Below are 57,671 nucleotides of genomic sequence, written 5' to 3' on the forward strand. Positions count from 1 at the left end.
CCTAATTTTGATATTATCTCGTCTTTATCCATATTTCAAATTTTATTGCTAATTTATTTATAACCGCACCTTATGGTGTCGTTCCTACACTTCTATAACTGCACCTCACGAATTATCCAGTGTATCAAGAGGATTAGGGATTTTTGCTTTATGGGCACTTGACACATGAAGATAAATGGTTGTGGTCTTGATGTCGTTGTGTCCCAGCAATTCCTGTATCGTGTGCAGGTCTGTTCCCTGTTCCAGCAAGTGTGTGGCAAAGGAGTGGCGCAGCATGTGTACGTGTACACGGTGTTTGATGCCTGCACGATGTGCGGCTTCTTTCAGCACTTTCACCAATGCACTTGCCGAATATTGCTCTCCGGGTGTTTCGCCCTCAAACAACCATTTTTGTGGGCGATATTCCCGGAAGTAGTGCCGTAGTTCTTCCAGCAACTTGGGTGAAAGGAGCGAATAACGGCATTTCTTCCCCTTGCCCATAATGCGAACCGACATTGTTTCACTGTTGATGTCCTGCGGGGTCAGGTTAAGCAATTCGCTTCTTCTAAGTCCGGCAGAGTAAACCAACGAAATCATGCAGTGATGCTTGATGTTGGAAATTTGTGCAAGGATGCGCTTAATTTCATTCTTGCTCAACACTTCGGGCAGGCTCTTGTACTCTTTGGCACGGGTGATACCGCCGTAGTATTGCCGTTTGCCGCCTTTCACCTGTTCGTAATAGAACTTGATAGCATTGATGCGCATATTCTGTTGCGACACCGAGATTTTCTTCTCGTTCACAAGATAGAGTATGTACTTGTTGATGTCCGGCACTTTCAGGCGGTCGATGTTCCGTCCCTTGTGATATTCCATGAAGTCGCTGAAATAGGCACGGTATGTTTTGACGGTCGAGGGGCTGTAACGCTTCTGTTCCAGCAGTTCGAGGTAGCCTTTCGGCAGTGTGTATTCCCTTTTAGGTTTGGGATGCCGCACGTAAACCCGGCTGTAATCAATATAGGCGTGGGGCGAATAGCGGTCGTAGAAATCCGGCAGGCTGAAAGCGGCTGATGCCATGTATGCAGAGCCGTTGCCAGCCATTTCCATACCCGTGTCTTGGGCGAGCAGTTGGGTTACAGCCTGACTGTTCGCATATTCTATCCGTATGTAGTCTGCACCGTCCCTTGTTTCTTTGTGTAGCACGATGCTTCCTCTTTGTTTCTGAACCTTATCCATGTCGCTGAATTTTGCTTCATGCTCCAAAGATAAAACAAAAACGCCACATTTTGAACATACGTTCAAAAATAATAGAAGTTAAAAAAACAAAACTGTATCAGGCTTTAAGCAGCGAATAGATATAGCGAAAGTTTTCTGCCAGTTCGTCCACGTTTAGACCGTTCAGAAATGCTTGTTCGTATGACAGTCCTAAAAACATTTGCCGGAACATGGTAGCCGTTTTCTTCACGTCCGTGTCGTTTCTGATTTCCCCGCTATTTTTTGCTTTTTGTATGACTTTCTCCCATAGGTCATAGTCTTGTCGGTAGATTTTCTCAATTTTCTGCCTGATGCCCGGATAGTACATACGCACTTGTGACAGGAAATGAAAGTAGTAGAAGTTAGGGCTACAATCATGCGGGCTGCTATTATCGTCAATCAGTTCAACAATCCTTTTCATGGAAGCGGCTACCCCCGCCACGTATTGCCCGATGAACTTCTCCAACGTATCGGCAGGAGCGGCAAACTTGTTTCCCGGTTCGTGCATTTTTAGCACGTATTTGTCTGCCACAGCCATGAATAAATCCAGCTTGTGCGGAAAATAATAAACGATGCCCGTTTTTGTCACTCCGCAGGCTTTGGCAAGCGTGATGATGCTTGCTTTCTCGTAGTTCATCCTGACAAATACTCCGAACGCTTTATCTATTACTTCTTCACGGTTAGTTATTATCATACACGTTTGTTTTTAATCGGTTACGAAGATACGGATTTTGTTTTAACCATTTGTACCCCAGTGCTTTTTTTTAGTGCAAGGTGCAAGTATATATTTATATATATAGCTTGCACCTTGCACTAACCCAAAAATATTTATTATCAGATATTTGCGAGTTTCAAAAGAATGCCGTATCTTTGAACCCGAAAGTTAGGCAGACAAACAGCGGTCAAAGTTGGACAGGCTTAACGGTTGAAAATCGTTACTGTTTCGTTACCTATTTGAAATTTTGAAAGCAAAGTAGCTGAAATATAAGCGGTTAGAGTTATAGGTTCAAAACCCTGTCTTTCCGCTTGATAACTATAACTTATTCACGCAGAATACTAAATGAAGCATATCGATATTGCGATAATGTTTTATGAAATTTGCGATTTCCCTCATATCGTTTCTTAGTGCTACTTTTTGAGAGGGGATATTTGTGTCCCGTATGATGGAGTATACTTTGTCGAAGTTAAGGATATTGAAGGCGTATTCCTTACAAGCTATGGCGGCTTCGGTAGCATAACCTTTATGCCAGTATTCCGCCCTAAGCAAATAACCGATCTCCGGAACCTGTTGACCATTGAATTCTTGATAGGTGAGACCACATTGACCGATAAGCTCTCCGCTGTCTTTCTCTATCATCCCCCATAAACCAAAACCATCGTTTTGATACCTCCTTAATTGCTTATCAAGCCATTCTTGTACCTCTTTTTTACTGAACGCTCCCTCGTAAGCGTACATTACAATCGGATCTTGTAAAAGCTTACAGATATTATTAAAATCATCTTGTTTTAATTCCCTTAATAGGAGTCGCTTTGTCTCTAATATCATCTCTTTCATACGATATTTCTTTTTGTCTTCTCAAATTGTTGGATGACTAGTTAGAATATATCGCTCAAGGAATACCGGAGTTGATCCATCATCAACGGCACTTCCGCCTCCTCGATTCCCGCTACAAGAAGATCGGGAATATCTTGATTGAACTGCTCTTGGAACTTCGAGAAATCACCGGACTCTTTCTCCACGGCTTTTTTATAAAAAGCAAGCGCTCCCTTGATATTCTGTAATGCCCATTCCGTATGTCCCGCATTCAAGAAATCTTGGGTGTTGGGTTGATTATCCATGATCTTTTTGTAATAATTACGGGCCTGATCGTATTTACCGGTCAAGAAAGAACACCAAGCGATCGGACGCCAAGCCTTCGTACTTTTATTGTCCAGATAATCTACCTTGAAATAATATTTCAGCGCCTCATTATAATTCTTGAGTTCAAGATGGCAGTGGCCGATACATATTTGGATCGATAAATCATCCGGATTGAAAGCCTCGTAACGATGATAGTATTTCAACGCTTCTTCCGGTTGCTTTAAGGTACGGTAACAACCGGCGATCCGGCGAATAACCCATTTACTGTCCGGATTGATAAGATCCGCATGTAAATAAGCCTCCAAGGCGCCTTGTATATCGCCATTCATTTGTTTGCAGTAACCGATTTTCTGGAATAAGATATCACTTTCTTGATTTGCATCGGATAAGCGATTGTAGATCGTGAGCGCGTCGAGGAAGTAATTCTTCCGGAGATAATACTCCGCTATAGTTGTCAAACTTTCCTCATCACTGACGTAAGGCTGCAAAATTGGCAGGTTATGAAAGTCTAACGCAGATGTAAATATGTCATCAAAATCCAGATGTCCCGGATAAAGTTTGAAGAAACGATACAAGTCCTGTATGTACTGTCCGGATATGATTTCCAGTTTTCCCCGTTTACTGATCAATTCCTCCTTCGTTTGCTGAATCATCTCGGAGGCTTGACTACCAAACTGTCCCATCATCATTTGACGGGCTTGATCCGGCAATTGCATCATACTGAAATATAAGGAATATTTATCGGAATTACACATGAATGCCGCAAGAGTCATGGAATCTAGCATATCCTTTTCCGTTTGATTCTTGCTCAACTGATTGCCAAAAGCGGAATGCTCGGTCGTGAATGGTATGAACCAGTTACCCAATTCCCGGAAAAAGGGGAAATGCTTTAGGTGCACGAAAGTAGAGTGCATTACGTCCGCACCTTCTTGTTGCAGCTCGCTGAACTCCTCCATTTTCTTCCCTAAGGAGCTGTTCGATAACATATTCTGCCACTCCGGATTCATCTCGTTTCCGAGAAGTTCCGGATTGATATCCTTTAAGTTTATCTTTTGACTGATTTTAGGGCCTAGCTTGATCATCTCCGGAATGATCTCGTCTTGTAGCTTACGGGTGATCTTCTCTGTCTCACGAGCTAGGATAAAACGAAGGGTAATCGTTCGGATCGCTTTCGTGAAATTAGGAAATCCCTCGGATAAAGCCGCTAGTCGATCCGCTATCTGCGGATATAGCACCGTACGTTTCCTATAGGTATAGAGCGTCAAGAGAATCCCGATCAACGCGCGGTAACGAATCTCATCTTCTTGGAGATTGGCCGCATCGAATAATAATAGCAGTTTCTCCTTATCGAAAGCGGCTTGCAATCCCAACATTAATGCCGATACGATTTGGCTACCGATGATAAAAGGCAACTCTTGGTCATTCAATAGGTTCCTGATGGAGGCTATTTCTTCCTTATTGAGAGGATTCGAGGTCCAGATCTTATTGAACAATAGGATCGTGGCGGATTCGATTTGCTGCTGCTCCGTAATGGTTCCGGTCGGAGTCTCTATCTTCACCAAAGAGGCGTTTCTCAAGACCTTGTGGAGCTGGTCATAGTTGGTAAGCTCCTTTTGCATCATTCGCCTACGCCTATAATAGGAGAGAGGCGAATCTACCGATAAGGCCTTGTGCTTCACTATATCCGCGAACTCATAGCTGGATGCGATCAAGTTGTTGTATATCTGGTCTTGCATCGGATCTTTAGCCCCCTCGATCCGGTATCGCAACATATATTTATAAGTATCTTGTAGCTCGTTCAACCTGTCTTGGAATGAGTACTCACGTATTCCCGCTATTAAACCTTGGAGAAAATCGAACGCGTTCTTTAGCTCCTTTTCGTCTAATGAACCGATAATTCGGTTGTATGCTTTATTTATTTCTTGTATTGTCATATACTATTAACAACAAATGGTATGCCAAAAGTATAGTATTTAGGCTAAATTTCCTATCTTCGCGTACCTAAAAATAAATTTAGCAGATGAAGAATATCCGCAATTTCTGTATTATTGCTCATATTGACCATGGGAAAAGTACCTTGGCAGACCGTTTGCTTGAGTATACCAAGACAGTAGAAGGTAAAGACATGCAAGCTCAAGTCCTTGACGACATGGATTTAGAGCGTGAGCGTGGTATTACGATCAAGAGCCATGCGATCCAGATGAAGTATAATTATAAGGGTGAAGAATATATACTGAACCTGATCGATACTCCGGGACACGTGGACTTCTCGTATGAGGTTTCCCGTTCTATCGCCGCCTGCGAGGGTGCGTTGCTGATCGTGGACGCGGCCCAAGGTATTCAGGCGCAAACCATCTCTAACCTATATATGGCGATAGAGAATGACTTAGAGATTATTCCGGTGATGAACAAGATCGACCTGCCTAGCGCCATGCCGGAGGAGGTAGAGGACCAGATCGTGGAACTGTTGGGCTGCCCTCGTGAGGATATCTTACGGGCGAGCGGAAAGACAGGCGAGGGAGTGACTGAGATCTTGAATACGATCGTGGAGAAGGTCCCGGCCCCGAAAGGTGATCCGGAGGCCCCGTTGCAGTGTTTGATTTTTGACTCCGTCTTTAATCCGTTCCGTGGTATTATCGCTTACTTCAAGGTGGTAAACGGCGTGATCCGTAAAGGTGACCATGTGAAGTTTATCGCTACAGGAAAAGAGTATGACGCTGATGAGGTAGGTATATTGAAATTAGATATGTGCCCCCGTGAGGAGATCCGGACGGGAGACGTAGGATATATCATTTCCGGTATCAAGACGTCCCGGGAGGTGCGTGTCGGTGATACGATCACTCATGTGTCTCGCCCGGCTAAAGACGCGATCGCAGGCTTTGAGGAGGTGAAGCCGATGGTCTTCGCTGGCGTCTATCCGATCGATAGCGAGGATTTCGAGAACCTTCGCGCTTCATTGGAGAAATTGCAGTTGAACGACGCTTCCTTGACTTTCCAGCCGGAGAGTTCCGCCGCGTTGGGTTTTGGGTTCCGTTGCGGTTTCTTGGGCTTGTTGCATATGGAGATTGTTCAGGAGCGTTTGGATCGTGAGTTCAATATGGATGTGATAACTACTGTACCGAACGTTTCTTATATCGTGCATACAAAGAAAGGGGAGGAGATCGAGGTACATAATCCGGGAGGCTTGCCGGACCCGACTTTGATTGATCATATCGACGAGCCGTTTATCCGTGCTTCCGTGATCACGAACACTACCTATATCGGCCCGATCATGACACTCTGTCTGGGTAAACGTGGCATCCTGCTTAAGCAAGAATATATTTCAGGTGATCGTGTCGAGATTCATTATGACTTGCCGTTGGGCGAGATCGTAATCGACTTTTATGATAAGTTGAAGAGTATTTCAAAAGGGTACGCTTCTTTCGATTACCATTTACATGATTTCCGTCCCAGTAAGTTGGCTAAATTAGATATCCTGTTGAACGGTGAGCCGGTAGACGCTTTGTCTACATTGACGCACGTGGATAATAGCGTTACTTTCGGACGTCGTATGTGCGAGAAACTGAAAGAGTTGATCCCCCGCCAGCAATTCGATATCGCTATCCAAGCGGCGATAGGCGCTAAGATTATCGCTCGTGAGACAATTAAGGCTGTCCGTAAAGACGTGACGGCGAAATGTTATGGAGGCGATATCTCCCGTAAGCGTAAATTGCTGGAAAAACAGAAAGAGGGAAAGAAACGAATGAAGCAGATCGGTACGGTAGAAGTTCCGCAAAAAGCGTTCTTGGCCGTATTGAAGCTGGATTAGAAAGTCAATGGAATCCGTTCGCTAACTCAATGGATTTATAAAGAAAAGTCAATGGATTCTGTAACGGATTCCATTGACTTTTTTATATAAATGGGTCACTTCTCGTTCACGAGCCGTATCCCGCCATCTTCCAGCGTGATAAGATGTTGCTTATAGAGTGCCCCGATCGCTTGTTTGAAAGCTTTCTTGCTACAGCGGAATAAGGAATAGATCACGTCCGGATCGCTCTTGTCGTGTACCGGGATGTATCCCCCTTGTGTTTTCATCGCTTCCAGAATGACGCCGGCGATCCCCTCTACCTTTTGGTAGCCTTGCGGTGTTAGGCTTACGTCTATCTTATCATCCTCACGTACCTCTTTTATATAGCCTTTCAGATGCTCACCTTTCTCAAGACGCTGGAATACCTCATTATAATAGATCAATCCCCAATGCTGGTTATTGATGATCACCTTATAGCCAAGATCCGTCTCATCGGCTACCAATAACTGAACCTCTTGATTCTGCTCGTAATCGATAGGGGTATTGTTCAAGAACTTCTCGATACGTGCGGATGCCATGATACGTCCTGTCACATGATCCAACCGGACGTAGACTAAGTACCATTTTCCCTCTCTCATCGGCATTTTCTGCTCCTTGAAAGGAACGAGCAAATCTTTCATGATACCCCATTCCAGAAATGCGCCGGCATTATTCACGTCTTTTACCTCCATGAACTGGAACTCCCCGACTGTTGCCAGAGGACGTGCGGTAGTAGCGATCAACCTCCCTTCATTATCATGATAAATAAACACCTCGACCTCATCCCCGGGTTTCACGTTTTTAGGTACGTAACGAGTCGGCAACAAGATCTCCACCCCGTTACCTCCATCCAGATAAACCCCGAAGTCAAGGTCTTTCACTATTTTCAGCGTGTTGTATTTTCCTATCTCAACCATATGTTTTTGTTTTGTCACAAACTTACGCAATAATCATGAAAAAGCGGTAAAAACAACTATAATTTTGATTTAGCATGCAGCAATATCTAGACAATTGCATCGTTATAGAAGTATCTTTGGACTTACGGGTGCTTTATGCCTTTGAGTTCAACTAAAAATTGTATATTTGCATCTTATTTGAAGAAAACAAAGATTATGAGAATTAAATTAATATCAGTAGTGATATTGTTTGTCTTGTTGCTAGGGGCTTGTTCCGCACCTAAAGACGTAGTGTATTTGCAAGGAGTAGATACTTTGACTCCAGAACAGATTAGTCAAATGAATCAAACTTATACGTCTCGTATCAGTAAAGATGATTTACTGGCGATATCTGTTACAGCTCCGGATCCGTCCGTGACGACGCCATTTAATCCCCCTGTTTTCGCGTATGCGCAGCAAGGTGACCAACCTATCGCTGCCTCTCAATCAATGTATACTTATCTTGTTGATTCGGATGGTAACATAAATTTCCCAGTATTAGGGAAGATTCATGTCGCAGGTTTATCAAAACAAGAACTGTGTGATGAGCTACAAAGTAAATTGTCAAAATACATAGAAAACCCATTGGTTAACGTGCAGATTACAAATTATAGAATTACGGTAATGGGAGAGGTAAATCGTCCCGGTACTTTTACTATAAAGAATGATCGAATCTCTATTTTAGATGCGTTTGGGTATGTTGGAGATTTGGCGATTACAGCCAATAGGAAGAATATTTTGCTGATAAGAGATAATGATGGGCAAAAAGAATTTGTTCGTATGGATATAACTGATCCTTCGCTATTTACATCTCCCTATTTTTATTTAAGGCAAAATGACGTTATTTATGTTGAGCCCAATTTGGCAAAGCAGCGTAATTCTCGATTTAGTCAAAGCAAACAGTATAATATAACTGTGTTCTCCTCGATAATTAGTGCGATTTCTGTTATTTCTTCGATGGTGATCACGATTATTAATATTAAGAAGTAATTGTTTAGCTATGGATTCAACAAATATAGGAAATGAGACTATAAGTTTAAAGTCTATTCTAATAGGGTATCTGAGGCACTGGAGATTATTTCTAGGCACTTTTGTTATATCTCTAATACCAGCTGTATTATATTTGATTTATTATCCGACAACTTACGAAGTAATGGCTCGTTTTAAAGTTCAAGATGATACTTCCATGTCCTCAGGAAATATGTCTTTGGGAGATGCGGCAGGTTTGATGAAATCTTTTGGTTTGAATGGAGGAGGTAGTGCGGGTATTGTTATTGATGATGAATTAGCGGTGTTAAAATCTCATACTTTATGGTATGAGGTTGTTTCAAAATTAGGCTTAAATGCAGAGTATGTTGAACCGTTAACTTGGAAATATAAACAGTATGTAAATACCCCTTTTCTGATGGTTGCAGATTCTAGTACATTGAAATCTCAAGAGGAAACAATAGAGTTTTATGTCCGGGAAGATCGTGAGGGAAAAATAAAGATCGAAGGGAAGACAAAAAGTCAGAAGCGGTCTTATGAGTTTTCTTCATTACCTGCGATCGTTGAATTCGGTGATAATCGGTTTGTCCTAAGTTATGGAACTAACCATAAATTGGGAGAAAGCATGAAACTTTATATAACCATGAGGCCGGCTGGTTTTGTTGGAGATGATTTTGCGCAGGATATAGAAATTGAGACTTACTCAGATAATTCAAATGTTATAGAATGTACTTTGAGGGAATATGAGAAAAAACGAGGCATTGACGTTTTAAACGCATTAATGTTTGAATATAATAATCGTGCCGATTCAATAAATAATAAAGAAGCTCGTGCTACAATACAGTTTTTGGATGAGCGAATCAATAAGGTAATATCGGATTTAGCTAATGCTGAACGATCTATAGAGATCTATAAGAAAAATAACCAAATGACTGACTTGACAGCCGATGTGCAATTTTATGTGGATCAAATGAAAGAGATCCAAACGAAAATTGTTGAGATGGAGGCTCAAGGGCATGCTATTAGATTTATGGAAGACTTCGTGCAAAATCCTGCTAATAAGTATAATTTGGTACCCGTATTGATGAATGTCCAAGAAGGAGAGAAAGGCGGTTCCATAACTACTTATAATGAGTTGTTGGTAAATCGTCAGCGAATGTTGCAAAACTCGAAAGAGGACAACCCTTTATTTACTGTGATGGATAAGCAATTAGATCAAATGCGTAAGAGTGTTGCCCTTACGATCAAGAATGCGCAAGAAAGCCTGAATTTGACATTGAAAGATCTCAAGTCTAAGGAGAAGGCTATTTTGGATAAAATGGGTAACGTTCCAACTCAAGAACGAGAATTCATGAATTATAAGCGTGATCAAGAGATTGCTCAAGGTGTTTATTTGATATTATTACAAAAACGAGAAGAGGCATTATTGAAATTAAATAAAAGTATGAATAGGGCATTGATTGTTGATGAGGCATTTGTGAAGAGTACACCCGTGGCCCCTCGTAAACTATATGCTGCTCTCGCCGTGTTTTTATTGACAATTGTGGTTCCTGTCGTATATTTATTCTGTAAAGAGCAACTTATAGAACTAAAAAGAGAATACGATAAAATAAGGAAACAAGCTGGCGTGATATAATGGATACTGATATATATATATGTTCTAAGCCATTGCAATATTTTAATGTAAGAAATATTGGATATGGAAATGCATCTTCAAAAAAGGTTCTAATTATTTTAGGACATTTTAGGGATGCGGAATTGTTCTTTCATCAAGTTAAGACATTTGATGATACATGGAATGATATATTATATTTCAAAGATTTGTTTCATTTGGATTTATATTTGTTTTTTCACCCAGTAAATACGTTGTTCGTAGAGGTAGATGCTTCTTTTGTTTATGGAATATTTTTTAAGCTATCCCGATTTAAACGAATGTATATGTTTGAAGAAGGATTCGGAAGCTACAGAAGAGATCGTTTTGATAATTCAAAAGGCTTGAAGAATATAATAAATAAGCTTACGGGTGTTGGTGACCATATTGGTTTTTCAAAGTTTCTTACGGGGCAGTTTCTTTATTTGCCGGATTTGTATAGGTCTCAGTTCCCAGGATATTCAAAATCTTTGAAATCATTCCAGAAGCCCTTTGTTAAGAGGTTAAGGGAAGAATTACCATTGTTTTTGAATTTTTCTACGGGATATGAAGAATTTTTATCTGTGAAAAATAAATCGGTTGGAATTTATTTAACTAATCATCAAATTAATGTAAACATATTGAAAGCTCTGGATAAAGAGAAAAATGATTTTGATTATGTTTATGTGAAATTGCATCCTCATATAAAAAAAACAGAGGATTTGTATCAATATGGATTAAAAATAGTACAATCAAACATAATGGTTGAGTTTTTAATTCTAATCTTGTTGGATAATGGAAATAAACTTTCTGTTTTTCATGAAAATAGTACATCAGTGATTTGGTTTCAGGATCGTATTATTAATAAAAATATGGGACAACCATTTGAAGAGTATGATATTGTAGCTTCTTATATACAATCGAAGGAGTTATAGAATAGATATAAATAGAAGTAATATGTTAAATGAAAAGTCTGTTTTAATTACTGGAGGAACAGGTTCTTTTGGTAAAAAATTCGTGGAGACAATCCTTCGTGATTATCCTCAAGTGAAAAGAATTGTTATTTATTCACGTGACGAGTTGAAACAGTTTGAGCTGAAGCAAAAATACCCTGCGTCAAAGTATCCTCAATTACGTTTCTTTATTGGAGACGTCCGGGATGGAGAACGTTTGGAACGTGCTTGCGAAGGCATAGATGTAATTATTCATGCTGCGGCTATTAAGCAAGTGGATACGGCCGAATATAATCCGGATGAATGCATAAAGACAAATGTACATGGAGCTCAAAATGTGATTAATGCAGCCTTGCGTACAAAAGTAAAGCATGTTGTGGCTTTATCTACGGATAAGGCTTGTGCTCCGATTAATTTATATGGGGCTACAAAGCTGACTTCTGATAAGTTGTTTGTTGCCGCAAATAATATTAGTGGTCCGCGGGATATCAAGTTTTCAGTGGTCCGTTATGGCAATGTTATGGGATCAAGGGGCTCTGTTATTCCTTTTTTCATTAACAAGAGAGATTCAGGTGCGGTAGAGTTACCTATTACGAATATGAAGATGACTCGTTTCAATATTTCGTTAGAAGCGGGAGTTGCTTTGGTCATGTTCGCTATCGGTCATCATTTAGGAGGTGAGATTTTTATTCCTAAGATTCCATCTTATCGAATAGTGGATGTTGCGAAGGCTATTGCGCCTAACCTTCCATTGGTGGAGGTCGGTATACGCCCCGGGGAAAAATTGCATGAGGAAATGATTACGGTCACGGATGCCATGAATACTATAGATCTAGGTCCTTATTATGCGATCTTGCCCTCTGTTGCGTTTAATCATAAATATGAAGACTATGTAAATCATCATAATGCGGTTAAGGTTCCAGAGGGATTCCATTATAGTTCTGATACGAATACGGAATGGGAGACTGTAGAGTCTATGCGGGAAAAAATAAAGAAATATGTAGATCCTAATTTTGAGATAAAATGATTACTAAACCTATTCCTTATGGACGTCAGCATATTACGGATGAGGATATTCAATGTGTAATAGATGCCTTAAAGTCGGATTATTTAACTCAAGGGCCAAAAATAAAAGAATTTGAGGAGGCTTTTGCCTCTTATGTCGGCTGTAAATATGCTATAGCAGTTAATAATGCTACGGCGGGTCTTCATTTAGCGGCTACGGCACTTGATGTGAATCTGGGTGATAAAGTGATTGTGACTCCTTTGACTTTTGCGGCTAGTGCTAATTGTATTCGCTATCGGGGAGGCGAGGTTGTCTTCTGTGATGTAGAAGAAGATACCTATTTGATGGATATAAAGAAATTAAGCCGTTTATTGTCGCAATCTCCTAAAGGCACTTATAAAGGAATTGTTTTGGTAGATTTTGCGGGTTATCCAGCCAATTTGGAGGCCTTTCGTCAATTGGCGGATGAGTACGGCTTATGGATTATAGAAGATGCTTGTCATGCGCCAGGTGGATATTTTATTGATAGTAAAGGTGAGAAGCAGCTATGTGGCAATGGGAACTTTGCGGATGTTAGTGTTTTTTCGTTTCATCCGGTAAAACATATTGCGACTGGCGAGGGGGGGATGGCTACGACAAATTGTAAGGAATTATATGAAAAACTTTGTCTATACCGTACACACGGCATTACCAAGAACCCGGCACTTTTACACGAGAACCATGGTGGCTGGTATTATGAGATGCAGGAGCTTGGATATAATTATCGAATTACTGATTTTCAGGCAGCTTTAGGGATATCTCAATTGAAAAGAGCCGATATGGGATTAGCACGGCGGCAAGAGATTGCCCGGCGATATAGGGAAGGTCTTTCCGATCTGAAGGGGGTTAAGCTTCCTTTTGTATCGGATCAGGTCTTTCATGCCTATCATTTATTTATAATCCAAGTGGAGGACAGATTAGGATTATATGATTATTTGCATAAAAGTAATATTTATGCGCAAGTTCATTATGTTCCTTTGCATCTGACCCCTTATTATAAGCAATTAGGAAATAAAGAAGGCGATCAACCTGTAATGGAGGAATACTATAAGCATTGTTTGAGTCTGCCGATGTATCCGACATTGACGGATGAAGAACAGGAATATGTAATTGTGAAGATCAAAGAATTCCTTTCTTAAAAAGAAATTGTAAGATGAACCAAAAAAATCCTGCGGTAAGTATTGTTATCCCAGTATTTAACGTGGAAAAATACATTGGGAAATGTTTGGATTCATTGATATCCCAAACATTGCATAACATTGAGATTATCTGTGTGAATGATTGTTCTACTGATAAATCATTAGATATACTTCGGGATTATGAGGCAAAGGATAATCGTATTGTTGTTATTGATTTACCTCGGAATATAAAACAAGGGGGAGCCCGTAATGCCGGGATAAAAAAAGCGAGGGCTCCTTTCCTTGGTTTTGTTGATAGTGACGATTGGGTTTCTCTTGATATGTATGAAAATCTCTATACATTAGCGGTTACGCATGATGCGGAAATGGTTTGTGGTGACTATTTTCAGTATTATAGTGAACAAGATATTCGTTTACGGATTAACTGTAAGCCTGAATGGTTTTCATTGCCTGAACATGAGAGAAATAAGCGTTTTATTGAAGGTGAATGTCGGATTTGGACTAATATAATCAAAAAAGAAGTCTTTATCAGAAATAAAATAGAATTTCCTGAGGAGTTATTCTATGAAGATAATGCGATTGTAACTGCTCTATATTTGAGCGCGAGAAAGATCGTGAAGGATACCCATCCTTATTATTATTATCGTTGTAATAATATTTCTACGACTCGGAGTATTAATAACTATCGCTTTTTTGACCGTTTGAAGACTTCTAAAATGTTTTTGGATAATATGCGTAGATTAGGTATCTATGAGATATATCCGGAAGAAGTAGAGTTTCGATTTACTGAGCTTTTTTATGTAAACTCAATTCTAGGTGCCATATCACAGTTTGATCCTCCTGAGAAAAAGTATGTGAATCAAATCAAGCGGGAGATGGAAGAGATATTTCCTTGTTTCATGAAGAATAGTTATTACAAGACAAAAGTTCCATTGAAACTTCGTATATTGCTTCGTGCTATTTATTTTCAGACTGATTTGGGCATAAGCTTGTATCAGATTTTGGTTAAATTAAGATCATAAAAATAACGAAAAAATGAAATGTTTGGCAATAATACCAGCACGAGGAGGTAGTAAACGGATTCCTCATAAAAATATAAAACCTTTTTTGGGCAGACCGATAATAGCATATTCAATAGAGGCCGCTCTTGGTACCGGACTGTTTGAGGAGGTGATGGTTTCGACGGATGATGTGGAAATCGCCGAGATAGCCCGTCAAGAAGGGGCTTCTGTCCCTTTTCTGCGTTCTACGGAAAATGCTAATGACTATGCTACATTGGCGGATGTATTGGTCGAGGTTGTCAATGCCTATAAAGGGAGAGGGTATGAGTTTGACTTGATCTGTTGTTTGCTTCCAACAGCCCCATTGATTTCTTCCGAGGATGTTCGTTCTGCTTATGATCAGTTAGTTATGTCTACCTTTGATTCTATCTGTCCGGTGGTCGCTTTCTCATATCCGATACTGCGTTCTTTATCGATAGATGAAAAAGGAAATTTAAACATGAATTGGCCAGAGTATAGATTTAGCCGGAGTCAAGATTTGCGCCCCGCCTATCATGATAGTGGTACGTTTTATTGGATAAAGACCTCTTCTCTATTAAAAGATAAAAAATTGCTAAGTGAGAATGGCACGGCGATTGTTCTGGATGAGTTTCGTGTACAAGATATTGATACGGATACAGATTGGGCTTTAGCGGAGATGAAATATAAACTACTTCATATGAGTTGATATGAGAGTTCTGATTTTAACTGAGGGATATTCGCACACAGGCTATGGGCATATTTCCCGTTGTACGGCTATTGCCCAAGTATTTCGGGAGAGAAACGCAAATGTAACCTTTATTGTGAATGGGGATGAGAGTGTAAAAAATTTAGTACAATCTTATCCTCTGTTTGTCTTTAATTGGTTGGAGAACACGGAACGTTTGCTTGAGTATCTATCTCAAGATGACATAATAGTTATTGATTCCTATTTGGCAGGAAAAGGACTTTATACCGAAATAAGACAGCGGGTAAAGGTTGCTGCTTATTTAGATGATTTTAATCGTTTGGAATATCCGGAGGGAATCATCATAAATGGGACAGTCGGTGCGGAATTGATTCCCTATAAACGGAATCTTGGACAACGTTATTTGTTAGGAAAGGATTATGTGATTTTACGTGAGGTATTTAAAAACTTATGTGGTCATAGAGAAATCCGGGAGAAAATAAAGACTGTCCTAATTACTTTCGGAGGTAGTGATCCTTTAAATCTAACGCCAAAAATTTTGGAGAAGTTGACGAATTGCTATGCTAATTTGAGGAAAATCGTTATCTTAGGGCCAGTATTTTCTCATAAGGCAGAAATAGAGAGGATGGCGGATGATAATACGGTTATATACCGTAATGTAGAGGCTGAAGTGATGAGAGATTTGATGTTAGCTGCGGATCTTGCGATCTCTGCGGCTGGACAGACGATAAACGAATTGGCGATAACAGGTCTGCCATCCGTTATCTTTAAGGTGGCTGAAAACCAAGGTAACAATATTGCGGGGTGGAAGAATATTGGCTTTGTCGATGAATTTATTGATGCCACAAAAGATTGGCATATAGATGATCTGGATAAGATTATATTAAAATTTGAGAACTCCGAATATCGGCGGGAGATTTTTTGTCGGGGGATAAGTCAAATCGATGGAAAAGGGGCTCATCGGATTATGAAAGCTGTAACCCGGATGTTTTATGAGATGAATATGGATATGAGATTGGCTAAAGAAGAAGACTTACTACCTCTGTTCGAGCTTACGAATGATCGGATGGTACGGCAAAATTCTTTTTCGACCCATGCTATATCATTGGATGAACATAGAAATTGGTTTTATGCGACCTTAAAGAATAGAGCGAGAAGACTATTTGTCTTTTACGAGAAAGAGAAATTAATTGGACAAGTCCGTTTCGATATTGAGGAAAATAACAGTGCGGTGATTAGTATAAGTATTGGAGCTAACTACAGAGGATTTGGACTTGCTCCTTGCTTATTGGAAAAGGCTTTGAGACATTTCCATGACCGTGAAAGGCAAATAAGTAAGATTTACGCATATGTGAAAACCGAGAATATGGCTTCAAGATATGCGTTTATTCGTGCTGGTTTTAAGGATTGTGTTAGTGATAATAAACATGCGTTGAAGTATTGTTATGTGTATGGAAACTAATTTATTCGAATATTTTGGTCTTGATCGGGAAGATTCCGATCGGGTATTTATTATAGCGGAAATGTCTGCGAATCATAATCATGATTTCAACATCGCCGTAGAGACCGTGAAAGCAGCCAAGGCTGCTGGTGCGGATGCCATCAAATTGCAAACCTATACGGCGGATACTCTTACATTAGATTGTGATAATGCTTATTTTCAAATAAAGCAAGATACTTTATGGGATGGAACCACATTGTATAAATTATATCAGAACGCCTTTACTCCTTGGAAATGGCAACCTGAATTAAAACGTATTGCGGAAGAGGAAGGTCTGATTTGTTTCTCATCTCCATTTGACAAAACATCTGTGGATTTCTTGGAGGCTATGGATGTTCCGGCATATAAGATCGCTAGCTTTGAGATTACGGATATTCCTTTGATCGAGTATGTGGCCTCAAAGATGAAACCAGTCATAATATCAACGGGAATAGCTACTTATGAGGATATTGAGGGGGCGATAGCCGCTTGCAAAAGAGTCGGTAATGATCAGATTGCCTTATTGAAATGTACATCTTCTTATCCGGCTCCTGTGGCGCTTGCGAACTTAAGGACGATTCCCGATATGAGAGAGCGTTTCAAACTTCCTGTAGGACTTTCAGATCATACGATGTCTAGTTCGGTGGCGATAGCCTCGGTTGCGTTGGGTGCTCGAATTCTCGAGAAGCATTTTATTTTGGATCGGGGTATTGGAGGACCGGATGCGGCCTTTTCTATGAATAAGGAGGAGTTCTCCGAAATGGTTCGATGTGTAAGAGAAGTCGAGATGGCATTGGGAAAGCCAACCTATGAGTTGACTGAAAAGGTGAGGAATAACAGGAAATTTGCCCGTTCCTTATTTGTCGCTCAAGATATGTATGCTGGTGATACAGTAACAGAAGAAAATGTTCGTTCTGTTAGACCCTCTGATGGTCTATCGCCTAAGTATTTACCGGATATATTGGGCAAAAAGGTGAAATGTGATATAAAAAAAGGAGAACCTTTCAAGCGGGAGTATTTATCAGATGATTAACTAAAGTTAAAATATATGCTTTATGAAACACCATCTACTTTTATTTATTATGGTATTTTTATTTCCTTTTATGGCTTGTGGTGATGATGAGCTAAAGGAAATATATAACCCGAATTTGCTTCGCAGTACGTCTATTGACGATAGTAGCCTACATTTGGCTTTTCCTGCCATTGCGGGGAATAAGGATCGAAGTAAGATTATCGTGGTTTATAGAGAAGGTTCGAGCCACGTTAGTTTTGATAGTAAGTTAATACAGATGGAGAGTTTCGATAAAGGAAAAACATGGGTTAACAGGAAGGTTATATTTGCTCCAGTTAAAGGGCATGACGTGAGGGATCCTCAGCTTTTAGTATTACCTAATAACGGTATACTTTGCCGTTTCTTTGAAAGAGAATCGGAGACGGAATCCATTGTGAAAAGCATTTGTTCGGAGAATTGGGGTATTTTCTATGGATCGCCTGTTTTATTTCCTTTTCCAAAAGACGAGACATTTGCGGCAGCCCGTGGGAATATGGTTATAATAGATGATGTAATTTATGCGGTATGTTATAATCGATGGGCTGTTACATGGTTGGAAAAATCGGAAGACTTTGGGAGGAGTTGGGAGGTTGTATCTTGGTTAGATGAGCGTCTGTGGACAAATCAAATAGAATGTGGACGTATTAATGAGGCCTCGCTGGGGTATTATGATGGGAAAATGTACGTCGTGGGTCGTCAACAGTCAGAGAATGGAGACAATCGTCTTGAGATTGGAGTTAGTGAGGATTTAGGGGTGACTTGGACATGGAGTTTTTTACCGATAGAAGGGCATGCTCCTTCTTTAACTCCTTATAAGGATGCTTTTATACTAACTTACCGGAATGTTAAGGACTCCAATCGTGGTAAATATAGTTTTGATACGGTACTTCTTAAAGATGGGAAGTTGGCTAGTAATCCTGCTAGTCTTTTTGAAAGCGATAATTTTGATGTTGGCTACGGAGATGTTCTTACTTTACCAAATAGTTTCTTGGTTTGCTGTTATCAACCGGGCTCTATCCGTTGTTATGAACTGAAATATGATGTTTTCAATTATAGATGATATGGATAGGAGAGAAAGGGATTATTCGATTGATTTTGTGAAGGGAGTTGCCATTCTCTTTGTGATATTGTTGCACAATATGCCAAATGAATCTATTTACTCAATTGCTTACATTGGGCAGGCTGTTCCTTTATTTTTATTGGTGTCATCTTATTTGACTTATGGTGGTTTTCAGCGAAAAGGTTTCAACGGTTATTTCTCTGCTAGGAATGTGAAGAAGATGTTAGATCGTGTTTCTCTCCCATTCTTTCTCTTAATTTTTTCTCAATGTGCAATCTTTTATCTTCTTAAAGGTGGAGTAGATTGGCAGCGGCTTTATATGCAAGGTGGCTTTGGTCCAGGATCCTATTATCCATGGATCTATTTACAGTGTTGGCTGATATTACCTTTTGTTATTTTTCTGGTTAATTGTCTTTCTTTTAGGAGGTCTTTTGTGTTATTTGTTGGGATTTGTGCTTTGGGTGAATGGTTTACCTGTGTATTTCATGTGCCGGATAATGTTTATAGACTTCTTTTTTATCGATATTTATTTCTTTTGTATTTAGGCTGTGTTATTTTGAAGTTTAAAATAAAGTTGAACGTTTGGGTTTGTGGATTAGCTCTTATAGCCTTGTTCTTGGCTATTTTAGAGATATATACTTCTGTAGATTTGATGCCATATCTTACGAACCAATGGAAAGGATATCATTGGGTTGATTATTTTTATACTTTATTTGTGTTTTTCTTGCTGGTGAAACTATATAATTATATAATGAAGTCACGACTATCTGTTTTCTTTGTAAAATTGGGTAATTACTCATATGAAGTGTTTCTTTTCCAGATGTTGGTGTTTAGTTTGATTAGTGAGAAAAGATTTTTCTTTATCGAGAATGAGGTGTTTAGAAACATAGTATATGTGTTGACAACTATTGTGTTTTCTATTGTTCCTGTACTTGTTTATAAGGAGTACATAAAGAAATTGTATGTTAGATGATCAAATTGTAGAAAATGAAAATAATTATTAAAATGATGTGCTTATTCTTCTTGTTGGCATGTACTAAAGATGAAATGAATACATTTGAAGGAGCGATTCCTTTTTATAAGGAAGGTATATCCAATTTAAGATCGGATATATTAGATAAAAAGGATGGTGTTCAAAATAGTCTGTTTACTTTTATCTCAAACGTTTATACGGATGAACTATCCCAAGAAGTAATTATTCGTATATTATCAGATGATATAGATTTATCGGTAGGAAAAGATTTAGGATTTATGAATATTTATAAGGAACGAGTGGATATTTATAAATCCAATAAGGATTATCAAGCTGCCTTAAATGAGTCTCTTCCTTTGTCCTTTACACTTAATAAGGATATGTTATATTCGATAGGTTTTGATAAAAGGGAAGATAGTGTTTCTTTTTTTATAAGGGAGATAGAGGCTGACAAAAACGTACTAAAGGAATTTAAGCGGACTTATTCTGCGCAAAAGGATCCTTATCAACTTTTGATGTGGGGGAAACCTTTCTTTGCGGTGAGGCGTGGTGAAGTAAAGCTCTTAGATTCATGGATAACAGCTCCTTTTCATAACCCTGTATTGAGTATTTTTGGAGACTCTTTTGTAGAGGGGACAATGTTACTTATTAATGGTATAGATCGAAAATATCGTTGGAGTTCGATGCTTACTTCTGTATTGGGAAAAGAACGATGTTTGATAGATGGTAAAGGAGGAGAGATGATGTCTGATGAATTTATTAATCGATTTAAGATAGAAAATTCTTGGTATAAAACTAAGTACGTTATTTTAGCCTTAGGTACAAATAATTACCTTGATGTTGAGAAATATAAGAAATATATGTTACAAGCTATATCTATTTTAAGAAATAATGGACAAATCCCGGTTTTACTCACAGTCACTCCTCGTAAGGATCGTGACTATGAGCCTGTTAAACTAATAAATGACTGGATTAAAAGTATGAATATTAAATATATAGATATGCATGAGGCTGTGACAAAAGAAAATGATCCAACCCAATGGAGAGATGGTTATTTATTTTATGACGGTATACATCCAACTCCGAATGGATATAAAGCAATGTATGAGCAAGTCTTGAAGGATTTACCAGAAATCTTTAAAGAAGATCATTTAAGTATGTCATACCAAAATTCATAACTCCTTATTATATTGGGGATATAACAACTTACTAAAAAAGAGCCATTCATGGTTAGTACATCTGCATATCCTATGTCCATGTCCATATTACTATATAAAGTAACAGGGGTAGAAGCTATTTGGCCATTTTTCCAAAAAGCGAGATCTAAAGAATAGCCAGAAGCTGTAACATTTGCTTTATTCTTTTTGACATGATACAGATTTACTTCACACGCAATTAACAATTAAAAGAACGTGTGTAAGATGTCAAACAAAGCAAGAGAACGTAAAAGTTACAGCATGGAGTTCAAGCTCCGTATGCTGAAGGAGTATTATGAGAGTGGCTCAACCAAGTACAGCCTATGTAAGAAATATTCGGTTGATTACGTGACATTTAGTCGCTGGGAACGTTATTTTGAGTCAAAAACGCTATCTTTACCGTCCGATCTGACAGAGTTAGAGCATCAGGTATATATGGCACGAAAGAAATCCGAATCATCCAAGGCGACCGGTCCCCAAACGGAGAGCGAGAGGCTCCGGGAGGAGAACTTGCGCCTACGCAAGGCGTTGGCCTACTCAGAGTTGCGCAATGAGGCTCTGCATGAGCTTCTTAAGATCGGTCGGGAACAATATGGCATCGACCTGCTAAAAAAAGCTGGCGCCAAGCGGTAGACAACCTTCGGCTCAGGCATCCCAAGGAATCGATCGGTAGCCTGAGCGGGCTGTTTGGCAAGACAAGAGAAGGTTATTACTCCGTGAGCAAGGAGAAACGTATGCGCAGGGAATTGTCAGAGAAAGAGATACTTGACACCGTGAGGGATATCCGGCATGAGGCTCCGGGCATCGGGGCGTACAAGCTGTACCTGATGCTCAAGGAACTCTATCCGGACGGGATGCGTGGCCGGGATTGGTTCTACGGGCTGATGCATGAGTCACACCTGATGCTGAAGCCCGGGAAGCGCCGTCACACGACAAGCTCCAACCATCCTTACAGGAAGTACAAGAACATGATCAAGGGATTGACCGTCAACAGGATCAACCAATTGTGGGTGGCCGACATCACCTATATCGACACCGATGAGGGCGTGGCCTACCTGCATCTCCTGACGGACGCGTTCACGCATGAGATCATAGGCTGGGTCCTTTCCGACAGCCTGGTCGCCTCCAATACCGTGACGGCTCTGGAGATGGGTATCTCGCACGTGTCACCCCTGGGGTTCGATGGACTGATCCACCACTCCGACCGCGGCGTTCAATATTGTTGTAATCAATATATTGATCGTCTACAGGCCATTAAAGCCACGATCAGCATGACGGAGGACTACAAGCCTACCGACAACGCGATCGCCGAGCGGGTCAACGGCATCATCAAGCAGGAATGGCTCTACAGGATGAAACGCCCCCCGGACGTGGTGGCCGCAAGGGATTTGTTGGCGAGGATCATAGACTTCTACAACAATAGGAGACCGCATAGGAGCAACAGGGACATGCTCCCACCTGTCAGGTTCCGAGAAGCTCTGACTTGTATGTGATCGCTCAATGGAGGCTTTGCGCCTCCAGCCGCGAGGCTTCCTCCGCAGTGGTTTTTTCATGGTTGTTTTGCATGGAAAAAGAAAAACGGTATTTTTGCCGCTGTGAACCGGTTCAGGAAACAACTTTCAACCCTGTGAAGTTTTTCAGGAGAAGGTTCTCTAAGATGTGAAGTACCTTAGAAAATAACAGTAAAATCTGTGAAGTAAATTTAGGCATAGTCATTTGGATATCCGTAGTTATAAAGTAAGTTGGCTTCATCGGCAAAGTAAGTTAACTTACTTAGGCATTCCAGCTAGTTAACTTTGTTGATGAAGCTAGCTTCACTAATTTAATCTCACCTTCGTCGTATGAAGGGGGATGTTCCCTGTATTGAGGTAAAATGTGCTTGTTGATCCTACCAATTTTATATGTTGGTGGAGCTCGGTGCTGCTCAGATGAGAGCTTTAGCAATTCGTTACCCATTATTTAGGCCGTAAGTCTAGCACTAGGTATAGCCATAAGTTTACGGCTCGACAAACCGTAAGTTATTCACTTTAATGGGGCTTGATGGATAACAATCGGGCCGATATTTTTTTAATACCGGGTGAACGAAAATAATAGTTTATTCATATATTCTCACTTCATAATAATCCACGTTTCACGGGAATCTGTTTATTTTAGGATTATCACAAACGTGAAACGTGGATAAAAGTAAGTTAGAATAGGCTATCCTTGGGAGCGATAAGCCCCAATTTTTCTAGTAACGAACGGAATCTTGCCTTAATGCGTGCCTTCATGGGGATATGCCTAATAAAGCTTTTATCTAAGCCGGATATGTTTAAATAGAAAGCGAAATCTTTTTTGAAAGGAGGCTCAAACTCAATAAACCAAGGTTTGCTTCCGCTATAATGCAAGATAACAGGGTCATTGATGGCTTGCTCTTTTTCATCCCAATAGGCTCGGCTAATCAACGGGTCCTTGAAAAAATATCCGTGTTGTACATTGTATTTCAAGGGGAGGGTTAGCTTGATCTCTTTTAATACTATATTCAATACATCTTGATCATGGTATCTAAGTCTCTCTGGGTATTTGTTGATTATCTCGAAAAAGCTTTCTGAAAGATTATTTTCTCGCCAATATCTTAGGTTGACCAACAATACCCCAGCGTTGAAATAGCCAAGAGATGGGGAATATTGGAGCCGGTTGTAAATACGTATGTCATCTATTGACATGTCGGGGATTACTCCGGCGGCATAGCTTTTTATATCCGTATCCCATAATGAGCGTAGTGAGTGGCGGACGACAACATCACAGTCGAGATAAAGGACCTTCTCAACGCTTTGGGGAAGTATATCCGTCATGATAAGTCTAAAATAGGTCGCTAACGTGATATGTCTACTTATCGGGCAGTTGGCGAAAACCTTTTTATCTACAGTATAGAACTGGATTTGCTGGCCATATTTGGCTACGACCTTTTTCAATACCTCTTGGTTTTCAGGGGATATTCCCTCTGTCAAGATATGTACCGTAATCTCCTCTTTCGGGTTATTCACACAAATAGAGGTTACTAATACACCACAGGGTATGACATAATTATTGTCTGTGCAACATACAATATCCATAGGATGTGTTTTTTATTCAAGTTAATACTGTGTTTCTACTGTCTATGTTTTTTTAGGATCAACGAGAGAATGAAATCTATCTCTTCCCATTTAAGCAAATAGGATAGAGTTAGATAATAGCAGATACCTATAATTATACCGACAATGAGTTTAAATAATAAGATAGGGATAAAACTTATGCAAATGTATATGATTAGTCCCATCGATATGGATAACAAGAGTATAGGACATAAAGCCTTAAGCTCTTTTCGCAGGTAAACATCGGGTAAAAGTCTTTTAGTGAATCTTGTCAATACATAGATGTCACATAAGGCATAAGCAGCGATACCGGCGCACATGATGGTGATCCCAAATGGAATGGTAATGACTAAGATAGTAACCGCAATGAGCTTTTTTATGATCTCGGATCGCAGGGAATAATCACTTCTCCGTTTTACGTTGAGCAGATCCCAGTTCAGGCGTGAGATCGGGTCCCACATATAAGCGATACTTAATATTTGTAAATATGGTATGGTATGTACCCACTTATCTGTCAAGATAACACGAATTAATGGATCAGCCAGTACACATAAGCCGATCATCAACGGGAATATGATGAAGGCTGTCATACGGATGAACATGAAGAACTTTCGTTGCAGTTCCTCGTTATCATGCTGTATTTGGCATTCTATCGGATAAGTGACCCGTGTGATGATGCTTGTTATATTAACGGAAACGTATTGGGCAAGAGAAGTAGCCCTGTTGAAGTTTCCCAGATCAGCGGATGAAAAATATTTACCAATTACCAATGAGTATAGATTCAGATATATCGTATGAAGCAATCCTCCGGCAAGTAATTTAGATCCGAATCCGAACAATTCCTTGAAAGACTCTTTGGAGAAACATAGGCGAGGAATCCACCGGGTACTTCCCCAAAGTAATATCAAAGCTAATAAATTCGTGAGTAAACTTTGGATGACCAGTGTCCATACACCATAACCATGATAAGCCAGCCATATACCTATTCCTCCACTTATAGCTACTGTGCTGAATGAGATGATAGCTTGCTTTTTGAAATCGAGGGAAATGGTCAGTTGTGCTCGTTGTACGGCGCAGAATGAGGTCAAGATTAAGTTTAATCCTACGAATTTTATGATGGTTTCTAGTTGAGGCTGGCTGTAGAATGAGGCTATGAATGGAGCGGTGGAGAAAAGGAGAAGGTACATGGCTATCCCGATAAATATATTGAAAAAGAAAACCGTCGAATAGTCTACATCTGTTCTTCCCTGTTTCTGGATAAGAGCGTTCGAGAAGCCACTATCAACGAACGTTTGAGCTACCGCCATGAAAATACCAAGCATGGCGACAAGCCCATAGTCGGAAGGCGACAAGATACGAGCGATGAAAAGACTTAACACGAATTGAGCTCCCTGTACCGAAATCCTTTCCATGCTACTCCAAAAAAGACCGTTTACTGTTTTGCTTGCCATGTATTATTCGGGTTGTTTTTGAGAGGTTGATTTATTAGCCAACAATTGGTGCTTTTGCTCAGACATTACAAGCCCTAACAACATCATTATAAAGAAACCCCGATGTCCGGTAAACGTGGCATCTGCGATATTCTCAATCAATAGATACCCGATGATAAGAAAAGGTATAATAAAATATTTCTCCTTTTGCGTAGAGAGAAATAGTTTGTAGGCTTTCCGTATGATATAGGCGAAAAATAGTATATATAAGAATACGCCTATTATCCCAAATTGAGCTAAACAGGGATAATAGGTGTCCGCTATATAACTATAATTGTTTTTACTGATCCCTTTTACATTCTCGATACCGTATTTTGCGTATAGAGGCGAATAATAAACGCCAGAGGAGTGGGAGGCAAAACTAGCGAAGCCCGACCCAAATGGGAAAAAGTCCTTGAAAATCTCGAAAGATGTGACGTATAGCATGGCACGGGCCATGAATTCCTCGGGAACACTGTCCAAGGATTTACCCACACCAAAGTACATGACCATTTTTTTCCAGCTAGCTAAAACCATTGCGGCAAGACTTAATACGGCTATCGCTATTGTCTTGAAATTGAGCTTCAGACGACTTATGTTCCCGAAGAATATCACGGTGACCAGAGATATGATAAAAAATCCATAGAACTTTGAACGAGCCGAGAATAATCCAATCGCTAAAATAAGGATAAAGATCATCTTATCAATTTTAGCACCTTCGCTACAATAATAATAAAGCAGGGAGGATGCGGTTATGATAGCGGCGAAATAAGCGACATGCCCAACAGTTACTCTGAAGGCGAGTGGATAGACTAGAGACGCACATCCTATAAGAAACATGAAAAAGGATATAATAAGAATGATTTTCTTTATCAAATCTTTCTGTTTCGAACTAAATACAGGACAGAGATAATAAACTGCGAAAAAAGCTAAATAGGGTTTAAATTGGATAATCATGTCTGAGATGATTCCTTTCGCAGAGTTACTATGTATATAAAACGAATAAATCGTATAAAATATGAAAACAGAGCTTACCGCTAGAAATGACTTATTTATAGCCCAATCCGGCGTCTTGAATGTTGCGAAAATAAATAAGATAAGCAAGATGCAAGCACATATCTCATCTATACTATCAAATCCGATCGTTCCATAAAGGACCAATCCAAATATGAACGTGAAAATAAATAAGTTATAAAATTGCTTGTTTATGAATTCTTGTATCATCTTTTTTATTTGCTAGGAACGACCTTTGGTTGTAACTGAAATGTTTCTTTTTCTCTTTGAGGTGCACTTGTGAGGTGCTGAGCCTCAGATTTGATCTTAAATCTGTTTTTCCTAAAGAAATAAAAGAAACTTTTCAAATGAATTAACGTTTTCTTATTAAGACGCTGACTACTTCTTTGGTGAACATGCGTCATTTTGGATAAAGGGTAATAGACTACCTTCTTATTCTTTTTCCAACAACGATAGCAAATATCCATATCTTCTACATACAAGAAGAATTTCTCGTCAAATCCTTTTAGTTCATTGTAGAATGTGTGAGAGATCAAAAACGCTGCTCCCATACACCAATCGACCTCTGTAGGAGTGTCCATAGGAAGGTTCTTCAGTAAATAGGTTTGAACATTTTTATTGCCGGACTTATCATTTCCTTTGGTAAGAGCCCGATTTAGCAAAATCTTAATTGAAGGAAATCTACGTGCAGAATATTGCAATGAGCAGTCCCGGTTTTGTAACTTGGGTGCGACAATTCCACATGAAGGATGTTTTATCGCATAGTTGTATAATTTGTCGATTGCTCCTTGCGTTAATATGATGTCTGGGTTTAATATAAGTATATAATTCCCTATAGCATGTTTTGCTCCAATATTATTATTTCGGGCAAAACCATATTTCTTTTGATTCTCAATGAGTTTTATGGTAGGATAATTGTTCCGGATATAATCGGCGGTTCCGTCAGTAGAACAATTATCAACAAAAATAACCTCGAATGAAACGGATGGACTTCCTACTGAATACAAAGACGCAAGCATCTCTTTCACGTATGAAAGGTGATTCATGCCAACTGTTATAATCGATATTTCTGGTTTCATTATCATTTTGTCCTATTATGTTTTTAATTTTATAGATGCAATTTATGTTCTATTTGTTGATGATAGATTGTATTTTTCACCTATTATAACATTATTAAGTTTGTTGGTCGGGTTATTACCTTAAACCGATTCTTCTTTAAAAAGTAAATCGTACCATCAGATGAGCAATTATCTACGATGATGACTTCGAGCGGGACTGATGGTCTTCCTGTCGTGAACAACGAATTTAGTATCTCCATGATATATTTGAAATGATTCCTTGTTATGGTTATAATAGATACATAAGGTGTCATAAACTAGTATATGCGTTTTGATAAGACAAAGACATTTTCTTCGCTGTATAATGCTTTTGGAATATGTCTTGTACTTCTCGTGCGACTTCTGTACGATCTAACAGGAGCACTTTTTCTATTTTGTCGAATAAACTATTACTGTCTTTATTGTTGAAAATATATCCTGTCGTGACGCTCATCTTCGATAGCACCTCTTGGTGTGAAGGTATATCAGAAAGTAACATAGGTAATCCTACTGTCATACTCTCCAACAGCGTGTTTGCCAATCCTTCGACATCTGAGGCTGAAATATAATAATCGGAAGCGATTAAGTAATCATAAACATTCGTTTTAAAACCGGGTAAAAGAATCCGGTCATCACCTTCTTTTTTTAAATCTTCCCATAAGGGTCCCTCACCGAGCATGATCAATCCCACTTGCTTGGCCCCTATTTGTTTAAAGGCACGTATTAATAGTTCAGGATTCTTCTCTCCTGAGAAGCGCCCGATAAAAATAAAATATCGGATATCGTCTTTTAGTCCTAAATCTTTTCTTAGCTTTTGCCGATAAATCGGATCGCAATTCCAGATGGGTAACGAAGATCCATTGGGTATGCAAGAGATGTCCCAACCTTTATTTTCTTTATAGAGTTTTCCTACACTTTCAGAGCAACCTATGGGGAGATCTACTTTTCGGGTGAAGAAATGGTTCAGTTGATTGACGATATCTCCTTTAAATTTTCCATATAATATCTGCTGCTGCAGTCCCGGATAGATATGAATCGTATAGATTCGTTTATACTTTCGAGGTAAAAAGCACATTAAATATAATGAACGCGGACAATGCGCATGAAGCATATCCGGATTGATCAATTTTACCTCTTGTTTTAGTGCCGTGAATAAAGCGAATGGATTAAGAGGCGTTTCTGGTGCCAATTGATGAATCGAAAGCGGATACTTCTGGAAATCCTTAATTCGGGTAGTTTTTTTCTCTGGTATGAAAGTAATGATAGATACCTTGAACTTGGAGAAGTCCATATATTGGATAATGTTATACATAACATTAACCGGGCCTTCGTTGCATAATGATGATACCAAGAAACAAACTTTAGTCATGCTCTCTTCCTTATTTTTCTTTACTGTCAAACTGTACCTGCAATAATAACGGACGGGTGAATCTATTATTGTTGATTTCTCCGTTTGTTTAACAATGTAAGATTTCCCTCTATTAAAGGGAAACCGAATACAAAGTTAACAGTTATTTCTTTAAAAACAGACGAACATATGATTTTTTTCAATTTGTATATTTATGATAGCGGATTTCTATGAATTATTGTACATTTGCATACGTTTTTAAGATATTTTGAGAAACAAAGGGAATTATGAAAATAGCAATAGTTGGAACAGGCTATGTAGGCTTGGTAACAGGTACGTGTTTTGCGGAAATGGGTACAGAGGTGTTTTGTGTAGATGTGGATAAAAATAAGATCGATAATCTGAAGAAAGGCATCGTTCCCATTTATGAGCCGGGTTTGGATGAATTGGTGGCTCGTAATATGCAGGCGGGGCGTTTGCATTTTACTACCGAGTTAAAAGAATGTCTGGATGAGGTGGAAGTCTTGTTTTCCGCAGTGGGGACGCCTCCAGATGAGGATGGAAGCGCGGATTTGAAATATGTGTTGGAGGTTGCTCGGACCGTGGGAAGATACATGAATAAATATATCTTGGTTGTTACTAAAAGTACGGTTCCAGTAGGTACTGCCCAGAAGGTAAAGCGAGCTATTAAGGATGAGCAAGCTAAGCGGAATGTAAATATAGAGTTCGATATTGCTTCTAACCCAGAGTTCTTGAAGGAAGGGGCTGCGGTAAAGGATTTTATGAGTCCGGACCGTGTAGTTGTAGGAGTGGAATCCGAGCGTGCCGAGAAATTGATGTCAAAGTTATATCGTCCGTTTTTACTGAATAATTTCCGGGTGATTTTTATGGATGTCCCTTCTGCTGAAATGACTAAATATGCGGCAAACGCTATGTTGGCGACTCGTATCAGTTTTATGAATGATATCGCTAATTTGTGTGAGATTGTCGGTGCTGACGTAAATATGGTGCGTAAAGGGATTGGGACGGATGCTCGTATCGGTAGTCGTTTTCTGTATGCGGGTTGTGGATACGGAGGTTCTTGTTTCCCGAAAGATGTCAAAGCGCTTGTGAAGACCGCTGCCGATAGTGGTTATCAGATGCGTATATTGGAAGCGGTAGAGGCTGTAAATGAAGAGCAGAAGTCAATATTGTTTCGTAAGTTAGTGAAGCATTTTAACGGGGATATCAAAGGTAAGCGTATCGCTTTATGGGGGTTGGCGTTTAAGCCGGAGACAGATGATATGCGAGAGGCTCCTTCATTGGTTTTGATCGAAAAGTTAAGAAACGCCGGATGTCTGGTTTCGGCTTATGATCCAGTGGCTATACCTGAGGCTCAAAGACGTTTGCCTGAAGATGTGATTTCTTATGTTAAAGATATATATGAGGCTGTGATAGATGCGGATGCACTATTGTTGGTTACTGAATGGAAAGAATTCCGTATGCCTTCTTGGTCTGTTATTAAGAAATTAATGGCTACGCCTTTAATCTTGGATGGACGTAATATCTATGATAAGGCAGAATTGGAGGAGGCCGGTTTTATTTATCATTGCATAGGTCGGTAAAGACCTTTTGGTTGGAAATAAGTTATGGGGCTGTGTTGCAATTCTTTGCTTGACACAACCCAATTGTCTATTTCATCAATTCTTTCTTTAACGAACACCCACTACACCCACAGCAAGGATCACTGGATTTCGGTTTCGTAAGCATTCGATAAACCTTATATGCGATATATCCGATAACCGAGATACCAATAACGCAAACTGCTATATCTTGCCACATACCTATAAATTTACCTCCTATATATAACTAAATAAAACATAGGAAAGTTCTTAGCTGAATAAACCCACAAAGAAATTCCCCGTTTGATAAACAATGAAAGAAACGATCCATGCTAGGACACAAGTATAAATGATAACGAATATACCCCATTTCCATGAGCCAGACTCGTTGACAATAGCCGATATAGTTGCTATGCACGGAAAATAAATCAAGACGAAAAGCATTAAGCTAATCGCTATGAGCGGTGTGAATACCAAATTACCTTCTGCGTTACGGTCTTGCTTCAAACGCTCCGACAGGGCTTGGCTGTCATCATCGGCATTCCCCGTGTATAATACGCTTAACGTGCTGACAACAACTTCTTTCGCCGCCATACCGGTAAGTAAGCTTACACTCATTTTCCAGTCGAATCCTAAGGGAGCCAAGACCGGTTGAATCGTCTGGCCGATACGCCCGATATACGAATTTTGTTGGTGGTCGATTGCCTTCAAGCGTTCTAACTCCTCTATCGTATCTGTTTTTTCTTGAGAATCCAACTCCGTATTTTCGATCTCCGCTATCTGGCGATCAAACTGATCTCCGCTCTCCGAATGTCTGGGGAAATACCCAAGGAACCAGATGATGATAGAAGCGACCAAGATGATACCTCCCATCTTGTGCAAGTATTGTTTCGCTTTCTCCCACATATGGATCATGATGGATTTGCCGGTAGGCATCCGATAGGGGGGGAGTTCCATTACGAAAGGAACATCCTCCTCGTTAAACAGGAAGCGTTTGAAAAGACGGGCCATGATAACTGCCAGCAAGATTCCGGATACATATAAAGCTAATAACACAAAGCTGGCGTTCTTCGGGAAAAACGCCCCGGTCAGCAATACATAAACCGGCAGGCGGGCGCTACAGCTCATCAACGGATTTACCAACATCGTTATCATCCGGCTATTACGGCTCTCTATCGTACGGGAGGCCATGATAGCAGGAACATTACAACCGAATCCCATCACTAAAGGGATGAACGACTTTCCATGCAGTCCCATCTTATGCATGATCTTATCCATGATAAAAGCCGCACGTGCCATATATCCGGAGTCTTCCATGAACGATATGAACATATACAGAATCAAGATATTCGGCAGGAACACGATAACACCTCCCACGCCACCGATGATACCATCCACGAGAAGATCCTTCAAAGGTCCTTCCGACATATGGCTGCGCACGAAATTACCGATCACCTCGACCAATGCCTCTATCCATTCCATCGGATAGCCTCCCAAACGGAAAGTGGCCTCGAACATGATCCACATGAATAGGATAAAGATAGGGAAGCCTAAGACTTTATGCGTGACGAATAGATCGATGATCTGCGTACTCGTTGCCTCTTTGATCGTATTTTGTTCGTAAGTCTCACGCAACGCTCCGGAAATAAAGCCATAGCGTGCGTTCGTGAATGCGGTCTCACAATCCTCTTGCAATAACTTTTCTATTAGGGCTGTATTACGGTCTCTTTCTTGGAAGATCGTTTCGGCACCGGGCAGCGTTTTTATAAATGTCTCTATCTCCCGATCTCCCTCTAATAGCTTGATAGATAGATACCGCTTTGACAAGCTTTTGGGTATATCCACGCTATTTTTCAAGGTCTTCCTAACGTTGCTGATCCCTTTCTCTAAAGACTCTCCGTAATTAATATGGATATGACGGATGACAGGATCTTCTTCTTCGTATACCTTGATTACACGGTTAAACAAATCCTCTATGCCAAATCCTGTTTTACTTACGGTCGGGATAATCGGTGCCCCGATCATTTTCGCTAAGGACTCATGATCGAATTTATTACCATGGCGTTCCAGCTCATCATACATGTTTAAGGCGATTACCATGCGAACGTCCATATCGATCAGTTGGGCGGTCAAATATAGGTTTCGCTCCAGATTGGATGCGTCGATAACATTGATCACCACGTCCGGTTGCTCTTCATTCAAATGCTTACGCACGTATAATTCTTCCGGCGTGTAAGCGGATAGGGAGTAAGTACCCGGTAAATCTACGATGCGGAATGTATAGCCATTCTGTTGGAAGGTTCCTTCCTTGGCATCTACGGTCACGCCGCTATAGTTACCCACATGCTCATGTGCTCCGGATGCGAAATTGAAAAGAGAGGTCTTTCCGCAGTTCGGATTACCAACCAAGGCAACGTTAATTGTTTTTCCTTTATGTAATGCGATGGCTTGCAATTCATTGCCGGAAGGCAGGATAAAAGAGTCTGCACTCCTGTTCGTATCTTGTACCGAGGTAGCTTGTTCCTTCTCGAAATCCGCCGCGCTAACGACTTCGATCAATGCGGCGTCCGAGCGTCGCAATGAGACATCATATCCCATCACACGATAGTGAATAGGGTCTTTGAGCGGAGCGTTTTGTATAACGATCACTTCTTTCCCTCTGATAAATCCCATCTCGATAATGCGTTTGCGGAAAGCTCCGCGACCCATTACCTTTACTATAACACCTTTATCGCCTGTGCGAAGTTCTGATAATCTCATGTCCTATTAAATGTTACGCGAAGGTAGCTTGAAAACTTCGTACCACCAATACCAACTAATAGGTATTTTTTTATTTCCATGGGTTGTTTTTCGAGTATTTTATGTATGTTTGTGCCACAAATTTCAACTTTAGACAAATGAAACTACGAATTACTTTGTTCGCCACCTTATTGGTTCTTCTGTCTGCTTGTTTTACAGGCTGTAAAAAAGAATTGAAGGATTTCTCTTTTAGTTATAGTATGGAAAGTGTAGATAACTACAAACTAATGGTTCTGTTTGATAGTGACAAGACATTCCGTATCGAGGAGTATAATTATTATATGGATAATTTCGCCAAGAAACGAGATCCTAAAATTATGGAGGGGACATTGACTGACGAGGAGTTCGCTTCTTTAAAACCGATTCTGCAAAAATGTAATTTCTTTAAGATGAAAGACTCTTATGGCTTTGAGGAGGAGACGAACCGGGATTTAGGGGATATCATGTATCAGGTTTCATTTACCACGGAAGGTAAGGAGAAATTTATCTCTATCCGTAATAGCGATACCGGACAATTTTCCGCTTCTTTCGTGAAGTTGATCGGTTTTATCAATACATTCTTGAATAATCATAAGAATGACTAAACGCTTTTAGCCGGAGATGGAGAATAAACGAAACCGGGTTCTATTGTGCTTAGGCTCTAATTGGGATAAAGAGAAAAATATGGAGCGCGCGGCGGAGATGCTGCGTGCTCATTTTGTTTTTATACAGTTTTCTCAGCCAGTTTATACGGAACCGATCGATTGTCCATTATCAACTACATTTTTGAATCGAGTGGCTGTTTTGTATAGCGAGGAGAGTCCGGCGCGAATAAAGGATGTCTTGAAAGATATAGAATGCTGCATCGGCCGTAAGCCGGAAGATAAATCTTGTGGGCATGTGCCGATAGATATTGATTTATTGCAGTGGAACGACCAAATCTTGAAAGCTGAGGACTTGACCCGTGAATATGTTCTAGATGGCATCTGCTCGCTCCTTGCCGCAGGAGAGAATGATGAATGGTGCCAATAGAAAACCAAAGGAGCCGCTGTTGCGGATCAATGCGTTGATACCTTTGCATATCAAGGAAAGAACTGGGTTGTTTCGGTCTGCGTTATAAAATCCTTTCTCTACTTTAAGCTTGAACTGGTAGGGTGCCAATAAGTCTTCATAAGTCTGTATGGGAAGGATTCGTTCGGCCCAATTACCTGTAGCCGGGTCGCAAGTATTGTATGGGTCTTCCGGGCTTGGTAAACTCTTTTTCTCGATCGCTTTTTGGATATCGGGATAGGTCAAGCCTCTAGTCTTCCGGGCCCATGTCTCTACTTCTTTTGGGGAGAAAGCCGGGCAAAGTTTCGTTATGAATTGCTCTCGTAATGTATAATAGTTGGGGGATTCCAAAGATCCACTTTCGCATCCGACCATCATCTTATGTAACCGTTGTTGGACATACGGGTTGAATGGTGTAGAGGCTGTCGTGAATAGTAGATACATGGAATCGTTTATATGGATTAAATCCTTGAAGAACAAAGATAAATCATAGACATGCTCTATCAGGTCCGTAGCGATTAAAAGTTGGGGGTAGACTTTGTTCCTTGCGCACCAGTCCGCAAGAACATCTGAATCTCCATGGAGTATGATATCGGGGCCTATTCCTATTATTTGTTTCAATAGCTGGATCGTCTCCACGGAAGATGGGTTAAGATCAATATAAATAACTTGTCCTATTCCTATGGATTTCGCCAGAATACTAAGGAAGCCGGTTCCTCCTCCATAATCGATTAGCGTGACATCGGAGATAGGGGTTTGTATCGCTTGAAGTCCTCTTTGTAGGCAATCTGCGTATATATGCATGAAATAGCTTAACGCCGGCTTTAAGTTGCCGATGTATCGCTTATTATAATCGCTGATCGGTAATTTATTATAGTCGATCGCTTTCAAACGTTCGGTTAATGTATGTAATAAATCACTTCTATTCTCTTTCATCATATATCATCTTGTATAAACGTATCCCCTGATCTTCATTAGAAAAAGCAGGGAACAATAATTGTTTTCGTTTATCTATCACCTCTTTATCTATAGGTAGGGCCATTAATTGTTCGCAAGCCCGTATCATCTCATCCGGCGTATCGGCGATATGGCATAAAGGATCTAATCCGCTACCCGCTAGCATGAGATGATTGACAATCGTATGCCTTCCGGCGAATAAGCTGTTCAAAAGCTTTAGTTTTAGGCCGGTATCTTGAAATGTGATTAGCATATGAATTTGTGCGTTGTGGATCAATGCGTCCATACGTTCCTTACTGGGATTTGCTTCTACTTTTATATGTGGGTAAGGAGCGGCTGCCTCTCGTATCAAACGGGTCGGGTTCATGCCCGCTATTATGCAGGTATGTTTTAATTGGCTGAAAACATGCTTGGTGAGAAATAACACGGCTCGTTCATTCTCGATAACGGATAACTTGCCATGATATAAAATATAATCGGATTTTCCCGGTTCGGCCGTAATCCGGTTATTCTCGTGGAAACAAGGAACGAACTCGATCCTTTGATTGGGAAATTGTTTTCGTAAATAGTCTGCGTCTGTCGTGGATACGGCGATTATCAGATTTGCGTACCGTGCTACTTTCTGATAGGCTTGGAAGCGCATGGCCTCGATCTTGAAAAAGGCATTGCGAACCAATCCTTTGCCAGACTTTGCCAAGTGGCGATAATAATCGTGCTCGATATTGCACTCCCGGAATATCTTCATCCGGTTTCTTAAACGGGGATCGTCCATATAATAGCAGGAGTGGAGGCCCTCAAATAAGATCGGGTAATCATTTTGTAAAAGATTCTCGATCAAGCGATGATCTTTACGGCTATATACATTGTAAGGGAGCCATGTTAAATTAGCGATTACCCCGGTACGGCGTTTATAATAGAAAACCTTGTCGCAAATGCTTTCTAATTCCGGTGCATGCGGACGTTCATATTCGAAACAATGTAATATGAGTTTCACGCCGCAAGCACGCAAGGCTTCCAGTTTATAATACACATCAATAACCCCTCCGTAATTGGCGGGATAAGGTATATTGAACGATACTATGTTGAGGTATTTATCCATCTGCTTAAATTTCCTCAAATATACGCACAAATTGGCTAGCTTGTTCTTTCCGGGAATAATTCGATAGCTTATCCCGATTGACGGGCGAGGTCGTATATCCTTTTTCCTGCCATTCCTCATAGTAATGTTTCAAGAAATCGTACACCTCGTCTACCCGGGTTGCGGCCAGTCCGGAATGGGTCTCCTTGATGGCTTCGGCGAGGTAGGCCTCGTCACTTTGTACGCATAAGATGGGTTTTTCTACCGCAAGCGATTCAAAGAACTTAGTTGTCATGAAGCCTTTTGGACCAGACGTGTCAAACTTATTCGTCAAGGAAAGCAGCACCGAGCTTTTGTTCAAGATGAGGGGAATATCGGATGCCGGTACATACTCATGGTAATCCATGAAAGATTGCACCCCATGTCGTTCGGCCTCTTGGCGGATGATGGAGCGGGACTCTTGATCGGTATACCATACAACTCGAAAAGTTTCGGGGATAATGACCTTGTCCTCCGTAAGACGGGCGATGGCTGCAAATAATAACTCCGGATTTCGGATCGCTAAACTTAACAACCGTCCGGTATAGGTAATGATAAACCGGGAGGTCTTGATTTGTTGCGGATAGAACAACTCAGGATCGAATCCATTATAAATCAGTCTTACGTTGGGATTATATTGTTTGAGTACCTCCACATGCCAAGGCGATACGGTCGTGACACAATCCGCTACCTCCAAAGCGTTATTTCGCTTTCTAAGTAACCGTTTGCGAAATCGCTTTGTGATGAATGCGTCTAACCATGAAAATGTATGGAATTTATGCGATATATATTCGTTGGAGGCGTATTGCTCGATAATATCTCGTAAATCCACGACGAAAGGGAGGTTGGTATGGATCGCTAACGTCTTGGCGGCGGTTAAAGGAAAGGTGCGGTATGTGCTACACAATATCCCCTTGTATTGGTTGGTCTTTATTAAGGGGATGCATGCGTTGATTATTCTCATGTCTTTATAACCAAACAAGATGTCTAGAAACATGACCCACATCCATTCGATATGCTTTGAGATCTTTCCTGATGCTTTGTAGTAGCGGACGCAATACACGTCCGCATACCCCGTAAGGAATTCGAATGTATTGTCTTCTATGTATTCTGTCACTACGGTAACTTCCCATCCCATGCGTGTCAAATATTTGCATAGATATCCCATTCTGGGGGCGAAAGCGGGTGGGAACATATCACATATGATAAGAAGTTTATTCATGGATTCAATCAGTGTTATAAGAATAGACGAACGACTTCAAACGCTTCCGCATAGGTACATCCCGCTTGGACACCCCGTGCTCTCGCTAATGAATAGATAAAGTCCTTGGATAGATAATCTCTCGCTCCTTGCGATTTATAGGCTTTCAATGATTCTACCTTTGCGTCGATATGGCGCTCTTCCAGCCTTACAAAACATTGTGTATTGAATGTCAGGTTGTTCCAGATTAACTCATAACCTAATATATTCGTGTTTTTGAACGCCCGTAGACCCTCTTGGGCGATCGTCGTATGATCTTGGTGGATGTCGTGCAAGCTAGGGATGAAGACTAGGTCAAAATCGGATACTTTTTTCAGGCGTATTAACTCCTCTAATATCTCTTGTCTTGCGTATCCCAGTTTTCTTACTTCGTAATTGTATATGATTAGGTTTTCCGGTTCTATACCTAAGGTCTGGGTCGCTTGCTTGACCTCTGTCTTCAAGATATCTTTCGGAAAACCCTCGGGAACCGATTGCTGTGCGGTGGAGAAAGCCACATAGGTCACTTTTTTACCATCTTCTATCAGGCGTGAGATAGTTCCCCCCAACCCAAGTTCCCCATCATCCGTATGAGGGGCGAGGACTAAAATATTTTTACAATTAGTAATCATTCTTTCTGATTTATTTGAATACAGGGATTTTATTGTTTTCACTGCTTCGCTAATTCTTTTAATAGCTGGGCGTATAATTTACGTAAATAACTTCCGGACCCTTCTTGTACGGAGTCATTATGCCATAGTAAAACCAATTCACCTCCTACATTATTTACTTGTTCCACTAAATTCCGGCAATAGGTTAAAGCCCTGTCAAAATCCAGTCCCATATATTTCTCCTCCTCTAGGGTACAATCCATTATAATAAGCGGATGTAGTCGGAGAGGAGATAGCCGGCGGGTGATCGGATTGATCCAACGAACCGGGTAGCAAGTCCCTAACCGGAATCCGGAGACATCGGCGTACCCCATGGTGAAATCGTCCGTAACCCCAGCAGCCTCTATTTGGTCCATATCTTCCGGTTCCCGGATTGCCAAGAAATGATGACGGTTGAACCGAACATTTTTACCGATATGATCTTCCAGACCGGTTTTCTCTTTCCGGATAAGGCTGGGAGTCGTACCCGCTTGGTAGCTACTATGCAAACCAATAGTTACATTATGCTCTAAAGCACTTTTTATCAATTTACGAATATCTTTATTCCTCAAATCGTAATGAGGTTTGTCGTGCTTGGCTTTCCCCCCGTTCCGGATAAATAGGATAGGGTGACATTGTTCCTTCCCTATCAAGTCCTGAAGGATACTATTCTGGCGGAAAAACCAAGGGAAGGTATAAAACGGGTCTTTCTCAAGGGAACCGAATTTACCTTGAAAGGATTTATATAAACCTCTTCTATCTCTAATAGACCGTATCAAACCTTTCCACGAACGATATAGAGTCGGAGAATCTACGTCGTGCGTGAGGTAGATCTTCCGGATTTGCTTTTTTACCTCGGGTACACGTAACCGGGATTGGCGCAGCCAACGATGAAGCAGCATGCGATATTCATCCACGATCGGACGATGCAGGAAACCGGCCCGGTAGGGCAAGGACTCTTTACCGGGAAATCTTCCATGCTCATCCCGAAGTCCACGCCGTACCATCTCCTCGTATCTGGAAATGAGAAAATAAGTACTTGCGATGATATCGGCATGAACCACCCATGTATCTCTTATCCATTCCTCTTTCGGCGAGCCGAATAACAAGGGGATACCTTGAACCTCTCGCAAGGGGAGTTCTGGTAAGGAAGCGGGAGTCCCGTATGTTTGTCCATCAAAGAAGCCGGATGGAATGATAACGACGTTATATCGGTCGAATTTATTGGGATCAGCCGTGTACCCGATCGTTTCCACCAGTTCGCTAGGGACATCATCTCCTACAAGAAAGCGTATTATATAATGTAAAGTGCGATTTTTCATACCCATTTGCTTAGTTTAATGCGTGCTCTGTCTAATAAACTCAATTTCCCCCTAGATATTGTGAAAAATGGGGTTTGGATAGCTCCGAACTCGCGGAAGAAACGTTCTACTCCGGGTAGCATAGACCCTTCGAAATCAAAGACCGTCGTAAATTGAGAAACGAAATGAAGACATTCCCACAGGACGTAGCTTTGCGCTCCGGAACCTCTATAGGCCGGATTTCCTCCTCCTGCGAGATAGTAAGCCGATCGATCTTGCCATACGATGAAAGCGGCCGCATGTAAATGGCCTTGCTCGTCATAACCTCCCCATAAATCACCTTGTCCTCTTTGCCGGCAAGTGGCGATCAAGTCTTTCAGTACATTCGTGTCTTCCTTGATTCGTACATGCTGGCGATCAAATGTTTGGGCTTGTACAGCTAGGAACTCATTCAAAGGAATCCCTTTTTTTACGGATATATGGTATTTATTCTGCGCTTTCGCAATATTTCGCCGGATATTGGGGCTCATATTCTCCCATACCGCTTGATGATCCCGGATATTTTTTAATAAATAGGTATAACGTGTCGTTTGGTTATATCCCGCCCAATAAAACGGAAGCCAATCCGTAATGTCATAATTGAAATTTTGCAGGAAGTGCGGATAGCGTTTTAGTTCTTCCGTGAATTGTTTGCATAGTTCTTGACGTCGTCCTAACTCGGTCGTATATTTCGTGTCGGAGGAACTTGCGGCGAACCAAGGGCCCATCGTTTGGGTGTAAGAAGGCATTGAGACAATATCGGAATGGGGGACGTAAAGGGGGAGGGTTGCCTGTATCCTTCCCTTTTGTTCTATAAGCAAGACATCCCATTTTTTTTCTCCGCAAACCGTATCCAACCACCAGTCATGTGAGAAGATCGGTATATTTTTTTCAGTATTGCAAAGTAAACGATATTTGTCTTTATTACTCATTACAATTTTGTATAGGGGCGGGGTTTGCCCGCCCCCGCAAATTACTTGTTGGCTTTTAATGCGTCAAATATTAATTCGGATAATTCGTCTGCCAATTCGGGATTGTCCTCGACACATTGTTTTGCCGCATCACGACCCTGTCCCAATTTGGTATCATTGTAGCTGTACCATGAACCGCTCTTCTTGATGATATTCAGTTCAGAACCAAGATCGATGATCTCTCCGGAACGGGAGATACCTTGACCGAACATGATATCGAACTCTGCCTTGCGGAATGGAGGAGCCACCTTGTTTTTTATAACTTTCACACGCACTTGGTTTCCCTTGATCTCGTCACCATCTTTCAGCTTTCCAATACTACGGATATCCAAACGGACAGAAGCATAGAATTTCAATGCGTTACCACCTGTCGTCGTTTCAGGGTTTCCGAACATTACACCGATCTTATCACGCAATTGGTTGATGAAGATACAGGTCGTATTCGTCTTATTGATCGCGGCCGTCAACTTACGAAGGGCTTGCGACATTAGACGAGCTTGCAGACCCATCTTGCTGTCTCCCATATCGCCCTCAATCTCGGCTTTAGGAGTCAATGCGGCTACGGAGTCGATAACAATGATATCTACGGCGGATGAACGGATCAATTGCTCGGCTATTTCCAAGGCCTGCTCACCGTTATCCGGCTGGGAGATCCATAGGTTCTCTACATCAACGCCTAGCTTCTCGGCATAGAAACGGTCAAAAGCATGCTCCGCATCGATAAATGCGGCGATACCTCCTTTTTTCTGCGCCTCGGCGATCGCATGGATCGCTATCGTTGTCTTACCGGAAGATTCCGGACCATAGATCTCGACGATACGTCCTTTCGGATATCCACCTACGCCCAGCGCTGCGTTTAAAGCGATAGAGCCTGTCGGTATCACCTCGATATCCTCGATGCTTTCATCGCCCAGTTTCATGATCGAACCTTTTCCGTAGTTCTTCTCGATTTTATCCATTGCCGCACGTAAAGCTTTTAGCTTATCCGTGTTAGCGGCTGGTTTACCACCTTCTTCTTTCGCTTTTTCTTCGAACAAATTTTCTTCTTTTGCCATATGTGTCCCTTATAAATTAAGGATTTGATTTGCATGGTCTTTTGTCTTCACCTCTTTCGGCCCGATGATATTGGTAACAATACCTTCCTCGTTAATGATAAAGGTGGTCCGGAGAGTCCCCATGTATGAACGTCCGTACATTTTTTTCTCAGCCCACACACCAAACTGTTCTTGTAAGGCCGTGTCTGTGTCCGCTATTAAACGGAAAGGTAAGTTTTGCTTTTGTATAAAGCCTTGATGCGATTTGGCGCTATCTTTACTTACTCCGATGATCTCGAAGCCTTTCGCTTGTAAGGCTTGATAGCCGTCACGTAAGCTGCATGCTTCCGCCGTGCAACCGCTCGTATTATCTTTCGGATAAAAATAGAGCGCTACTTTTTTCCCTTTATAGTCACTCATCTTTACCTCTTTACCGTCTTGATCGGTTCCCAAAAACTCGGGAACCTTATCGCCTATTTGTATTGCCATATTACAATTCTAAGTCAATGTTAAACAATTCATGCCAAGGCAAACCTTGCTCATTTAGCTCTTTCATGAATGGGTCCGGATTGAATTCCTCCACATTCCATACACCCGGTTTCTTCCAAATGCCTTGCATAAATAATTTGGCGCCGATCATGGCGGGAACACCGGTGGTATAACTAACACCTTGCGCTCCTGTCTCTAGATAAGCGGCATGGTGGCTACAGTTGTTGTATACGTAATAAGTTAATTCCTTACCGTCCTTGATACCACGGATGCGGCAACCGATGGAAGTCTCGCCAGTATAATTCTCTCCCAGATCACCCGGGTTCGGCAGTACGGCTTTTAAGAATTGGATCGGAACGATTTCCTGCCCGTTGTAAAGGATCGGGTCGATACGAGCCATACCGATATTTTGGATGACACGTAGATGAGTCAAGTATTCCTGTCCGAAAGTCATCCAGAAACGAGCCCGTTTGAGGGTCGGGAAGTTTTTGGTCAAACTTTCCAATTCCTCGTGATACATCAAATACGATTCTTTCGGTCCTACATTCGGATAATTCAAGGCTTTATGTACGCTTAACGGATCGGTCTCCTTCCATTCCCCATCCTCGAAATATTTGCCACGTTGAGTAATCTCACGGATATTGATTTCCGGATTGAAATTGGTAGCGAATGCCTTATGGTGATCTCCTGCGTTGCAGTCTACGATATCCAGATAGTGTATCTCGTCGAAATGATGCTTTGCCGCATAGGCTGTATATACGCCGGTAACCCCCGGATCGAAACCACATCCCAAGATAGCGGTAAGACCGGCTTTCTCGAAACGATCTTTATAGGCCCATTGCCAGCTGTATTGATATTTGGCTTCATCAAGCGGTTCGTAGTTGGCCGTATCTAAATAGCTAACACCGTATTCCAGACAAGCATCCATGATATGCAAATCTTGATAAGGTAAGGCCAGATTTACCACCAAATCCGGTTTGAAGGCGTTAAACAAGGCAACAAGCTCTTGCACGTTGTCTGCGTCTACCTGTGCGGTTTGCACTTTCACGTTCTTGATATCGGCGGCGATCTTGTCGCATTTACTTTTCGTACGGCTAGCTACCATGATATCCGTGAAGACATCCGCATTCATCGCTATTTTCTTAACAGCAACGGTACTTACGCCCCCTGCACCAATAACTAATACTCTTCCCATTTACTAATAGAATTAATCTTGTTAATATACAGTTTACAAGGTTTTCAACCAATGGACAAATATACGGCTTTTCCTTGACAATCCCTATATATTTATTCATTTTAGAACGGAAGAGGGAAAAGAAAGATACAGCTAATGAATGTGAATAATGAAAATAGTCGTACTTTTGTCACATTTACTGTTTAAAGTTTGGACATGAGATTCTTAAATAATGTCGGGGGTGTTTTTTTTCTGCTTTTATTAGCGTTGGGGTGTAAACCTGAGGCGAAGCGGAGCCGTGTGCTTGTGATCCAATCTTTTCGGTGGGATGATAAGAACTATCTGGAATTAAACTCAGATATCCGGAAAGAGCTGGGAAAAAATCGGGTGAATGCGGACATCCGTACGTTTTATCTCGACTGCGAGTGTTATATGGCTGAGGAGGAAGAGGAACGGATGTATAACTTTATCGATACGATCCGTCTTTGGAAGCCCGACATCATATTGGTGAATGATGATCAGGCTACCTATACGTTGATGAAATGCGGCCATCCTTTTGTAAAGAAAGTTCCGGTTGTTTTCTCTGGCGTCAATTTCCCTAATTGGGATTTGCTGGAAGAATATCCGAATGTAACAGGTAGCTGGGATAAGATTGATTATGAGGAGAACCTTCGTTTGATCGATCGGCAAATGGGAAAGTCTCGCATTTATATCAATTATGATAAGACCTCCTTAGGGCAGTTGGCTTTCCGGGAGTTGATAAAAGCGGTCGATACGAGCCGGTATGTGTTGGATTATAATCAATTGGCTTTCCAATTAAATGATCCGGACTTTAAGGTGGATTCCATGATGTTTAGAACCGAGATGAGAATGAAGGCGATACGTCCTTCGAAAAATATAATCCATTTCATGCCTTTTCGTAAAGCCAATGGGGAGTTTTTATTGAGTAATATTAATGGTACCTATCCTTATTGCGTATTTTTCAATATCCGTTATGACTATACATCCGCAGGCTTGTCTAAGATGTTCGTGACTCCTTCATTTACGGCAGTGCGGGAAATCTTTAATATAAACGTGGAAGTTCTGGGAGGCTATTTTTGCTCGAACCGCATACAAGCGGCGGAACAGGCTAGGTTGGCGGCTAAAATTCTTTCCGGTACGCCTGTCTCTTCCGTTCCGATCGTAGAGAGTCCCAAAGAGTATCTGTATGATTGGGTAGAGATGCAACGTTTAGGTATTTCAAAGGAAGAGGTCCCTACTAATGTTCATGTCATAAATATGCCTATTTCCGAACGGTATAAGATAGAGGTTTTTATCGCCTCTTCCTTGGGTGTGATCTTATTGTTGGCATTGATCGGTTATTTGTTTTATCTCTATTGGCGGGAAGCAAGACGAAGGAAAGAGGTGCTCGCTAATTTAAAGCAGGAGAAAGAGCATCTTTCTTTAGCGTTGGAAGGGGGTAATATATTCGCTTGGAAATTACAGTCTGGAACTTTCCGATTTGACAATGAGTTCTTTAGTTATGTGAATATTTCTCCCCGGGAAATTCCTTTGGATGAGCTGTACGAGATGACTCATCCGGACGACAGGCAGAGTTTGCGATCCTTAATTGATTTCATTTGTACGGGTACAATCTCTCATCATATCCTTCAATATCGTTGCGATTTTAACGGGAAAGGTTACCAATGGTGGGAATTTCGTTACGGAAGCTTAGAGGATGCGAATGATGGGTATGTAATCAATGGCTTATGTTTGAATATCCAAAATATCAAGGATACGGAGGAGGTATTGATCTCTGCGAGGGAAAAAGCCGAGGAGTCGGATCGGATGAAGTCGGCTTTCTTGGCGAATATGAGCCATGAGATCCGTACGCCGCTGAATGCGATTGTCGGTTTCTCGAATTTAATGAACTCGGAAGAGGTCTTGGAGCCGGAAGAGCGTGAGCAGTTCGTGAAGTTGATTAATACGAACTCCGACTTACTATTGAAACTGATCAATGATATTTTAGATCTTTCCCGTATGGAATCCGGAAAGATGAGTTTTGTTTTCGATCGCCATGATTTGAATGTCTTGATCAATGAAATCTATTGTACTTTCCAGTTGATGATGCCCGAGGGGGTAGAGCTACGCATGCGTGTCCCCGAGATCCCGGTGGTTGTGGCGGTAGATCCTTATCGGCTGAAACAAGTATTGTCTAATTTTATCAATAATGCCATCAAGTTCACGACTTCGGGCTATATAGAAGTTGGATACTATTTCTGTACGAAAGGCGACTGCCTTCATATCTATGTAGAAGACACTGGTATCGGCATCCCTGAGGAGAAACAGAAGCAAGTCTTTGATCGTTTTTGCAAATTGGATGAGTTTGCGCAAGGCACTGGACTCGGACTGGCGATTTGCCAAGTGATAGCGCAGCGTTTCGGCGGTGAGATACAATTGAAGTCAGAATATGGTAAAGGTAGCCGTTTTACGCTAACTTTGCCTAAAGAACGTATAGGTTGACAAAGCATGGAACAAATAGAGGAACTTTCACGATTTATCAAGGAACATGCGTCGGATGATTTGAATCGTCTGTTGCTTTCCGCCTCTCGTTATCCGGGGATCGATATCCCTTTCGTGGTGGATCAATTAAAATCTCGGCGGCAGATCAAGGATAAACTACCTTCATGGTATCAAAACGATCGACTGGTTTTTCCGGCGAAGATAGCGGCGGAGCAATGTTCCTCGGAACAGACTGCCTTGTACAAACAGAGGTTGGTAGAGCCACAGGTACATGTTTGTGATTTGACCGGAGGGTTAGGGATTGATAGCTATTTTTTCTCCCGGAAAGTACGACAGGTTACCTATATCGAACGCTTTCCTGCTTATTGCGAGGCAGCTATTCATAATTTCAAGGTCTTAGATGCTGGTAATATAACGGTATTGAATGGTGATTCCACGGAGTTGATAGATAAGATCGATGGAATAGATGTGTTTTATATTGATCCGGCTCGTAGGGGAGAGGGGAATAAGCGGGTTTTTGCGCTGCAAGATTGCGAGCCGGATTTGACAAAGTTGGTTCCTGTCTTGTTTGGCCATGCCCCTAAGGTGATCGCTAAATTGTCTCCGATGGCGGATATTCATATGACGTTGGATTTGCTTCCGGATGTGACAGCTATACAGGTGCTTTCGGTGAAAAATGAATGTAAGGAGCTTTTGTTTGTGTTGGAGCGAGGCTCGAAAGGCGGGAGTCCTCAGATCTGTTGCGTGAATTTCACTTCGGAGGAAGAGCCGGAATTGTTTGTGTTCTCATTGGTGGAAGAACGGGAAGCTGTCGCTTCCATCCGTGGAGAAGTCAAGCGTTATTTATACGAACCGAACGCTTCCATCTTGAAGGCGGGTGCGTTTAAAGCGGTCGCCACTCGTTTTGGATTGAATAAATTGCATGTCAGCAGTCATTTATATACGTCGGATGAGGTTGTCCCTAGTTTTCCGGGACGTTCTTTTGTGGTAGACGAAGTGATCCCCTTTACGAATAAACAATGTAAGACCCTGTCGAGGCAGATTCCCCAAGCGAATATCACAGTCCGCAATTTCCCCCTCTCGGTGGATGAGTTACGTAAGCGAACTAAAATTGCGGATGGAGGAACTATCTATCTTTTCGCTACTACTCTGGAAAATGGGGATAAGGTACTTATCAAAACTCATAAGATATAGGATACTGCATGGGCGTTGCAGTGTTACCGCATAGGTGCTGCAGCATTACTGCATAAGGGTTGCAGTACTACTGCTAGGCCTGTTGCAGTACTACTGTAAGGCTTGTTGCAGTACTACTGCAAAGCCTGTTGCAGTGATATCCGAAGGGATATAAAAAAAGTGTATGATGTTATCACCATACACTTTTTATGATATGAGGTTTATATTACTTCAATAGATTCGCACGCATTTCCTCAATCTTAGCTTTTGACTCACGAGCCATATTTATGGTTGCTACCATTCCGCTTAACGGAGCGATTGTAGTTCCTAATTGCTCCAAGTCAGGATAATATTTAGCTAAGTCGGCTGTGATCTGCTGGATGATACCGATACGTTTTTCCATATTCTCGCTCAAACCGGCGGAAATAGCGTCGCCTTTAACAACCAAGCCCGGGTTTGCGTATACGATCGCGTATTCTACGGCCATACCACCCAACAACTCAAGCTCAACGTCTGCCTTATCATTTTCCATCATGGCGTCGATCAACTTATTTTCTTGATCTTTCATGAATTTGCTTAACTCCTCTTTGCTGGCGTTAGCGGGAGCAGATTGTTTCATGATGTCGATAGCGAATGGAATATCCAGATCCGTAGTCAATTTAACCAATACGTTCTCGATATCTGTAGTCGGCTTTTTCATAGCCTTCAATACGTTCAAGTCTGCGAAGTAGATACCGCAAGCACGTGCTTTCTGGGCTTGTGTGTTCAATTCGGAAACCTTGCTGACCGGCAACATAAAATCAGTATTAGCGACAGAGATCGTAACCTCGCCGGTAGATACTTTGTAAGGCAACTCCGAATCCGGCATATCTTTCAAGAAACGAGTAACCTCGTCTTTCAACTCGGCAGTAAGCAGACCTTTAGATACTTCTCCTGCGATAGCTGCTTCTTCCTCTACTTTTTGCTCAGCGGCGTCTTGTTTTTTACTGCTGTTGCAAGATACCATTCCAAATGTAATCGCTGCTATGGTTAGCAGGCTAACAAAACTCTTTTTCATGTTATTCTTTATTTTTAGATTATATATTTTGTCATTAATCGCTCCCTTTGTTTAAATACTTGCCGGGAAACTCTGCGAAGATAGATATAATTACCAATAAAGCAAAGATTCCTAACATTAATAAATTAAATGTAAAAGTAGAAAATGTATAACCGGCGAATTTTTTCTCATGACTATAGAAAGGCGCACGTCCCCAATTATTGTCCGGTTCCAGATAAATCTGCCCGATTTTAGGATAGATCCGGTTGTGAGCCTCCTTATAGAATTGGGTACTGGTTGAGTTAAGTACCAGTTCCTCAATGGCCGAGTTATGGTGCTCTTTTTTCAAGGTGTTCAACCATTCGGAGCCATGTTCTTGAATGACCTCTTTCCGTTTTTTCTCTAATAACGCCGTGAAATTATCGCTACGGGTATGCAGGGCTTTTTCCACTTTATCCATATAGCTCTCGTAACTCTCTTTGGACGTATAGGGGGCGATACGGGCGGCACGGGATAGTACGGCCAGTTCGTTGTGGATCGTCCGGGTGTTCTCTTCCCGTTTCTCCGGGATCAGGTTGAGGCTGTTTATGAGGCTGCGCACCTCGTCGGCATGGACATTCCGGTAATATTGCGCTAGGAACTTTTCTTTCTCGACCGTGAAAAATAGGCGGTTGTAGCTGTTGTTTCGGAATTGTTCCGTAACCAACGCCTCGAATGCCCAACGTGAGGGGATAACCTCACCGATAAGGGGCACTATGTTCCGGCTGGATGCGCTCCTGCTCAGATCGTCGAACTTGACAACTAAGCCGCAAAGTAAGATCTGCGGGATTAAAAGCAGCGGTATCGTTATATAGATCGCTACGATCGAGTTTAAGGATTGCGATAGTACCAAACCTGTCAGGTTGGCGAGGAATGAGGTTGCCCATAGCGTGATCCACCAAGTAAGGAACATCTCGCTTCCGATGCCTATCAATAAATTTCCTACCACTATGAATAGCAAACTTTGGATCGCAGAGATACAAAGCAGGTAGAACATCTTTGACGAGAGATAACTGCCTCGGCTCAATCGCAAGAATCGTTCTCGCTTTAGGAGCGTCCGGTCCTTGATGATCTCTTCGGCACTGATGCTTAATCCTGTGAAAGTAGCGACAATCACCGCCATGAAAATGTAGGATACCAGATTTTTGTTCGCCAGCAAAGAATACCCGTCATCGGGTACGAAGCGGGTGAGCAGGGCCACGATCACCGCCAATAAAGGTGCCTCCAGTAAGGCGATACACAAATACTGCTTATTGGTCAGCTTGGTTTTTATGTTTCTTTCCAAGAAGATACAGAATTGCTTCCAGATCGAGGGCTTCTGCTGATGATTCGGGGGCAGGGGGGTAGGCTTAACCTCTTGGAACTTCGGGCGGGAAGCTACATATAACTCATGCCATTCTTTTGAAGTTATCTTCCGGATGTTTGTCTGGTTTCCGCTATCGTCTATCTTTTTTGCGTCGATAATAGTTAGGATTAGTTCCGGATTGATATTTCCACAGGTGCCGCAAACACTGATGTCTTGATCTGTATAATTGGCGATCCGTTTGAAATAGGTGATCGCCTCGATCGGGTTACCGTCGTAAATCGGGTAACCGCCGGTATCTAATAACCACAGGCGGTCGAACAACTTATAGATCTCGGACGAAGGTTGATGGATATTGACAACCACGAGCCGTCCCCGGTGCGTTTGTTCCTTTAACAGCATGATGACCTTCTCGGAGTCGGTGGACGAGAGGCCGGAGGTTGGCTCGTCCAAATAAAGGATCGCCGGCTCACGGATAAGTTCCAGTGCTATATTTAAACGTTTACGCTGCCCTCCGCTGATCGTTTTCCGGATTGGAGACCCGACGGCCAAATCCCGGATCTTGCTCAGATCCAAATCCTCCAGTATCGTATTGACACGATCCTCGATCTCCTTTTCGGTCAGGTTCGCGAAACAAAGGCGGGCGGTATACCATAGATTTTGGAATACGGTCAGTTCCTCGATCAGCAAGTCATCCTGAGGCACGAAACCGATCAATTGCTTGCATTCCGGATCACTCAGCGGATGTCCGTTCAAGCATACACTTCCCTCACCGGGGATAATATTCCCATTTAAGATGCTTAACAAGGTAGACTTACCAACGCCGCTTCCTCCCATGATGGCTACCAACTGGCCGGATTCAAGGTTGAAAGAGAAATTGTGCATACCGTTCTCGCTATTCTTGAAGCTGAACTCGATATCCCTCCCGGTTAATAAAATACGTTCCTTATGCTCATTCTGATTGAATACATCGAGGACATCACTATAATAAACCGGCAAGAATAGCGGGCTTTTGATTACGCCGCTGCGTTGCCAGCCATAGAAGATACCGGAAGTAAGCGGGATATCGTTCATGAATACCCGTCCGCAGCCTTGGTAGATAAAGACCATTCGGTCGAACCGGGTCAGTCTTAACACCCGTATCTCGCCCTCCAACCCCCTTCTGTAGATATGGTTGACGTCTTTATCGCTATCATCAGCGTTGATCGTAAGTATGGAGGGGGATTTTTTACCGACAACAAAGGCGTATAGATTGTCAAAGGTATCCGTGTCGATATTAAATATCGTAGCGATCTTATGGAAAATGGCTAAGTTCTCGTTCAATCCTTCATTGTTGCCATGGGCGAACTCCATGAAACGGAGAAGAAGCAATAGCTGGTCTTCCGCAATCAATTTGGGCTTGAGCTGGTTGCATACGTTGATAATAACACTCTCTCTATCGATATCGAAGTCCGGATCATCGTAAACACTTTGTATCTCATCAAATAGCTCCATATATTCTTTATGGGAGCGGATACCAAAGTGACTGGTTAAGTAAGAATTGACGGCCTGACGCGCTTGGTCACTTTCTATTTTTGCCAACGAAGCAAATATAGCGAACAAGTTCAGTAGCCCATTGAGTATAGTTTCATTCATTCATCAAAGTATTGTTTCAAATGTCTTGCAAAGATAAGGTAAGTGAAACAAAAAACAGGTCGAATGTTAGACTTTTTAAGCGGTCAAGTGAATAACATGATCAATAATTGGGCAGAAATCACCCGGATGAACATGGATAACGGGTAAACCGTAGCGTAAGATACGGAAGGCTCGTCACCCTCGACGGTCGTATTGGCATAACTCAAGGCCATCGGATTGGCCATGCTTCCGCATAGCATACCTATGTTGTGGGCGTAATCTAGCTTGAAGAATTGCGAGGCGATGAACCCGACGATCAAGACCGGTACGATCGTCAATAGGAAACCGAGACCGATCCATAACAATCCCTCGGCACGGAAGACGGTCTCGAAGAAATGAGCTCCGGAGTCGATTCCCAGTCCCGCCAGATAGATCACTATACCGAACTGCCGCATCATCAGGTTCGCGCTCTGGGTGGTATAAGTCGTTAGGTGGAAACGGGGGCCGAACGCACCCATCAAGATTCCAACGATGATCGGTCCTCCGGCGATACCCAGCTTGATGGGGGTACTCATTCCCGGTATGGCGATTGGGATCGCCCCGATTAATACGCCCAGCGTAAGTCCTACGAATATGGCAAGCAGGTTGGGGTTATCCAGCCGTTTCAGCTCGTCTCCCAATATCTTACCCACGTTATTCACGGAATTGGCCTCGCCTACGATCGTTAGTTTATCCCCAATCTGTAGACGGAGGTCACGGGAGGCCACCAGATCGATACCCGCACGGTTTACCCGGGTGATGTTGATCCCGTATAGGTTGCGGAGCCGGAGCGAGCCTAGCTTTACCCCGTTTACCCGGTTGCGGGTTACGACGATACGGCGGGAGATCAATTGGCTGTCGATAGCGTTCCAGTCAATATCTTCTTTATTCCAGTCCGTAGTCTCTTGTTCTCCGAAAAGTACCTTGATGGATTCGACATCCGCCTTTACGGATATAATAAGCAAATGGTCTTTTTCCTTTAAGATGGTTTCAGAGGTAGGGATCGTCACCTTTCCGTTCCTCCAGAGGCGGGAGATCACGAAATGTTTTTCTGTCAATTTCATGACTTGCTGGATGCTCTTATTGTAAATAGAGGGGTTTAATACCTGAAATTCCGCTACGTTTGTTGTCGTGTCTTGCTCCTTATGCGTGTTCTGTGTCTTTTTAGCGAATAAGGACCTCAAGATGATAATAGCGAGAATTACGCCTACGACACCTAATGGATAAGTTACGGCACAGGCCAGAGCCATATCCGTTACGTTCCTCGTATTTCCCGGATCCATCTGTAAGAGTGCTTGCTGGGCGGCACCTAGGGCCGGGGTATTCGTTACGGCACCGGATAGCAACCCTGCCATAACGGGGATGGAGATTCCTGTTACCCAATGAAACACCAACGTCAAGATCAGCCCTAAGGCGATCACCCCTAATCCCATCGTATTCATTTCCACCCCGCCTTTTTTTAGGGAAGAGAAGAAACCGGGACCTACCTGCAATCCCAAGGTATATACGAAAACGATAAGCCCGAAATTCTGGGCGAAGTTCAGCATGTCCTTATTTACGGTAATGCCCAGATGCCCTGCCATAATACCGGCGAAGAATACAAAAGTGATGCCTAATGAAATGCCGAATATCTTTAGCCGCCCTAAATATACACCAACCGCCGCCACGATAGAAATGACAGCCACGGCCTGTATCATCGAGGGTTCTGTAAGCGTCTCAAGTAACCAATTCATAAGAGTTTCTTTTTTGCTTTAGAAACGCGAAAATACATAAAACAAAGCAATTAAAAAAATTGTAGTATCTTTGCCCACGAAATAACGATGTACAGGGTGAGGGAAACGATGGTTAAATATATAAAGTGGTTGCTGCCGGTACTTTTTATCGCGTATTATAGCAGCGTCTCGCTTTTTACGCACGTCCATGTGGAGCATGGTACGACCATCGTGCATGCGCACCCTTTCAAGAAGACGGCGGACGGTACTTGCCATCATCATACCTCTTTGGCGGAGATACAGTTGTTTCATATGCTCTCGTCTATTCACGTGATGGACGGGGCGATTCACCTGTTACGTTTACAATTCTATTCTTTAAAAATATCTAATCTCTCTGAGTCTCCGGTCTATCCGGATCATGTCGCTTCCGTTGAGGGACTGCGATGCCTGCGGGCTCCCCCAGTTGTTTGATTACATATCCAGAAATCAATATCCGTTTGTAGAGACGGGGCATGCCCCGTCTCCTCGGCAATTCGTAATCATTAATATTCAAACAACTATTAATCAAGCAATGAATAAGTTTATTACACTTATACTATGCCTGTGCTGTATCTTTACGTCAGCGTGGGCAGAGGGAGACGATCATGTTTCCCTGAATCCTTCCGACGCTAATATCGTAGGTCATATCCTCGATAAGAAAACAGGAGAGCATCTCTCTTTTATCAATGTCTACCTCCACGGTACGACGATCGGTACGACCACCGACGCTACCGGCCATTATTATATGAAAAATCTTCCCGAGGGAAAATATACCTTGGTCATGAAGTCTATCGGATATAAAACTGAGGAGAAGACGGTGAACCTTAAGAAAGGGAAGACATTGGAGATTAATTTCAATGCCGAGGAAGACGCTGTCTCCTTGGACGGTGTCGTCGTATCGGCAAACCGTAACGAGACGACCCGCCGTCTGGCTCCTTCTTTGGTAAATGTACTCGACTCCAAGGTGTTCGAGACTACGCACGCCACTTCCTTGGCCGACGGTCTGAACTTCCAGCCCGGCGTGCGTGTGGAGAACAACTGCCAGAATTGCGGTTTCCAGCAAGTGCGTATCAATGGTCTGGAAGGCCCTTATACCCAGATCTTGGTGGATAGCCGGCCGATCTTCAGCGCCCTGACTGGCGTATATGGCTTGGAGCAGATCCCGGCGAATATGATCGAGCGGGTAGAGGTGATGCGCGGAGGAGGCTCGGCCTTGTTCGGCTCGTCCGCTATCGCCGGTACGATCAATATCATCACGAAGGAGCCGATGCGCAACTCTGCCCAGATCGCCCATTCGTTGACGATGATCGGGGGAAGCCGTCCGGATAATAATACGACCGTGAACGCCTCGTTGGTGACGGACGATCATAAGGCGGGTATCTACCTCTTCGGGCAGGGCCGCCACCGTGCCTCTTACGACCATGATGGCGACGGCTACTCAGAGCTTGGTAAGCTGGAGGGGAAGACCCTAGGATTTCGTTCTTTCTTGAAGACCAGCAATTATTCCAAGCTGACTTTCGAGTACCATAACATCAGCGAGTTCCGCCGGGGCGGTAATTTATTGGATCTTCCGCCTCATGAGACGGATATCACCGAGCAGACCGACCACCAGATCAACGGGGGAGGCCTGAAATTCGATCTTTTCTCTCGCGGCTACCATCATCGGCTGAATGTGTATACCTCCGCCCAGCATACGAAACGCCAGAGTTATTACGGTGCCGGAAAAGATCCGAACGCCTATGGTAACACGACGGACATGACCTTTATCGGTGGCGCCCAATATTCCTACGAATGGGATAAATGCCTTTTTATGCCCGCTACCTTTACGGGAGGCGCCGAATATAGCTACGATGATCTGCAAGACGAGATGCTTGGCTATCACCGTACGATCGCCCAGACCGTGCATATCGGTAGCGCTTTCGCCCAGAACGAGTGGAAGAATGACCGTTGGAGTTTCTTGATCGGTGGCCGTTTGGATAAGCATAACATGATGGATCATGTGATCTTTAGCCCTCGTGCGAACGTGCGCTTCAATCCGACGAAGGATATCAACCTGCGTATGTCGTACTCCAGTGGTTTCCGGGCCCCTCAAGCGTTCGACGAGGATTTGCATATCACCGCCGTGGGGGGCGATGTGGCGATCATCCAGATCTCTCCGGACTTGAAGGAGGAGAATTCGCAGAGCGTGAGCGCTTCCGTGGATTTTTATCATCGCTTCGGCCCGGTTCAAGTGAATTTCTTGGTGGAAGGTTTTTATACGGATTTACGGAACGTGTTTATCTTGGAGGAGATCGGCCGTGACGAGGACAATAACCTGCTGATGGAACGCCGTAATGGAAAGGGTGCCCGTGTGATGGGTATCAATCTGGAGGGTAAGATGGCCTATTCTTGGATGCAGATACAGGCGGGCGCTACTTTGCAACGGAGCCGCTACAAGGAGGCAGAGCAATGGAGCGAGAACCCGAATATCACCCCGCAGAAAAAGATGTTCCGCTCTCCGGACGTATATGGTTATTTCACTTCTACCTTCACGCCGCTCAAGCGTTTCTCCGCTTCCTTGACGGGAACCTATACGGGCAGCATGTTGGTGCAGCACTTGGCGGGTTACATTCCCGAGGATCGTGAGGAGAAGACTCGTGATTTCTTCGACTTGAACCTGAAGCTGTCTTACGACTTCCCGATCTTCAAGTCCGCAACCTTGCAGGTGAACGCCGGAATACAGAATATCTTCGACTCCTATCAAGATGATTTCGACAAGGGAGCGCATCGGGATGCCGGGTATATCTATGGCCCGGGGATGCCGCGGAGTTATTTTGCGGGATGTAAGATCTACTATTGAAAAGCCGCCGGTCATTGGATAACCGGCTCCAAAACGTTGGAAAAGCCGCCGGTCATTGGATAACCGGCTCCAAAACGTTGGAAAAGCCGCCGGTCATTGGATAACCGGCTCCAAAACGTTGGAAAAGCCGCCGGTCATTGGATAACCGGCTCCAAAACGTTGGAAAAGCCGCCGGTCATTGGATAACCGGCTCCAAAACGTTGGAAAAGCCGCCGGTCATTGGATAACCGGCTCCAAAACGTTGGAAAAGCCGCCGGTCATTGGATAACCGGCTCCAAAACGTTGGAAAAGCCGCCGGTCATTGGATAACCGGCTCCAAAACGTTGGAAAAGCCGCCGGTCATTGGATAACCGGCTCCAAAACGTTGGAAAAGCCGCCGGTCATTGGATAACCGGCTCCAAAACGTTGGAAAAGCCGCCGGTCATTGGATAACCGGCTCCAAAACGTTGGAAAAGCCGCCGGTCATTGGATAACCGGCTCCAAAACGTTGGAAAAGCCGCCGGTCATTGGATAACCGGCTCCAAAACGTTGGAAAAGCCGCCGGTCATTGGATAACCGGCTCCAAAACGTTGGAAAAGCCGCCGGTCATTGGATAACCGGCTCCAAAACGTTGGAAAAGCCGCCGGTCATTGGATAACCGGCTCCAAAACGTTGGAAAAGCCGCTAGTTATTGGATGACCGGCTTCAAAACGCCGGAAAACCCTTCGGCAATCGGATTGCCAGCCCCAAAACGCCGGAAAAACTGTCGGCAAACTAGTTTTCCAATATCTTCTCGATATAATTGGGCGGCAACGTGGTGCGTGGAACCTTTATCCCGCCAAACCATTTATGCAGCGGCAAGTCGAACCCCGTTCCATTCATGTAATTATAGAGGGAAACGCGAAGCCCCTCGCTGAAAAGCTCCGGATCGCAGCCGGATAGCGCCTCGAACTGTACGTCATTACGGGCGAATCCGCCAAAGGGAGGCTCCGTGACACGGCAACTGTACTCGGCGGGGTGCAACCCCACAGGGCTATGCGCTGTCATGGCGAAACGATGCCAAAATCCGGATTGGATCAGCCCTAGCTCAAACATTTGCCGGACTGTTTCCAAGGAATCTATGGTTTCTTGAGCGGTTTGGGTCGGGAAACCATACATCAAATAGGCATGGACCATGATACCAGCCCCGGTAAAGTTGTTGGCGACCCGTGCCACCTGAGCCACTGTCACCCCTTTATTTATCAGTTTGAGGAGTCGGGGAGAGGCTACTTCCAGGCCTCCCGATACGGCGATGCAGCCACTTCGTTGAAGAAGGTCGCATATTTCCTCAGTATAGCTTTTCTCAAAACGAATATTTCCCCACCACACGACGGTTATCCCACGGCGGATGATCTCCTGCGCCATTTCCCGTAGCAAGGCGGGTGGAGCGGCCTCGTCCACGAAATGGAAGCCGATCTCACCGGTTTGCTCGATCAAGCGCTCCATACGGTCTACCAAAGTCTTGGCTGTATTCGGCTCATATCGTTTGATGTAATCCAATGAGCCGTCGCAGAAGGCGCATTTCCCCCAGTAGCAACCGTGCGCCAAGGTCAGTTTATTCCAGCGGCCATCGCTCCAAAGCTTGTGCATCGGGTTGGCCATTTCTATGACGGAGATGTATTTGTCCAGCGGCAAGCCCTCGTAATCCGGGAATCCGGTCTCGCTTTGCCGGCAAGCGGGGTAAGCGGGATTATCTTGATAAACGACCCGGCTACCGCTCTCGTCCAAGGAGAAGGTGCGTACCAGTTCCTCTTTTGGGATCGCCCCGTCTAGATAGCGTAACACTTGGAAAAGTGGGTTCTCTCCATCATCTAGCAAGAG

The 57,671-nt window shown here is 42.4% G+C and carries 48 protein-coding genes (1 of these 48 running past the window's edge); 22 read left to right on the forward strand and 26 right to left on the reverse strand.

The annotated features are described in order from the left end of the window. Nucleotides 1–105: 105 nt before the first annotated feature. The 4 genes from DW033_RS19195 to DW033_RS19215 form a co-directional block, all read right to left on the reverse strand. Complete coding sequence (locus tag DW033_RS19195; protein ID WP_065540254.1) at nt 106–1,212, reverse strand: site-specific integrase; 1,107 nt, start codon at nt 1,210–1,212, stop codon at nt 106–108. A 97-nt stretch (nt 1,213–1,309) separates the two neighbouring features. Next, the gene (locus DW033_RS19200) at nt 1,310–1,924 is read right to left on the reverse strand and encodes a TetR/AcrR family transcriptional regulator (RefSeq protein ID WP_065537820.1); all 615 of its coding nucleotides are present in this window, start codon (nt 1,922–1,924) and stop codon (nt 1,310–1,312) included. Between the two features lie 339 nt (nt 1,925–2,263). Next, nucleotides 2,264–2,785, reverse strand: a complete 522-nt coding sequence (locus DW033_RS19210) for a GNAT family N-acetyltransferase (RefSeq protein ID WP_005868101.1) — start codon at nt 2,783–2,785, stop codon at nt 2,264–2,266. Nucleotides 2,786–2,826: 41 nt separating this feature from the next. After that, the gene (locus DW033_RS19215; RefSeq protein WP_122383036.1) at nt 2,827–5,025 is read right to left on the reverse strand and encodes a tetratricopeptide repeat protein; all 2,199 of its coding nucleotides are present in this window, start codon (nt 5,023–5,025) and stop codon (nt 2,827–2,829) included. Nucleotides 5,026–5,111: 86 nt separating this feature from the next. On the opposite strand from DW033_RS19215, the gene lepA reads away from it, so the two are divergent. Beyond that, the gene (gene lepA, locus DW033_RS19220; protein ID WP_005868105.1) at nt 5,112–6,899 is read left to right on the forward strand and encodes a translation elongation factor 4; all 1,788 of its coding nucleotides are present in this window, start codon (nt 5,112–5,114) and stop codon (nt 6,897–6,899) included. Nucleotides 6,900–6,994: 95 nt separating this feature from the next. Here lepA and DW033_RS19225 read toward each other — a convergent pair whose 3' ends face one another. After that, entirely contained in the window at nt 6,995–7,834 is an 840-nt protein-coding gene (locus DW033_RS19225) for a S1 RNA-binding domain-containing protein (RefSeq protein ID WP_005856099.1), read from the reverse strand. A 195-nt stretch (nt 7,835–8,029) separates the two neighbouring features. Here DW033_RS19225 and DW033_RS19230 point away from each other — a divergent pair, with 195 nt between their 5' ends. From DW033_RS19230 to DW033_RS19295, 14 genes are all read left to right on the forward strand, one after another. Then, the gene (locus DW033_RS19230; protein WP_008778266.1) at nt 8,030–8,842 is read left to right on the forward strand and encodes a polysaccharide biosynthesis/export family protein; all 813 of its coding nucleotides are present in this window, start codon (nt 8,030–8,032) and stop codon (nt 8,840–8,842) included. A 10-nt stretch (nt 8,843–8,852) separates the two neighbouring features. After that, complete coding sequence (locus DW033_RS19235) at nt 8,853–10,475, forward strand: GNVR domain-containing protein (RefSeq protein ID WP_121960862.1); 1,623 nt, start codon at nt 8,853–8,855, stop codon at nt 10,473–10,475. After that, a complete protein-coding gene (locus DW033_RS19240; protein ID WP_005856106.1) occupies nt 10,475–11,404 on the forward strand; it encodes a hypothetical protein in 930 nt (309 codons plus the stop codon). The genes DW033_RS19235 and DW033_RS19240 overlap by 1 nt, the downstream gene beginning before the upstream one ends. A 22-nt stretch (nt 11,405–11,426) precedes the next feature. Then, nucleotides 11,427–12,449 carry a UDP-N-acetylglucosamine 4,6-dehydratase (inverting) gene (pseB, locus tag DW033_RS19245; protein ID WP_005868112.1) on the forward strand — a complete coding sequence of 341 codons (1,023 nt, stop codon included), beginning with the start codon at nt 11,427–11,429 and terminating at the stop codon, nt 12,447–12,449. Beyond that, complete coding sequence (gene pseC / locus DW033_RS19250; RefSeq protein WP_121960861.1) at nt 12,446–13,606, forward strand: UDP-4-amino-4,6-dideoxy-N-acetyl-beta-L-altrosamine transaminase; 1,161 nt, start codon at nt 12,446–12,448, stop codon at nt 13,604–13,606. The genes pseB and pseC overlap by 4 nt, the downstream gene beginning before the upstream one ends. A gap of 14 nt (nt 13,607–13,620) precedes the next feature. Then, on the forward strand, nt 13,621–14,628 hold the full coding sequence (locus DW033_RS19255; protein ID WP_057326654.1) for a glycosyltransferase family 2 protein: 1,008 nt from the start codon (nt 13,621–13,623) through the stop codon (nt 14,626–14,628). A 13-nt stretch (nt 14,629–14,641) separates the two neighbouring features. Then, nucleotides 14,642–15,334 (forward strand): pseudaminic acid cytidylyltransferase, encoded by a 693-nt coding sequence (gene pseF, locus DW033_RS19260; protein ID WP_009276749.1) that lies wholly within the window; start codon nt 14,642–14,644, stop codon nt 15,332–15,334. 1 nt (nt 15,335) lies between these two features. Beyond that, entirely contained in the window at nt 15,336–16,796 is a 1,461-nt protein-coding gene (locus DW033_RS19265; protein ID WP_121960860.1) for a bifunctional UDP-2,4-diacetamido-2,4,6-trideoxy-beta-L-altropyranose hydrolase/GNAT family N-acetyltransferase, read from the forward strand. Then, the gene (pseI, locus tag DW033_RS19270; RefSeq protein WP_305036251.1) at nt 16,786–17,847 is read left to right on the forward strand and encodes a pseudaminic acid synthase; all 1,062 of its coding nucleotides are present in this window, start codon (nt 16,786–16,788) and stop codon (nt 17,845–17,847) included. Before DW033_RS19265 ends, pseI begins: the two co-directional genes overlap by 11 nt. A 22-nt stretch (nt 17,848–17,869) precedes the next feature. Further along, nucleotides 17,870–18,925 carry a sialidase family protein gene (locus tag DW033_RS19275; RefSeq protein WP_005868120.1) on the forward strand — a complete coding sequence of 352 codons (1,056 nt, stop codon included), beginning with the start codon at nt 17,870–17,872 and terminating at the stop codon, nt 18,923–18,925. Nucleotide 18,926: 1 nt separating this feature from the next. Beyond that, the gene (locus tag DW033_RS19280; RefSeq protein ID WP_227154372.1) at nt 18,927–19,898 is read left to right on the forward strand and encodes an acyltransferase family protein; all 972 of its coding nucleotides are present in this window, start codon (nt 18,927–18,929) and stop codon (nt 19,896–19,898) included. 14 nt (nt 19,899–19,912) lie between these two features. Beyond that, nucleotides 19,913–21,076: an SGNH/GDSL hydrolase family protein gene (locus DW033_RS19285; RefSeq protein ID WP_057326655.1), complete on the forward strand. Its 1,164-nt coding sequence runs from the start codon at nt 19,913–19,915 to the stop codon at nt 21,074–21,076. Nucleotides 21,077–21,319: 243 nt separating this feature from the next. Beyond that, complete coding sequence (locus DW033_RS19290; RefSeq protein ID WP_048928764.1) at nt 21,320–21,727, forward strand: transposase; 408 nt, start codon at nt 21,320–21,322, stop codon at nt 21,725–21,727. A 32-nt stretch (nt 21,728–21,759) separates the two neighbouring features. Beyond that, on the forward strand, nt 21,760–22,587 hold the full coding sequence (locus tag DW033_RS19295; RefSeq protein WP_232054504.1) for an IS3 family transposase: 828 nt from the start codon (nt 21,760–21,762) through the stop codon (nt 22,585–22,587). Between the two features lie 696 nt (nt 22,588–23,283). Here the strand turns inward: DW033_RS19295 and DW033_RS19300 are convergent. The 6 genes from DW033_RS19300 to DW033_RS19325 form a co-directional block, all read right to left on the reverse strand. Further along, the gene (locus DW033_RS19300) at nt 23,284–24,189 is read right to left on the reverse strand and encodes a glycosyltransferase family 8 protein (RefSeq protein ID WP_122383037.1); all 906 of its coding nucleotides are present in this window, start codon (nt 24,187–24,189) and stop codon (nt 23,284–23,286) included. Nucleotides 24,190–24,224: 35 nt separating this feature from the next. After that, a complete protein-coding gene (locus DW033_RS19305; RefSeq protein WP_121961292.1) occupies nt 24,225–25,658 on the reverse strand; it encodes a lipopolysaccharide biosynthesis protein in 1,434 nt (477 codons plus the stop codon). A gap of 3 nt (nt 25,659–25,661) precedes the next feature. After that, nucleotides 25,662–26,516: an O-antigen ligase gene (locus DW033_RS19310; protein ID WP_224202488.1), complete on the reverse strand. Its 855-nt coding sequence runs from the start codon at nt 26,514–26,516 to the stop codon at nt 25,662–25,664. A gap of 389 nt (nt 26,517–26,905) precedes the next feature. Then, on the reverse strand, nt 26,906–27,769 hold the full coding sequence (locus DW033_RS19315) for a glycosyltransferase family 2 protein (protein ID WP_008778269.1): 864 nt from the start codon (nt 27,767–27,769) through the stop codon (nt 26,906–26,908). Between the two features lie 83 nt (nt 27,770–27,852). Then, complete coding sequence (locus DW033_RS19320; protein ID WP_005856144.1) at nt 27,853–28,062, reverse strand: glycosyltransferase family 2 protein; 210 nt, start codon at nt 28,060–28,062, stop codon at nt 27,853–27,855. Next, a complete protein-coding gene (locus DW033_RS19325) occupies nt 28,059–29,156 on the reverse strand; it encodes a glycosyltransferase (protein WP_005856146.1) in 1,098 nt (365 codons plus the stop codon). Before DW033_RS19325 ends, DW033_RS19320 begins: the two co-directional genes overlap by 4 nt. 266 nt (nt 29,157–29,422) lie before the next feature. Between DW033_RS19325 and DW033_RS19330 the strand changes: the two genes are divergently transcribed. Further along, entirely contained in the window at nt 29,423–30,739 is a 1,317-nt protein-coding gene (locus DW033_RS19330) for a UDP-glucose/GDP-mannose dehydrogenase family protein (RefSeq protein ID WP_057327173.1), read from the forward strand. Between the two features lie 67 nt (nt 30,740–30,806). On the opposite strand, the gene DW033_RS25230 is transcribed toward DW033_RS19330, so the two are convergent. Next, nucleotides 30,807–30,956, reverse strand: a complete 150-nt coding sequence (locus DW033_RS25230; protein ID WP_085931208.1) for a FeoB-associated Cys-rich membrane protein — start codon at nt 30,954–30,956, stop codon at nt 30,807–30,809. 50 nt (nt 30,957–31,006) lie between these two features. Then, nucleotides 31,007–33,496, reverse strand: coding sequence for a ferrous iron transport protein B (gene feoB, locus DW033_RS19340; protein ID WP_087343854.1), 2,490 nt, complete (start codon nt 33,494–33,496; stop codon nt 31,007–31,009). Nucleotides 33,497–33,633: 137 nt separating this feature from the next. On the opposite strand from feoB, the gene DW033_RS19345 reads away from it, so the two are divergent. Beyond that, nucleotides 33,634–34,119, forward strand: a complete 486-nt coding sequence (locus DW033_RS19345; protein WP_008771835.1) for a hypothetical protein — start codon at nt 33,634–33,636, stop codon at nt 34,117–34,119. 16 nt (nt 34,120–34,135) lie between these two features. After that, nucleotides 34,136–34,546, forward strand: coding sequence for a 2-amino-4-hydroxy-6-hydroxymethyldihydropteridine diphosphokinase (locus DW033_RS19350; RefSeq protein ID WP_121961291.1), 411 nt, complete (start codon nt 34,136–34,138; stop codon nt 34,544–34,546). Here DW033_RS19350 and DW033_RS19355 read toward each other — a convergent pair. From DW033_RS19355 to DW033_RS19395, 9 genes are read right to left on the reverse strand one after another with little or no spacing between them, the layout of a single operon-like run. Next, complete coding sequence (locus DW033_RS19355) at nt 34,490–35,503, reverse strand: class I SAM-dependent methyltransferase (protein WP_121961290.1); 1,014 nt, start codon at nt 35,501–35,503, stop codon at nt 34,490–34,492. The two genes, DW033_RS19350 and DW033_RS19355, sit on opposite strands and share 57 nt — an antisense overlap. Further along, nucleotides 35,487–36,620: a hypothetical protein gene (locus DW033_RS19360; RefSeq protein WP_005868137.1), complete on the reverse strand. Its 1,134-nt coding sequence runs from the start codon at nt 36,618–36,620 to the stop codon at nt 35,487–35,489. Before DW033_RS19360 ends, DW033_RS19355 begins: the two co-directional genes overlap by 17 nt. A 4-nt stretch (nt 36,621–36,624) precedes the next feature. Next, nucleotides 36,625–37,860, reverse strand: coding sequence for a glycosyltransferase (locus DW033_RS19365; RefSeq protein WP_121961289.1), 1,236 nt, complete (start codon nt 37,858–37,860; stop codon nt 36,625–36,627). A gap of 14 nt (nt 37,861–37,874) precedes the next feature. After that, nucleotides 37,875–38,510 carry a PIG-L deacetylase family protein gene (locus DW033_RS19370; protein WP_005868139.1) on the reverse strand — a complete coding sequence of 212 codons (636 nt, stop codon included), beginning with the start codon at nt 38,508–38,510 and terminating at the stop codon, nt 37,875–37,877. A 38-nt stretch (nt 38,511–38,548) separates the two neighbouring features. Beyond that, nucleotides 38,549–39,856, reverse strand: a complete 1,308-nt coding sequence (locus tag DW033_RS19375; protein WP_172618154.1) for a polysaccharide deacetylase family protein — start codon at nt 39,854–39,856, stop codon at nt 38,549–38,551. After that, the gene (locus DW033_RS19380) at nt 39,847–40,800 is read right to left on the reverse strand and encodes a GNAT family N-acetyltransferase (protein WP_005868142.1); all 954 of its coding nucleotides are present in this window, start codon (nt 40,798–40,800) and stop codon (nt 39,847–39,849) included. The genes DW033_RS19375 and DW033_RS19380 overlap by 10 nt, the downstream gene beginning before the upstream one ends. A gap of 41 nt (nt 40,801–40,841) precedes the next feature. Next, complete coding sequence (gene recA / locus DW033_RS19385; protein ID WP_087343863.1) at nt 40,842–41,894, reverse strand: recombinase RecA; 1,053 nt, start codon at nt 41,892–41,894, stop codon at nt 40,842–40,844. Nucleotides 41,895–41,903: 9 nt separating this feature from the next. Then, the gene (bcp, locus tag DW033_RS19390; RefSeq protein ID WP_009017848.1) at nt 41,904–42,362 is read right to left on the reverse strand and encodes a thioredoxin-dependent thiol peroxidase; all 459 of its coding nucleotides are present in this window, start codon (nt 42,360–42,362) and stop codon (nt 41,904–41,906) included. A gap of 1 nt (nt 42,363) precedes the next feature. Continuing rightward, nucleotides 42,364–43,557 carry a saccharopine dehydrogenase family protein gene (locus tag DW033_RS19395; protein ID WP_005856184.1) on the reverse strand — a complete coding sequence of 398 codons (1,194 nt, stop codon included), beginning with the start codon at nt 43,555–43,557 and terminating at the stop codon, nt 42,364–42,366. 195 nt (nt 43,558–43,752) lie between these two features. Between DW033_RS19395 and DW033_RS19400 the strand changes: the two genes are divergently transcribed. Both DW033_RS19400 and DW033_RS19405 read left to right on the forward strand, forming a co-directional pair. Then, nucleotides 43,753–46,038 carry a HAMP domain-containing sensor histidine kinase gene (locus tag DW033_RS19400; RefSeq protein WP_048927486.1) on the forward strand — a complete coding sequence of 762 codons (2,286 nt, stop codon included), beginning with the start codon at nt 43,753–43,755 and terminating at the stop codon, nt 46,036–46,038. Between the two features lie 6 nt (nt 46,039–46,044). Continuing rightward, nucleotides 46,045–47,232 carry a class I SAM-dependent methyltransferase gene (locus DW033_RS19405; protein WP_048927452.1) on the forward strand — a complete coding sequence of 396 codons (1,188 nt, stop codon included), beginning with the start codon at nt 46,045–46,047 and terminating at the stop codon, nt 47,230–47,232. A 205-nt stretch (nt 47,233–47,437) separates the two neighbouring features. On the opposite strand, the gene DW033_RS19410 is transcribed toward DW033_RS19405, so the two are convergent. The 3 genes from DW033_RS19410 to DW033_RS19420 all read right to left on the reverse strand — a co-directional run bounded on the left by DW033_RS19410 (nt 47,438) and on the right by DW033_RS19420 (nt 52,975). Further along, nucleotides 47,438–48,268, reverse strand: coding sequence for a hypothetical protein (locus tag DW033_RS19410; RefSeq protein ID WP_048927451.1), 831 nt, complete (start codon nt 48,266–48,268; stop codon nt 47,438–47,440). A gap of 34 nt (nt 48,269–48,302) precedes the next feature. After that, nucleotides 48,303–51,224 carry an ATP-binding cassette domain-containing protein gene (locus DW033_RS19415; RefSeq protein WP_048927450.1) on the reverse strand — a complete coding sequence of 974 codons (2,922 nt, stop codon included), beginning with the start codon at nt 51,222–51,224 and terminating at the stop codon, nt 48,303–48,305. Nucleotides 51,225–51,307: 83 nt separating this feature from the next. Beyond that, nucleotides 51,308–52,975, reverse strand: a complete 1,668-nt coding sequence (locus tag DW033_RS19420) for a putative transporter (RefSeq protein ID WP_121962712.1) — start codon at nt 52,973–52,975, stop codon at nt 51,308–51,310. Nucleotides 52,976–53,071: 96 nt separating this feature from the next. Here DW033_RS19420 and DW033_RS19425 point away from each other — a divergent pair, with 96 nt between their 5' ends. Next, a complete protein-coding gene (locus DW033_RS19425; protein ID WP_122383043.1) occupies nt 53,072–53,425 on the forward strand; it encodes a hypothetical protein in 354 nt (117 codons plus the stop codon). 100 nt (nt 53,426–53,525) lie between these two features. Then, on the forward strand, nt 53,526–55,832 hold the full coding sequence (locus DW033_RS19430; protein WP_121962711.1) for a TonB-dependent receptor: 2,307 nt from the start codon (nt 53,526–53,528) through the stop codon (nt 55,830–55,832). Between the two features lie 753 nt (nt 55,833–56,585). Here DW033_RS19430 and DW033_RS19435 read toward each other — a convergent pair. Beyond that, nucleotides 56,586–57,671, reverse strand: the 3' portion of a protein-coding gene (locus tag DW033_RS19435; RefSeq protein WP_122383038.1) for a radical SAM protein. 795 nt of this gene lie beyond the right edge of the window; the window shows 1,086 of its 1,881 coding nt (coding positions 796–1,881); the start codon falls outside the window, past its right edge — the gene reads right to left on this strand; the stop codon is at nt 56,586–56,588.

The sequence above is a fragment of the Parabacteroides sp. AF39-10AC genome, assembly GCF_003635405.1.
Taxonomy (GTDB): domain Bacteria; phylum Bacteroidota; class Bacteroidia; order Bacteroidales; family Tannerellaceae; genus Parabacteroides; species Parabacteroides distasonis.

Excerpts from the sequence above, each read along its gene's own strand:
- DW033_RS19305 (WP_121961292.1), bottom strand. The coding sequence starts at position 25,658 with ATGGCAAGCAAAACAGTAAACGGTCTTTTTTGGAGTAGCATGGAAAGG.
- DW033_RS19290 (WP_048928764.1), top strand. The coding sequence starts at position 21,320 with ATGTCAAACAAAGCAAGAGAACGTAAAAGTTACAGCATGGAGTTCAAG.
- DW033_RS19275 (WP_005868120.1), top strand. The coding sequence starts at position 17,870 with ATGAAACACCATCTACTTTTATTTATTATGGTATTTTTATTTCCTTTT.
- DW033_RS19230 (WP_008778266.1), top strand. The coding sequence starts at position 8,030 with ATGAGAATTAAATTAATATCAGTAGTGATATTGTTTGTCTTGTTGCTA.
- DW033_RS19320 (WP_005856144.1), bottom strand. The coding sequence starts at position 28,062 with ATGACACCTTATGTATCTATTATAACCATAACAAGGAATCATTTCAAA.
- DW033_RS19235 (WP_121960862.1), top strand. The coding sequence starts at position 8,853 with ATGGATTCAACAAATATAGGAAATGAGACTATAAGTTTAAAGTCTATT.
- DW033_RS19325 (WP_005856146.1), bottom strand. The coding sequence starts at position 29,156 with ATGACTAAAGTTTGTTTCTTGGTATCATCATTATGCAACGAAGGCCCG.
- DW033_RS19300 (WP_122383037.1), bottom strand. The coding sequence starts at position 24,189 with ATGGATATTGTATGTTGCACAGACAATAATTATGTCATACCCTGTGGT.
- DW033_RS19240 (WP_005856106.1), top strand. The coding sequence starts at position 10,475 with ATGGATACTGATATATATATATGTTCTAAGCCATTGCAATATTTTAAT.
- pseB (WP_005868112.1), top strand. The coding sequence starts at position 11,427 with ATGTTAAATGAAAAGTCTGTTTTAATTACTGGAGGAACAGGTTCTTTT.
- DW033_RS19375 (WP_172618154.1), bottom strand. The coding sequence starts at position 39,856 with ATGGGTATGAAAAATCGCACTTTACATTATATAATACGCTTTCTTGTA.
- DW033_RS19255 (WP_057326654.1), top strand. The coding sequence starts at position 13,621 with ATGAACCAAAAAAATCCTGCGGTAAGTATTGTTATCCCAGTATTTAAC.
- recA (WP_087343863.1), bottom strand. The coding sequence starts at position 41,894 with ATGGCAAAAGAAGAAAATTTGTTCGAAGAAAAAGCGAAAGAAGAAGGT.
- pseC (WP_121960861.1), top strand. The coding sequence starts at position 12,446 with ATGATTACTAAACCTATTCCTTATGGACGTCAGCATATTACGGATGAG.
- DW033_RS19280 (WP_227154372.1), top strand. The coding sequence starts at position 18,927 with ATGGATAGGAGAGAAAGGGATTATTCGATTGATTTTGTGAAGGGAGTT.
- DW033_RS19355 (WP_121961290.1), bottom strand. The coding sequence starts at position 35,503 with ATGATGAAAGAGAATAGAAGTGATTTATTACATACATTAACCGAACGT.
- DW033_RS19265 (WP_121960860.1), top strand. The coding sequence starts at position 15,336 with ATGAGAGTTCTGATTTTAACTGAGGGATATTCGCACACAGGCTATGGG.
- DW033_RS19215 (WP_122383036.1), bottom strand. The coding sequence starts at position 5,025 with ATGACAATACAAGAAATAAATAAAGCATACAACCGAATTATCGGTTCA.
- DW033_RS19200 (WP_065537820.1), bottom strand. The coding sequence starts at position 1,924 with ATGATAATAACTAACCGTGAAGAAGTAATAGATAAAGCGTTCGGAGTA.
- DW033_RS19225 (WP_005856099.1), bottom strand. The coding sequence starts at position 7,834 with ATGGTTGAGATAGGAAAATACAACACGCTGAAAATAGTGAAAGACCTT.
- DW033_RS19345 (WP_008771835.1), top strand. The coding sequence starts at position 33,634 with ATGAAACTACGAATTACTTTGTTCGCCACCTTATTGGTTCTTCTGTCT.
- bcp (WP_009017848.1), bottom strand. The coding sequence starts at position 42,362 with ATGGCAATACAAATAGGCGATAAGGTTCCCGAGTTTTTGGGAACCGAT.
- DW033_RS19430 (WP_121962711.1), top strand. The coding sequence starts at position 53,526 with ATGAATAAGTTTATTACACTTATACTATGCCTGTGCTGTATCTTTACG.
- DW033_RS19410 (WP_048927451.1), bottom strand. The coding sequence starts at position 48,268 with ATGAAAAAGAGTTTTGTTAGCCTGCTAACCATAGCAGCGATTACATTT.
- pseF (WP_009276749.1), top strand. The coding sequence starts at position 14,642 with ATGAAATGTTTGGCAATAATACCAGCACGAGGAGGTAGTAAACGGATT.
- DW033_RS19420 (WP_121962712.1), bottom strand. The coding sequence starts at position 52,975 with ATGAATTGGTTACTTGAGACGCTTACAGAACCCTCGATGATACAGGCC.
- DW033_RS19405 (WP_048927452.1), top strand. The coding sequence starts at position 46,045 with ATGGAACAAATAGAGGAACTTTCACGATTTATCAAGGAACATGCGTCG.
- DW033_RS19195 (WP_065540254.1), bottom strand. The coding sequence starts at position 1,212 with ATGGATAAGGTTCAGAAACAAAGAGGAAGCATCGTGCTACACAAAGAA.
- pseI (WP_305036251.1), top strand. The coding sequence starts at position 16,786 with ATGGAAACTAATTTATTCGAATATTTTGGTCTTGATCGGGAAGATTCC.
- DW033_RS19360 (WP_005868137.1), bottom strand. The coding sequence starts at position 36,620 with ATGGATAAATACCTCAACATAGTATCGTTCAATATACCTTATCCCGCC.
- DW033_RS19315 (WP_008778269.1), bottom strand. The coding sequence starts at position 27,769 with ATGAAACCAGAAATATCGATTATAACAGTTGGCATGAATCACCTTTCA.
- feoB (WP_087343854.1), bottom strand. The coding sequence starts at position 33,496 with ATGAGATTATCAGAACTTCGCACAGGCGATAAAGGTGTTATAGTAAAG.
- DW033_RS19415 (WP_048927450.1), bottom strand. The coding sequence starts at position 51,224 with ATGAATGAAACTATACTCAATGGGCTACTGAACTTGTTCGCTATATTT.
- DW033_RS19380 (WP_005868142.1), bottom strand. The coding sequence starts at position 40,800 with ATGAGTAATAAAGACAAATATCGTTTACTTTGCAATACTGAAAAAAAT.
- lepA (WP_005868105.1), top strand. The coding sequence starts at position 5,112 with ATGAAGAATATCCGCAATTTCTGTATTATTGCTCATATTGACCATGGG.
- DW033_RS19370 (WP_005868139.1), bottom strand. The coding sequence starts at position 38,510 with ATGATTACTAATTGTAAAAATATTTTAGTCCTCGCCCCTCATACGGAT.
- DW033_RS19330 (WP_057327173.1), top strand. The coding sequence starts at position 29,423 with ATGAAAATAGCAATAGTTGGAACAGGCTATGTAGGCTTGGTAACAGGT.
- DW033_RS19400 (WP_048927486.1), top strand. The coding sequence starts at position 43,753 with ATGAGATTCTTAAATAATGTCGGGGGTGTTTTTTTTCTGCTTTTATTA.
- DW033_RS19285 (WP_057326655.1), top strand. The coding sequence starts at position 19,913 with ATGAAAATAATTATTAAAATGATGTGCTTATTCTTCTTGTTGGCATGT.
- DW033_RS19210 (WP_005868101.1), bottom strand. The coding sequence starts at position 2,785 with ATGAAAGAGATGATATTAGAGACAAAGCGACTCCTATTAAGGGAATTA.
- DW033_RS25230 (WP_085931208.1), bottom strand. The coding sequence starts at position 30,956 with ATGTGGCAAGATATAGCAGTTTGCGTTATTGGTATCTCGGTTATCGGA.
- DW033_RS19310 (WP_224202488.1), bottom strand. The coding sequence starts at position 26,516 with ATGTTTCTTATAGGATGTGCGTCTCTAGTCTATCCACTCGCCTTCAGA.
- DW033_RS19395 (WP_005856184.1), bottom strand. The coding sequence starts at position 43,557 with ATGGGAAGAGTATTAGTTATTGGTGCAGGGGGCGTAAGTACCGTTGCT.
- DW033_RS19365 (WP_121961289.1), bottom strand. The coding sequence starts at position 37,860 with ATGAATAAACTTCTTATCATATGTGATATGTTCCCACCCGCTTTCGCC.
- DW033_RS19350 (WP_121961291.1), top strand. The coding sequence starts at position 34,136 with ATGGAGAATAAACGAAACCGGGTTCTATTGTGCTTAGGCTCTAATTGG.